44 protein-coding genes, 1 other RNA gene and 1 pseudogene are annotated in these 49423 nt (G+C 52.2%); 19 read left to right on the forward strand and 27 right to left on the reverse strand.

What is annotated here, in order from left to right; translation table 11 throughout:
* Window positions 1-191 precede the first annotated feature (191 nt).
* Entirely contained in the window at window positions 192-1217 is a 1026-nt protein-coding gene (pyrB, locus tag INT19_RS04625) for an aspartate carbamoyltransferase (RefSeq protein WP_083000221.1), read from the forward strand.
* A 15-nt stretch (window positions 1218-1232) separates the two neighbouring features.
* Here the strand turns inward: pyrB and ruvX are convergent, their stop codons facing one another.
* The 7 genes from ruvX to INT19_RS04660 form a co-directional block, all read right to left on the reverse strand.
* A complete protein-coding gene (gene ruvX, locus INT19_RS04630; RefSeq protein WP_038480028.1) occupies window positions 1233-1688 on the reverse strand; it encodes a Holliday junction resolvase RuvX in 456 nt (151 codons plus the stop codon).
* 12 nt (window positions 1689-1700) lie between these two features.
* On the reverse strand, window positions 1701-2258 hold the full coding sequence (locus INT19_RS04635; RefSeq protein ID WP_038480025.1) for a YqgE/AlgH family protein: 558 nt from the start codon (window positions 2256-2258) through the stop codon (window positions 1701-1703).
* 73 nt (window positions 2259-2331) lie between these two features.
* The gene (gshB, locus tag INT19_RS04640) at window positions 2332-3288 is read right to left on the reverse strand and encodes a glutathione synthase (RefSeq protein WP_089040094.1); all 957 of its coding nucleotides are present in this window, start codon (window positions 3286-3288) and stop codon (window positions 2332-2334) included.
* Between the two features lie 76 nt (window positions 3289-3364).
* Window positions 3365-4069: a CvfB family protein gene (locus INT19_RS04645; RefSeq protein ID WP_193059893.1), complete on the reverse strand. Its 705-nt coding sequence runs from the start codon at window positions 4067-4069 to the stop codon at window positions 3365-3367.
* Window positions 4070-4328: 259 nt separating this feature from the next.
* Window positions 4329-5048, reverse strand: a complete 720-nt coding sequence (locus INT19_RS04650) for a 16S rRNA (uracil(1498)-N(3))-methyltransferase (protein WP_193059917.1) — start codon at window positions 5046-5048, stop codon at window positions 4329-4331.
* A 36-nt stretch (window positions 5049-5084) separates the two neighbouring features.
* Window positions 5085-5594 (reverse strand): protein-export chaperone SecB, encoded by a 510-nt coding sequence (gene secB, locus INT19_RS04655; RefSeq protein ID WP_009102012.1) that lies wholly within the window; start codon window positions 5592-5594, stop codon window positions 5085-5087.
* 70 nt (window positions 5595-5664) lie between these two features.
* Window positions 5665-6087, reverse strand: a complete 423-nt coding sequence (locus tag INT19_RS04660) for a rhodanese-like domain-containing protein (protein ID WP_030071716.1) — start codon at window positions 6085-6087, stop codon at window positions 5665-5667.
* 251 nt (window positions 6088-6338) lie between these two features.
* Between INT19_RS04660 and gpmI the strand changes: the two genes are divergently transcribed.
* The 3 genes from gpmI (at window position 6339) to INT19_RS04675 (ending at window position 10432) form a co-directional block, all read left to right on the forward strand.
* A complete protein-coding gene (gene gpmI / locus INT19_RS04665) occupies window positions 6339-7901 on the forward strand; it encodes a 2,3-bisphosphoglycerate-independent phosphoglycerate mutase (protein ID WP_193059894.1) in 1563 nt (520 codons plus the stop codon).
* A 5-nt stretch (window positions 7902-7906) separates the two neighbouring features.
* Complete coding sequence (locus INT19_RS04670; RefSeq protein WP_089040965.1) at window positions 7907-9043, forward strand: murein hydrolase activator EnvC family protein; 1137 nt, start codon at window positions 7907-7909, stop codon at window positions 9041-9043.
* A gap of 87 nt (window positions 9044-9130) precedes the next feature.
* Window positions 9131-10432 carry a S41 family peptidase gene (locus INT19_RS04675; RefSeq protein ID WP_193059895.1) on the forward strand — a complete coding sequence of 434 codons (1302 nt, stop codon included), beginning with the start codon at window positions 9131-9133 and terminating at the stop codon, window positions 10430-10432.
* Here the strand turns inward: INT19_RS04675 and INT19_RS04680 are convergent.
* From INT19_RS04680 to INT19_RS04695, 4 genes are all read right to left on the reverse strand, one after another.
* Window positions 10429-11685, reverse strand: coding sequence for a UbiH/UbiF/VisC/COQ6 family ubiquinone biosynthesis hydroxylase (locus INT19_RS04680; protein ID WP_193059896.1), 1257 nt, complete (start codon window positions 11683-11685; stop codon window positions 10429-10431). The two genes, INT19_RS04675 and INT19_RS04680, sit on opposite strands and share 4 nt — an antisense overlap.
* A gap of 25 nt (window positions 11686-11710) precedes the next feature.
* Window positions 11711-12949 (reverse strand): 2-octaprenyl-6-methoxyphenyl hydroxylase, encoded by a 1239-nt coding sequence (gene ubiH / locus INT19_RS04685; protein WP_193059897.1) that lies wholly within the window; start codon window positions 12947-12949, stop codon window positions 11711-11713.
* Between the two features lie 86 nt (window positions 12950-13035).
* Window positions 13036-14376 carry a Xaa-Pro aminopeptidase gene (pepP, locus tag INT19_RS04690; RefSeq protein ID WP_193059898.1) on the reverse strand — a complete coding sequence of 447 codons (1341 nt, stop codon included), beginning with the start codon at window positions 14374-14376 and terminating at the stop codon, window positions 13036-13038.
* A gap of 14 nt (window positions 14377-14390) precedes the next feature.
* On the reverse strand, window positions 14391-14969 hold the full coding sequence (locus INT19_RS04695) for a UPF0149 family protein (RefSeq protein ID WP_193059899.1): 579 nt from the start codon (window positions 14967-14969) through the stop codon (window positions 14391-14393).
* A gap of 204 nt (window positions 14970-15173) precedes the next feature.
* Between INT19_RS04695 and INT19_RS04700 the strand changes: the two genes are divergently transcribed.
* The 3 genes from INT19_RS04700 (at window position 15174) to INT19_RS04710 (ending at window position 16383) form a co-directional block, all read left to right on the forward strand.
* Window positions 15174-15482 (forward strand): cell division protein ZapA, encoded by a 309-nt coding sequence (locus tag INT19_RS04700; protein ID WP_089040104.1) that lies wholly within the window; start codon window positions 15174-15176, stop codon window positions 15480-15482.
* A 51-nt stretch (window positions 15483-15533) separates the two neighbouring features.
* A non-coding RNA gene (gene ssrS, locus INT19_RS04705) (6S RNA) lies at window positions 15534-15716 on the forward strand.
* A 34-nt stretch (window positions 15717-15750) separates the two neighbouring features.
* Window positions 15751-16383: a 5-formyltetrahydrofolate cyclo-ligase gene (locus INT19_RS04710; RefSeq protein WP_193059900.1), complete on the forward strand. Its 633-nt coding sequence runs from the start codon at window positions 15751-15753 to the stop codon at window positions 16381-16383.
* A gap of 412 nt (window positions 16384-16795) precedes the next feature.
* Here INT19_RS04710 and ilvA read toward each other — a convergent pair whose 3' ends face one another.
* Entirely contained in the window at window positions 16796-18310 is a 1515-nt protein-coding gene (ilvA, locus tag INT19_RS04715; RefSeq protein ID WP_193059901.1) for a threonine ammonia-lyase, biosynthetic, read from the reverse strand.
* A 160-nt stretch (window positions 18311-18470) separates the two neighbouring features.
* Here ilvA and rpiA point away from each other — a divergent pair, with 160 nt between their 5' ends.
* A complete protein-coding gene (rpiA, locus tag INT19_RS04720) occupies window positions 18471-19145 on the forward strand; it encodes a ribose-5-phosphate isomerase RpiA (protein ID WP_193059902.1) in 675 nt (224 codons plus the stop codon).
* Here rpiA and waaA read toward each other — a convergent pair.
* From waaA to INT19_RS04735, 3 genes are read right to left on the reverse strand one after another with little or no spacing between them, the layout of a single operon-like run.
* Window positions 19137-20426, reverse strand: a complete 1290-nt coding sequence (gene waaA / locus INT19_RS04725; RefSeq protein ID WP_193059903.1) for a lipid IV(A) 3-deoxy-D-manno-octulosonic acid transferase — start codon at window positions 20424-20426, stop codon at window positions 19137-19139. The genes rpiA and waaA overlap by 9 nt on opposite strands.
* Window positions 20426-21856 (reverse strand): bifunctional D-glycero-beta-D-manno-heptose-7-phosphate kinase/D-glycero-beta-D-manno-heptose 1-phosphate adenylyltransferase HldE, encoded by a 1431-nt coding sequence (gene hldE, locus INT19_RS04730; RefSeq protein ID WP_193059904.1) that lies wholly within the window; start codon window positions 21854-21856, stop codon window positions 20426-20428. The genes waaA and hldE overlap by 1 nt, the downstream gene beginning before the upstream one ends.
* On the reverse strand, window positions 21846-22943 hold the full coding sequence (locus tag INT19_RS04735; protein WP_089040108.1) for a glycosyltransferase family 9 protein: 1098 nt from the start codon (window positions 22941-22943) through the stop codon (window positions 21846-21848). Before INT19_RS04735 ends, hldE begins: the two co-directional genes overlap by 11 nt.
* Here INT19_RS04735 and INT19_RS04740 point away from each other — a divergent pair.
* The gene (locus INT19_RS04740; RefSeq protein ID WP_193059905.1) at window positions 22942-23709 is read left to right on the forward strand and encodes a 3-deoxy-D-manno-octulosonic acid kinase; all 768 of its coding nucleotides are present in this window, start codon (window positions 22942-22944) and stop codon (window positions 23707-23709) included. The two genes, INT19_RS04735 and INT19_RS04740, sit on opposite strands and share 2 nt — an antisense overlap.
* Window positions 23710-23712: 3 nt before the next feature.
* Here the strand turns inward: INT19_RS04740 and INT19_RS04745 are convergent, their stop codons facing one another.
* Both INT19_RS04745 and INT19_RS04750 read right to left on the reverse strand, forming a co-directional pair.
* Window positions 23713-24627 carry a glycosyltransferase family 9 protein gene (locus INT19_RS04745; RefSeq protein ID WP_193059906.1) on the reverse strand — a complete coding sequence of 305 codons (915 nt, stop codon included), beginning with the start codon at window positions 24625-24627 and terminating at the stop codon, window positions 23713-23715.
* Window positions 24624-25655 (reverse strand): glycosyltransferase family 4 protein, encoded by a 1032-nt coding sequence (locus INT19_RS04750; RefSeq protein ID WP_193059907.1) that lies wholly within the window; start codon window positions 25653-25655, stop codon window positions 24624-24626. Before INT19_RS04750 ends, INT19_RS04745 begins: the two co-directional genes overlap by 4 nt.
* Window positions 25656-25738: 83 nt before the next feature.
* On the opposite strand from INT19_RS04750, the gene INT19_RS04755 reads away from it, so the two are divergent.
* Together INT19_RS04755 and INT19_RS04760 are read left to right on the forward strand one after the other, a co-directional pair.
* Complete coding sequence (locus INT19_RS04755) at window positions 25739-26485, forward strand: glycosyltransferase family 2 protein (RefSeq protein ID WP_226916888.1); 747 nt, start codon at window positions 25739-25741, stop codon at window positions 26483-26485.
* 135 nt (window positions 26486-26620) lie between these two features.
* Entirely contained in the window at window positions 26621-28273 is a 1653-nt protein-coding gene (locus INT19_RS04760) for a sulfatase-like hydrolase/transferase (protein ID WP_193059909.1), read from the forward strand.
* On the opposite strand, the gene waaF is transcribed toward INT19_RS04760, so the two are convergent.
* The gene (waaF, locus tag INT19_RS04765) at window positions 28263-29309 is read right to left on the reverse strand and encodes a lipopolysaccharide heptosyltransferase II (protein ID WP_120385991.1); all 1047 of its coding nucleotides are present in this window, start codon (window positions 29307-29309) and stop codon (window positions 28263-28265) included. The two genes, INT19_RS04760 and waaF, sit on opposite strands and share 11 nt — an antisense overlap.
* Entirely contained in the window at window positions 29302-30258 is a 957-nt protein-coding gene (gene rfaD / locus INT19_RS04770; RefSeq protein ID WP_089040115.1) for an ADP-glyceromanno-heptose 6-epimerase, read from the reverse strand. The genes waaF and rfaD overlap by 8 nt, the downstream gene beginning before the upstream one ends.
* 110 nt (window positions 30259-30368) lie before the next feature.
* On the opposite strand from rfaD, the gene glyQ reads away from it, so the two are divergent.
* The 3 genes from glyQ (at window position 30369) to gmhB (ending at window position 34161) form a co-directional block, all read left to right on the forward strand.
* Window positions 30369-31328 carry a glycine--tRNA ligase subunit alpha gene (glyQ, locus tag INT19_RS04775; RefSeq protein ID WP_120385992.1) on the forward strand — a complete coding sequence of 320 codons (960 nt, stop codon included), beginning with the start codon at window positions 30369-30371 and terminating at the stop codon, window positions 31326-31328.
* Window positions 31328-33394, forward strand: coding sequence for a glycine--tRNA ligase subunit beta (gene glyS, locus INT19_RS04780; RefSeq protein WP_193059910.1), 2067 nt, complete (start codon window positions 31328-31330; stop codon window positions 33392-33394). The genes glyQ and glyS overlap by 1 nt, the downstream gene beginning before the upstream one ends.
* 212 nt (window positions 33395-33606) lie before the next feature.
* Entirely contained in the window at window positions 33607-34161 is a 555-nt protein-coding gene (gene gmhB / locus INT19_RS04785) for a D-glycero-beta-D-manno-heptose 1,7-bisphosphate 7-phosphatase (RefSeq protein WP_089040118.1), read from the forward strand.
* A gap of 157 nt (window positions 34162-34318) precedes the next feature.
* Here gmhB and gyrB read toward each other — a convergent pair whose 3' ends face one another.
* From gyrB to dnaA, 4 genes are all read right to left on the reverse strand, one after another.
* Complete coding sequence (gene gyrB / locus INT19_RS04790; RefSeq protein WP_193059911.1) at window positions 34319-36739, reverse strand: DNA topoisomerase (ATP-hydrolyzing) subunit B; 2421 nt, start codon at window positions 36737-36739, stop codon at window positions 34319-34321.
* A gap of 39 nt (window positions 36740-36778) precedes the next feature.
* Window positions 36779-37882 (reverse strand): DNA replication/repair protein RecF, encoded by a 1104-nt coding sequence (gene recF / locus INT19_RS04795; protein ID WP_193059912.1) that lies wholly within the window; start codon window positions 37880-37882, stop codon window positions 36779-36781.
* A 104-nt stretch (window positions 37883-37986) separates the two neighbouring features.
* Window positions 37987-39090, reverse strand: a complete 1104-nt coding sequence (dnaN, locus tag INT19_RS04800; protein WP_009723350.1) for a DNA polymerase III subunit beta — start codon at window positions 39088-39090, stop codon at window positions 37987-37989.
* Between the two features lie 55 nt (window positions 39091-39145).
* The gene (dnaA, locus tag INT19_RS04805) at window positions 39146-40612 is read right to left on the reverse strand and encodes a chromosomal replication initiator protein DnaA (RefSeq protein ID WP_038479938.1); all 1467 of its coding nucleotides are present in this window, start codon (window positions 40610-40612) and stop codon (window positions 39146-39148) included.
* Between the two features lie 534 nt (window positions 40613-41146).
* On the opposite strand from dnaA, the gene rpmH reads away from it, so the two are divergent.
* From rpmH to mnmE, 4 genes are all read left to right on the forward strand, one after another.
* Window positions 41147-41281, forward strand: a complete 135-nt coding sequence (gene rpmH, locus INT19_RS04810) for a 50S ribosomal protein L34 (RefSeq protein WP_009723348.1) — start codon at window positions 41147-41149, stop codon at window positions 41279-41281.
* Window positions 41282-41294: 13 nt separating this feature from the next.
* On the forward strand, window positions 41295-41696 hold the full coding sequence (gene rnpA / locus INT19_RS04815) for a ribonuclease P protein component (RefSeq protein WP_084183640.1): 402 nt from the start codon (window positions 41295-41297) through the stop codon (window positions 41694-41696).
* Window positions 41697-41811: 115 nt separating this feature from the next.
* Window positions 41812-43497, forward strand: a complete 1686-nt coding sequence (yidC, locus tag INT19_RS04820; RefSeq protein ID WP_193059913.1) for a membrane protein insertase YidC — start codon at window positions 41812-41814, stop codon at window positions 43495-43497.
* A 101-nt stretch (window positions 43498-43598) separates the two neighbouring features.
* Window positions 43599-44969 carry a tRNA uridine-5-carboxymethylaminomethyl(34) synthesis GTPase MnmE gene (gene mnmE / locus INT19_RS04825; protein ID WP_193059914.1) on the forward strand — a complete coding sequence of 457 codons (1371 nt, stop codon included), beginning with the start codon at window positions 43599-43601 and terminating at the stop codon, window positions 44967-44969.
* Window positions 44970-45007: 38 nt separating this feature from the next.
* Here mnmE and INT19_RS04830 read toward each other — a convergent pair whose 3' ends face one another.
* The 4 genes from INT19_RS04830 to rdgB all read right to left on the reverse strand — a co-directional run bounded on the left by INT19_RS04830 (window position 45008) and on the right by rdgB (window position 48441).
* Window positions 45008-45853: a 23S rRNA (adenine(2030)-N(6))-methyltransferase RlmJ gene (locus INT19_RS04830; protein WP_193059915.1), complete on the reverse strand. Its 846-nt coding sequence runs from the start codon at window positions 45851-45853 to the stop codon at window positions 45008-45010.
* Window positions 45854-45947: 94 nt separating this feature from the next.
* The gene (locus INT19_RS04835) at window positions 45948-46622 is read right to left on the reverse strand and encodes an OmpA family protein (protein ID WP_089040124.1); all 675 of its coding nucleotides are present in this window, start codon (window positions 46620-46622) and stop codon (window positions 45948-45950) included.
* 48 nt (window positions 46623-46670) lie between these two features.
* Window positions 46671-47840, reverse strand: coding sequence for a radical SAM family heme chaperone HemW (hemW, locus tag INT19_RS04840; protein ID WP_193059916.1), 1170 nt, complete (start codon window positions 47838-47840; stop codon window positions 46671-46673).
* Window positions 47833-48441: an RdgB/HAM1 family non-canonical purine NTP pyrophosphatase gene (rdgB, locus tag INT19_RS04845; RefSeq protein ID WP_146942207.1), complete on the reverse strand. Its 609-nt coding sequence runs from the start codon at window positions 48439-48441 to the stop codon at window positions 47833-47835. Before rdgB ends, hemW begins: the two co-directional genes overlap by 8 nt.
* 284 nt (window positions 48442-48725) lie before the next feature.
* On the opposite strand from rdgB, the pseudogene INT19_RS04850 reads away from it, so the two are divergent.
* Window positions 48726-49387 (forward strand): annotated as a pseudogene (locus INT19_RS04850) (LuxR C-terminal-related transcriptional regulator).
* The last annotated feature ends 36 nt before the right edge of the window (window positions 49388-49423 follow it).

Genomic DNA, 49423 nt, shown 5'->3' on the forward strand with positions numbered 1-49423 from the left:
TGCGTCCCCGGCAGCGGATGCGTACTTTACGGATTCGCTGCCGTTTTGGCAAGGGCTATTTATAGATAAGTGCGAAAAAGTTTTAAGGCAGGCCGTTTGCTAATTGAAAGCGCTTCGACGGCACTCCATTGGCGGTTACACTTATACCAGCTTTATAGCCCCCAACGCCCACCCCCATTCTGAGGTCCGTGATGAGCCAGCATCTATTAACTGTCGATTCATTACAGCGCGAAAGCGTTGACCACCTGCTACGCGTTGCAGCGCGTATGGAACCTATTGCCAGCCGTCGCCACGTTACTCGGGTGCTGGAAGGTGCTGTGCTTGGTAATTTGTTCTTTGAAGCGAGTACACGCACACGCGTGAGCTTTAATGCTGCGTTTTGCCGTCTGGGGGGAAGTGTGTGTGACACCACCGGTTTTACTTTCTCTTCTATGGCCAAGGGTGAATCGCTTTACGATACTAGCCGAGTGATGAGTGGCTATTGCGATGCGATTGTAATGCGCCATCCTGATCAAGGATCGGTAGCAGAGTTCGCCGCCGCCACCAATGTGCCGGTAATTAACGGAGGGGATGGCCCAGGTGAGCACCCAAGCCAAGCGCTGCTTGATCTTTATACGATTGATAAAGAGTTTCAGCGATTAGGTAAATCACTCAGCGGCGCACATATTCTGCTGACCGGTGATTTGAAATATGGCCGCACCGTGCATTCGCTGATCAAGCTACTGTCTCTCTATGATCCGCTGCGCATTACCCTGGTATCGCCACCGGGCCTGGAAATGCCGACTGCGCTGATTGACCTTGTGACGTCTCGCGGGCACCGCGTCGAACAACGTGACTCACTGGCCAGTGACTTCTCAGATCTGGACGTGGTTTACACCACACGCATCCAGAAAGAGCGTTTTACCGATGAAATGAACGAGAGCTTTCAGGGGCTTTCCGATGACTTTATGGTTAATCGCGACTTTCTGGATCAGCGCTGCAGCCAAAGTACGATTGTCATGCACCCACTACCCCGAGATAGCCGCCCTGGCGCCAATGACCTAAACGTGAATCTTAACGGAGACCCGCGTTTGGCGATTTTCCGCCAAACTGACAACGGGATCCCCATGCGGATGGCCATTTTTGCCACGCTATTAAAGGTAGATGAGCTGATTGAGAAAGACCTGAGACCCGTGCGCTGGTTTGTGCCATCTCAAACCGGCACTCTAGACCGTTAAGTCATTACATCAGGTTTAATGAGCGATCCGCCCACCAGGAAGTCCTTCTTGGTGGGCAAACCAACCTTCTAGAATAAGCACAGCAGCGATGCCATCGACACTTTCTTCTCGATAGTTACCACGATGGCCTGCCGCATGAGCGATCTGCTTCGCTTCGCGAGTAGAGCCACGCTCGTCAACCATTTCACAGGGCTTGCCATAGCGCCCGTGCAGGCGATTACCGAACTTGCGTGACCGCGCGCTCATCGCAGACTCAGTCCCATCCATGTTCAGCGGCAAGCCAACTACAAACAAGTCAGGCTGCCACTCCTCTACTAACCGTGTAACAACATTCCAGTCAGGAATGCCGTCTCGAGCGGTTAGCGGCGTTAGCTCGCGTGCGCTATTAAGCAACTCATTGCCTACCGCGACACCAATACGCCGAGTACCAAAATCAAATGCGAGTATTAGCCGTTGCCCACGATCAGCCATAAAACTCAACCATCATGCATGGCCCGCGTCGCGGGTCATCAGGTTTAGATCAACGCCCAGTATGCCAGCGGCAGCGGTTAGACGCTCAGCGGGAGGGGTGTTAAACAGTACGCTGCCTTGGCCTTCGACCGTCAGCCACGCATTCTCTTTTAGCTCGTCTTCTAATTGCCCAACGTCCCAACCCGCGCAGCCTAGGCACACCAGAAAATCTTCGGGGCCGGTATCGTCGGCAAGCGCCTGAAGAATATCCATCGAGGTGGTCAGCGCAATACCGTCTTCTACCTGGACACTGGAGTCCCACTCCTGGCTATCACCGATATGCAAAATGAAGCCACGATCCTTATGCATAGGGCCGCCATAATAGACCGGTGCATTACGGTGCGGGCTATCATCGCCTCCCAGCGACAGCTGCTCAAAGAGGGCATCGAGGGTAATTTCAAGTGGACGATTGGCGATGACCCCCATGCAACCATTGTGATCATGGTCGCAAAGGTAGATCAGGCTACCGGCAAAATTAGGGTCATCCAAGTGAGGCATAGCCATCAAAAAATGATGCTTAAAGCTTTGCATGCGTCTCCTACGGCTCGCTGAATACTCAGCGAGCCTCGCGTTATTAGGCGAATAGAACGTTCAACGGCATCGGTTAGTTAAGACGACGTTCAATAGCATCCAGCAGCATTCCGGCAATGTCCGTGCCGCGCTGATCATCAATTTCACGTACACAGGTAGGACTGGTGACGTTAATTTCAGTGATGTAATCACCAATCACATCTAAACCAACAAACATCAGCCCTTTTTCACGAATCATGGGCTGCACCTGCTGAATCAACCAGTGGTCACGCTCAGTCAACTCACGGCTGACACCGCGCCCGCCAGCGGCGAGGTTACCCCGAGTTTCACCCGCCGAGGGAATACGCGCCAGCCCATAGGGCACGGGTTCACCGTCAACCAATAAGATGCGCGTGTCGCCATCTTTGATTTCGGCTAGGTAGCGTTGCGCCATAATTTGCCGCTGGCCACGCAGGGTTAATTGCTCAATAACCGCGCCAATGTTGCGGCCATCAGGGCCGATATGAAAAATCCCTGTACCGCCCATGCCATCAAGGGGTTTGAAAATCACATCACCATGCTCCGCGTGGAAAGCACGCAGGACGTCATCACGACTGGCGACAATGGTGGGCGCACAGCACTGGGGAAACTGCTGGGCAAATAATTTTTCATTACACTGCAACAACGCAGCGGTTGGATTAACTACCAGAACGCCTTCCCGCTCGGCAAACCCCAGCAGATGGACCGCATTGATAAAGTCGGCATCGACAGGCGGGTCTTTGCGCATTAGCACAATATCCAACTCCACCAGTGGGCGCTGAGCCGCTTCACCGAGGTCGTACCAATGGTTAGGATCGCGATGCACCGTTAATGGGCGCATACGTGCATAAGCCTGTCCTGCGTTCAAGAAAAGATCTTCTTGCTCCATATAATGCAGTGTGTAGCCGCGCTCTTGCGCCGCCCACAGCATGGCCATGGTGGTATCTTTCTTGTAAGCGATGTCGCTGATGGGATCCATCACCACACCGAGATGCAACGTTGATTGGCTCATCGGGGTAACATCCATACATGAACAAAAGGTAAGCAGTATGCCGCACTGCCTGCACAGCTCCAACCGTCGCTAGAGACTACTCGTCTTGCCCGCCCGTTAACGCCCCCGGTACAAGCCGGATAGCACCAGGCTCTAGGGTAATTAACTGCTGCTTATAAAGTCGCCCAATGGCCTGCTTGTAAGCACTCTTGCTAACACCTAATCGCGTCTTAATATCATGCGCGGAGCTTTTATCACCCAACGCTAGATAACCACCACTTTCACGTAGCGCCTGCAATACTTTATCACCCACTACATCTAAGCGAGCCACACCCGGGGGGAGCAGGCAAATATCGACACGACCATCTTCGCGGCGTTGCTTTACATAGCCTTTCAGCGACTGCCCGCGGCGCAGCGGCTGGGTAATATCATCTTGATAGATTAATCCCCAATAACGGTGGTTAACCACTACCTTCATCCCAAGGTCAGTACGGTCAGCTACCACCACAGCCACTTCATCACCTTTTTCCAGCGCCCAAGCATCGTCTGTCAAAAAACGATCCAGGCGCATGGTAGCCACAGGCCGCCCTTGGTCATCGCTATACAGCATTACCAGTACCCGCTTACCGGGATCGGGGCGAAAGCGCTGCTCGCTATAAGGCAGCAGTACATCTTTGGGCTGTCCCCATTGCAGAAACGCCCCTGTGCTATTGACCGCCGTCACGGTCAAATAGGCTACGTCACCCAGCTGAACAGCGGCGTCGCTTGCGGAACGGGGAGAAGAGTGAGACTCACGGACCATAGGTACCGTCCTTACAGAAAGTAGACCTTCATTATGGTGCCTTGCGCACGCAAGGCAAAGCGCAGCCGGTATTCGACAGCGCATAAATAGCGACCGCCACTACTCAACAGGGCAGCAGCCAGCTAGTAAGCACTCACTTATGCATACCGCTAAAAAATAAGCCCCAAAATATTTCTTAAGAATAGGCTCTTAAGAATAAATATTTAAACATGAGCTCTTACAAGTGAGTACAGAGAAGCGAGTGCTGAAAAGTGAGTACTTACACATCACCGAAGTGGTGCTGTAGCAGCGTTAGCGCAACAACAGGTGCCGTTTCAGTACGCAATACTCTTGGACCGAGCGTCAGCGGTGTAAAGCCACCCACAGTGGCCACATTAATATCCGCATCACTTAAGCCACCCTCTGGGCCGATTAAGAGCGCTACTGCAGCGGGGCATGGCTGTTGCGAAAATACATTGCCTGTCGCTAGGTGAAGCATCAAGCGTAACGGCTCTTGCCGCTCGGCCAGCCAATCATCCAGCGCTTTTGGTGGATAGATGGGGGGGACAACCGCTCGCCCACTCTGTTCACAAGCGCTAGCCGCAACCGCCTGCCAGTGAGCCAGTTTTTTCTCTTCACGGTCACCCTTGAGACGTACATCACCCCGCTCAGTGTAGAGCGGGGTAATCGCTGCAACGCCCAGCTCAACGGCTTTTTGAATGGCATAATCCATCCGGTCGCCTTTCGAGATCGCTTGGCCAAGGTGCACCGCTAACGGCGATTCGCCACTACCCGGCCAGACAGCCTCGATGATCACTGTCGTTTGCTTGCGACCAACATCGGCTAAGCGCACGCCAGCCTCTTGGCCATTGCCATCAAACAGCATCAGCGCTGCACTTTCGCCCAGCCGCAGCACCCGTGTCACATGCCGCGCCGGGCCGTCAGGCAGAGTGATGGTTGTGCCCACTGCAAACTCAGCGGGCACATAAAGGCGAGGCATTTTGCCGTGTAAGGCAACCCAGTCAGCAGCATGCACTTAGTGAGTATTCTCGGCTGCTTGCTGAGCCTGCTGCGCTTCACGCTGTTTGCGCTGAGCGTACATAGCTTCAAAATTCACCGGCGCCAGCATTAGCGGCGGGAAACCACCACGATTGACCAGGTTGTCAACGCATTCACGAGCATAAGGGAACAGCAAGTTGGGGCAGAACGCACCCAGAGTTTGTTCCAGCTGTGCCCCTTCAATTCCAGAAATACGGAACAGGCCAGCTTGCTCTACTTCTGCAAGGAACGACGTAGTGCCGGTTTCGCTATCGTTAACCTGGGCAGTCACCTTTACAACCACTTCGTACTGGTCGTCGGCTATTTTCTGGCTAGTGGTGTTCAGATCCAGATTCACCTTAGGCTTAAATGCCTGCTTGAATACGGAAGGTGAGTTCGGCGCTTCAAAGGAAATATCTTTCACATAGATACGCTGTAAAGAGAACTTCAGCTGAGGCTTTTCGCCTTCTGCGGCGCCTGCCTGCGGGGTGTTGTTATCTTCCGCCATTGGGATACTCCTAATTGTTCATCTGCTAAAAAATTGCGCGACAGCGCACGGTTAAATACTTGCTACTTAATTACTTTTTTACCACCGGAAGACCATCGGCCTGCCACTGCACCATGCCACCTCTTAACTTATTGACACGTTCAAAACCTGCCTTAGCAAGTTTTGCCTGGGCAGCACCAGAGCTTTGGCCATGCTTACATACCACGATGATCGGCTGGCTTTTCACTTTCTCCAGTTCATTCATGCGGCTGTCGAGGCTGCTTTGAGGAATATTGCGTGCACCTGCAATATGTCCTGCTTTAAAGTCTTTGCTTTCACGGATATCCAGCACCACCGCATCTTCACGGTTAATAAGCTGAGTCGCCTGGGTAGAGGTCACAGCATGCGTGGCGGCGCTGCGCGCTTCGTACGCCACCCATGCTATTAATACCAGCAAAAACGCCCCGACAAGTAGGGGGTGGTTCATTACGAATTCGAACAGCTGATCGATCATCGTGAACACAATCTCTTGGTCTATGCAGAAAAAAGCGGCCTAGCCGCCTCCAGAAACGCAACAAGTATACACGTCACACGGCATACCGCGCAGGCCATGACGCCCAACGGCTGCCTGCGTTATGATGCCCCATGCGCGCGCCTGTCGCGACCCTGATTATAAGGTGTTGTCTGAAAACTGTTTGAGCAGCCTTCACCAACGTTTCAAACAGCACCTCATATCGCTTGGCTGACCAACATAAAGAGGTTTTCATGGCTACAACTGCACCGCGCCCCGTGGCGCTAATCATCTTAGATGGCTACGGCCACAATCCCGATAGCGCCCACAACGCAGTGGCCGCAGCTAATACGCCCAACATGGACAAACTGTGGGCCAACCGCCCGCACGCCTATGTGCACACCGATGGTCGCCATGTGGGCCTGCCTGACGGGCAGATGGGCAATTCTGAAGTAGGCCATATGAATATTGGTGCCGGGCGTGTTGTGTACCAGGACTTCACCCGCATTACCAAAGCAATTGAAGACGGCGATCTAGACACCAACGAGGTGCTGACCAAGTCCATCGACGAGGCCGTTGCCAATGGCCGCGCCGTTCACTTACTTGGGCTGCTTTCTCCCGGCGGCGTGCATAGCCACGAAGACCACTTTATTGCCATGGCTGAGCTTGCTGCCCGACGCGGCGCGCAGCGCATTTTTATCCATGCGTTTTTAGACGGACGCGATATGCCGCCGCAAAGTGCGCTCCGCTCGATCGAGCGTGCTAATGCACGTTTGGCAGAGTTAGTAGGTGCCGACAATGGCTTTGTTGCCTCGGTCATTGGCCGCTTTTATGCAATGGACCGTGATAACCGCTGGGAGCGGGTTGAGCAAGCCTACCGCTTGCTGACCGATGGCCACGCTGACTTTATTGCTTCCAGTGCTGAAACCGCCCTGCGCGACGCTTACCAGCGCGGCGAAACCGACGAATTTGTCGCTTCTAGCAGTATCCCGCTGAATGGCACCGCCATTACCCTCCAAGACGGCGATGCAGCTATTTTCCTTAATTTCCGCTCCGACCGCGCCCGCGAATTAACGCGCGCGATCACTGAAGCTGAGTTTAACGGCTTTGAGCGGCGTGTACGTCCTACACTGGCTGGCGACGGTTTAGTCACGATGACCCAGTACGCCGCCAACATTCCAGCACCAGCGGCCTTTCCCCCTTCTGATCTCACCGATACCCTGGGGGAAGTGGTTGCTAAACGCGGCCTAACTCAGCTACGTATTGCAGAAACAGAAAAGTATCCCCACGTCACCTTTTTCTTCTCCGGCGGTAATGAAGCCGAGTACGAAGGCGAAGAGCGCATTTTAGTGCCCTCCCCCCGTGACGTTAAAACCTACGACGAAAAACCCGAGATGAGCGCCTTTGAGATCACCGATAAGCTGGTGGACGCTATCGACAGCGGTCGCTTTGACTTAATAGTGTGCAATTATGCCAATGGCGACATGGTTGGCCATACCGGTGACTTCAACGCCGCGGTAAAAGCGATTGAAACCGTTGATACTTGCGTTGGCCGGGTAGTAGAGGCTATTGGACGTGCCGGTGGTGCTTGCCTGATCACAGCTGACCATGGCAATGCCGAACAGATGGTGCATCCGGAAACAGGCGCGCCGCAAACAGCTCACACCACCTTTACGGTGCCGTTGATTTACGTGGGAGAGCAGAATGGGCGGCTGGAAGATGGACGACTGTGCGATTTAGCGCCGACGTTGTTAACCATGATGAACCAGGCACAGCCCGAAGCAATGACAGGTAACCCACTGATTCATTTTGATTGATGCTGATGCGATGGACGTTAGCAGTCGCGCTCATGCTGGCGTTAGGTTATGCGCCAGCAAGTTTAGCCCAGCCAAATGAAAATGCCGCGCGCCAGCAGTTGGATGCGATTGGCCAGGAGATCGAAGCGGCTGCCCAGCGCCTCAGTGCGACCGGGCAAGCGCGGGATAGCGCCGAGCGTGAGCTGCGCCATGTGGAAACGGAGCTCGCTGAGACTCACCAGCGCCTGGATCAACTTCAGGCTGAGCGCCGTCAACTGGCCGACGAAACGACCCAACTTCGCCAGCACCGAGAGCGCTTGGAAGGTGAGCGTGAAGCGCAATACGCTGCGCTGAGCCAACAGCTGGCAGCCCTTTATCGACTGGGGCCAACACCCCAGTTGAAACTGCTCCTAAATCAAAGCGATCCAGCCGAGCTAGACCGAATGCAGGCGTATCTAAATCGCCTGACTCAGGCGCGTCAGCAACGCCTTACGGATATAAGCCGCCTCGACAACGCACTGGCAGATACCGAGCAAGCGCTCAGCGAGCGTCAAACGCGCCTTGATGCATTAGCCGACGAGCTAGAAGAGCAAAGCGCTATACTCGCTCAGCGAACCGAGGAGCGGCGTGGCGTCGTAGCGACCCTGGATGACCGCTATGGCAGCGAAGAGGATCGCTTAGCCGATCTAAACCAAAGCCGTGAGCAGGCCGAACAGCAGCTAAGGGCGATACAAGCGGAGCTGGCTCGTTTAGCCGAGCCAACACCGACCACACACATCACCCGCACGCGGGGCGATTTACCCTGGCCCGTTCAAGGAGCCATTACGGCAACCTTTCAGCGTAGAGACGGCGTGCACTATAACGGTATCGTGATTCGAGCAGATTCGGGCAGTGCAGTAACAGCCGTTCATACGGGCCGCGTGGTATTCGCCGACTGGATGCGTGGCTTTGGCAACCTGCTGATTATTGATCACGGTGATCAGATCATGACGCTCTATGCTCACTTGCAACAATTTAGTGCACGGCCCGGCCAACAAGTAAGCCGTGGCACTGAAATTGGACGTGTCGGCAACAGCGGCGGGCAGACCAACCCCGCGCTTTACTTCGAAGTGCGGCGTAGCGGTGAACCAATTAATCCACAACGTTGGATTGCACGCCGCTGACGGGATAAGCTGACTCCTATGAATTAACAATCATGTCTCAACTTATGCAGCGCCTTCTGGCGCTGCCTTTCGCCTAGCGGAGTCCGCATGACGCTATCTGTTACCAAGGTATCGGCCCCTGCCAAGCGCTTTTTGGCTACCCTGCTCCCGCTTGTACTGCTGACTGCTCCTTTCCCCTTAATGGCTCAGTCTGCAAATAGCGTTGCTGATGACCTACCGCTTGAAGAGATCCAGACCTTTGCTGAGGTGTTTGAGCGCATTAAACGCGGCTATGTCGAAGAGGTTGACGACCGCACGTTATTGCGTAATGCCATGCGAGGCATGCTCAGCGAGCTAGATCCCCATTCAGCCTATTTAGACGAAGAAGAGTACCGAAGCCTGCGCGAATCCACCCAAGGTGAGTTTGGCGGTATTGGCATTGAAGTAGGCACAGAAAACGGGCAGCTAATAGTTATTACCCCCATCGATGACACACCAGCTTCACGAGCGGGCCTGTTATCCCGCGATGTGATTGTGGCTATCGATGGAACGCCAACCGACAGCTTATCGCTTCAAGAGGCGGTTAACCTGATGCGTGGCGAACCGGGTAGCCAACTGCGTATTTCCGTCTTGCGGGCGGGTGAAGAGTCTCCGCGTGAGTTCACACTAACGCGCGAAGTAATTCGCAATGAAAGCGTTAAGCATGAAGTGCTGGAGCCAGGCTATGGCTACTTGCGAATTAGCCAGTTTCAGTCGCGCACCCCAGAGCAGGCACGTAGGTCGTTAGAGCGCATGGCCCGAGAGCAGCCACTTGAGGGACTCATTCTCGATTTACGCAATAACCCAGGTGGCGTTTTGCAGGCCGCCGTTGGCGTTGCCGACCTGTTCCTGGATGAAGGACTAATTGTGTACACCGAAGGGCGTCTTTCTGACACCGAAATGTCGTTTTCGGCATCGCCAGAGACACCCGCTGGTGATGTGCCGCTCGTTGTACTGATAAACAGTGGTAGCGCCTCGGCTGCTGAAATTGTCGCAGGGGCGCTTCAAGACCAGCGCCGCGGGGTGATAATGGGCACCGAAAGCTTTGGTAAAGGCTCCGTGCAGCAGATCATGCCGCTTGGCAATGGCGAAGGTCTTAAGCTGACAACCGCGCTTTACTACACCCCCAATGGGCGCTCAATCCAAGCACAAGGTATCGAGCCTGACGTGGAAGTGGTACGCGGCCGGCTGGAAGTGGCTGAGGGGCAACGTCAAATCCGCGAAGCTGATCTTGATGGTCATCTAAGCGGCCAAGACGCAATGCCCCGGGAGCGGACTGAAATGTCTCAGCGCCTGCGCGAGGACTATCAGCTCAGTGAAGCGCTGAACTTACTCAAAGCATTGAACGTGGTGGATCGTCGGCGCCGTTAACGACACGATTGCGGCAGGCGTCCTCGCTCTCCGATTGCCTGCCGCATCACCAGTCGTTTTATCGGCACCAACTGATTCATACCACTCATCCCCATATTGCGCGCCAGCGTCAATGCAGGCACTTGGCTACCGAAAAGCACTTTAAACCCTTTCATCAGCCCCAGCATGGCGCTGTTATCGAAGCGCCTACGCCGCTCGTAGCGACTCAGCGTGGTCAACGCCCCCCAGGGGGCTCCTCGCTGCCATGCATTAATCACTTCCTCAGCCAGCACTGCCGCATCCATAAATCCTAGGTTAACGCCCTGCCCCGCTAGCGGGTGAATGCTATGGGCAGCATCGCCCACCAAGGCAAAATTAGGCTGCACGTAGTGAGCGGCGTGGCGCTGAATCAGCGGAAACCGATAGGCCGTATCGACGGCACTCACCTGACCTAAACGGTAGTCAAAGGCTTCACTTAGCGCCTGCCCCAACGCCTCGCTAGAGAGCGATGTAAGTTGATGTGCATGCTCAGGCGTGGTCGACCAGACAATCGAACAGTAGCGGTCATCACCGCCCACCGTTAACGGCAAAAAAGCCAGTGGATGGCCAGCGATAAAAGCCTGACGAGCCGTGTCGCCATGGGACTTTTCACACCTTACGGTGGTAACGACGGCCTCTTGCTGCATAGACTCTTCGGCCACTGATATCCCTGCCAATTCACGCATGGTGGAGCGTGCACCGTCGGCAGCAATTAATAATGGCGTATGCAATTGTCGGCCGTCATCCAGCACTAGCCAGCGCCCGCTATCAGAGGTTTGCAAAGCCTCCACGCCCACTCCAAAGAAAGTGCTAACGGAAGGCAGCGCTAGCACCTGCTCATTTAACGCGGCCAATGTCACATCGTTTTCAACAATATGTCCAAGTACGGGCGCACCTGCTTCATCGGCGGAAAAATGGATGCTACCGCTGCCTTCTGCATCCCACACCTGCATATAACGGTAAGGCGTTACCCTAGTAGCAGCCATCGCGGGCCATGCCTTCAAATGCGAGAGCAGCCGCTGTGAAACCGGCGTCAAAGCACTCACCCTGGGGGCAGGCGGATGGCCACCAAAAGCATCTAAGCGCAGTGGTGCTGCTTTGGTTTCAACCAACGCCACTTGCATCCCAGCGTTAGCCAGCAGCCCTGCTAGTGCCGTGCCGACCATTCCGGCACCTACGATCACCGCGTCAAAACGTTCAACCGGCACATCTATTGCCGCTGTTTGCGTTTTCATAACGTTCCCTTAGCTACTTGTTGCATCAGCGCTCTAGACCCATTGCTCTGCGTGCCAAGCTGCGGCGAAGCGGGCCCACTAAATTGAGCCCCACCAGGCCAGCGGCTCGGGCATGCGGCAGTAGGGGCAGCGAATAGCCAAATAGACGCACTAACCCATCGCTAAACCGAATGACATTGGCTCGGTCTTGCGCACGACGCTGCTCAAAGGCGAGTAACATGTCCATATCACCAAGAGCACGCTGGTTCTGAGCGCCCTGCGCTAGTGCTTCGACCAGATCCATCACTGAGCGCAGTGCCAAGTTAAACCCCTGACCCGCTACCGGGTGAAGCGCATGGGCAGCATTTCCCAACACCGCCAACCCAGGTCGAACGGGCTCTTCCGCGGTAATCAGCGAAAGTGGGTAGCTGAAACGCTGCCCCACCCGAGTAAAACGCCCGACTCGATCACCAAAGGCAGCTTGTAGCTGGCGTAAAAACGCCGAATCGGAGAGCGCTAGTCGCGCCTGCTCTGTGCCGCTGGCATGCGTCCAGACCAGCTCCATCGCTTGGCCAGGCAATGGTAGCAGTGCGATCGGCCCCTCTGCTGTAAAGCGCTCATAGGCAACCCCCTCGTGGGGCTGGCTAATACCGACATGGGCAATGACGGCTGTTTGCTCGTAAGAGCGGTGGCGACTACTGATGCCCAACTGCTCTTTCAGTCCAGATCGCCCGCCATCGGCGAGAATAGTCAGCGCTGCCGTTAGTTCACTGCCATCGGAAAGCACCAGGCGGTGGCCGTTAGCTTGTGGCATTAGTTGCGCCACCGTTGCAGGGCAGTGCCACTCAATCGGCAGTTGCTGAAGATGGTGATGCAGCACACGCCCCATCCAAGCATTAGGAATGACATGCCCCAATGCCGACACTCCCAGCTCCTGAGCGCTAAGCCTAGTGGCACCTAAACGACCGCGCTCGCTGATATGAATGCGCTTGATCGGGGTAGCTTCACTGCGCATCGCCTCCCAAACACCCAGTTGGCGAAAGCGTTGGGCAGAGCCTTCAGCAATAGCACTGGCCCTAGCATCAAAGCTTGGCTGCCACGCTGACTTCTCAGCGTTTTCAGGTAAGGCAGCCGCTTCAACAATTGCCACACGCCAGCCGTAGCGCTCAATCAACGGCGCCAACGCGCAGCCTAAGCTGGCACCGACCAGCCCGCCTCCCACAATAACGATATCGTGGGTGAGCGTAGCTGCTTGCTGCTGTCTTACCTGCTGAGTCCCATGCATTGTCATCTCCTACGGATAAACCAAACCCAGCAAATGTAATTTCGTAATGTAAATTACATAAACAAATATCAATGGAATTTTACTGCTTATTTATTAACCATTAATTGCTCTATATCAGCAATTCGCTTCGGCACGTCTGACGTAAGCACTTCGTGCCCATCACGGGTCACCACGACATCATCTTCAATACGAATGCCAATTCCGCGGTAAGCGGCAGGAATATCATCATCGCTGGGAATGTATAAACCAGGCTCAATCGTGACGACCATGCCTTCGGTTAGCAGGCGCGGCGTCTCTTCATCCAACCGATAAGTTCCTACATCGTGCACGTCTAACCCCAACCAATGGGACGTAGAGTGCAGGTAGAAGCGCCGATAGCTCTCATCGTCAATGCGCTCCTGCACATCGCCCTCTAACAACCCGAGACCGATCAGCCCAGCGGTTAAATCCCTCACGACCCCTTGGTGAATATCCGCCAGCGTGGCTCCCGGCTTGACGGCGTGCACTGCACGCTCTTGCGCATCTAGCACCACTTGATAAAGCGCCCGCTGAGCGTCATTGAACCGACCATTAACCGGGAAAGTACGGGTAATATCCCCAGCGTAGAGGTCGAACTCGGCCCCTGCGTCAATCAGCACAAGTGTATCGGCCTGCAACGTATCGCTGTTCTCAATATAGTGCAGCACGCAAGCGTTAACGCCACCACCAACAATGGTGCTATACGCAGGCCCGCTAGCACCTTGCCAAACGAATTCGTGCTCTAACTCTGCCTGCAACTGATACTCGCTTAACCCTGGACGGCAGACACGCATCGCACGCGTATGCGCCTTTGCTGAAATAGCGGCCGCATGGCGCAGTAGGGTAATTTCAGCAGGGCTTTTAATGAGGCGCATCTCATGAACAAGCGGGCGGCTATCCAACCATCCTTTCAATGCTGGCTTACCTCGGCGTAGGCCAGCTTGAGCGCAGGCCAACGCCTCTTCTGCAATATTCAGCGCCTCGGGATTATCTAACGGCAGGTAGAGCAGTTCGCGGCCTGCCAATAGACCTGGTAACAGCTCTTCCCGCTGAGCATTTTCAAACGCTTGGTCAATGCCATGCTGAGCCTCAACGCCCTGGGCGCCTAGCCGTCTACCTGTCCAGGCTTCCATCGTGGCGTCGCGGTCTTGGCAAAACACCACGCTTTGGCCTGCCTCGCGCCCAGGCAGCACTACAAGCAACGCATCGGGCTCTTGAATGCCGGTTAAGTAGTAAAAATCACTCTGCTGGCGGAACGCGTATTCGCTATCGTGAGAGCGCGTTACCAAGGCAGCGCTTGGCACCACTAGCGCAGCATTGGCAGGCAGTTGGGCGATGAGCGCTTCTCGGCGCTGGCGGTACTCTGCAGGCGCAATAGCGGCGGGCCGAGGCAGTAACTCAGGTAACATAGATAACTCCTGTATTAATGAACGGGGGCGTCGGTCTGCTCAACCTGGGGCATTCCTGGGTGCTGCTCGGTGTAGAGCAACATTGCCGCCATACGCGCGTGTTCCGTCAGCGCAAATAGATCATTTTCGTTTTCAGGACTATCCTCGATATCGGTTTCGATCTGTACGAGTCCTGCGAGATCCTCGATGGCTTCTTGAAGCGTCTTAGACCAGCGCTCGCGTAGCGCTTCATCAGCCACGTCTTCAACGACTTCCATAAAACCCAGCGTCCACTCTTTTAGCCCCTGGGCTTGCTCGGCGAGTGAAAAAAGCTCATCGGGTAGCAGCGGTGTGTAATTCAAATCGCTGGCGCTCAATGCCTCCAGCGTTTGACGCCGCCAACCTAGTAAGCGTTCAGCGCTATCAGGATCTCGCGGCTGCTCGACCCCTAAGCTTAGGCATACCTCTTCTAGCCATGCTTCAGCCGTCACATCACGCAGCGCTAACAGACCACTTAGGCGGCCATCCAAAAACGCGGGCGACTGCATACTTCCATGCAGAAGAAAAACATCCGCGACGTCAGAAAAATCCTGGCGTTCATTGATTAGGGACATGGGCATTGCTCGCTATACAAAATGGGGAATGAAGTCGTCGTAACAACATCGCTAAGGGTGTTAAACCGCAGAAGGAATCTTACGGCGCGCGCGCCTGTGCGTTGACCCCACATAAGCGGCTCTCTTATAGTGAACGCCAACTATCCTTCCTATGCAGCGATGTTAACGCATTGGTCAATAAAATGACCTGTGCCGGAGTTTTTGATGAGTAACGCGAAGCGGCCAACCAAAGAAATCACCCTACTGGGTCGCAGCTACATGATTGCTTGCGACACTGGCGAAGAAGCTAAGCTGGAACGTGCTGCTCGCTATTTAGATCGCGCGATGAATGGCATTCACGCCCAAAGCAATGCCCTTGGCAGCGAGCGGGTTGCAGTGATGGCAGCGCTGAATATCACCCATGAGTTGCTTGAAATTATGGATGAGCACCGCGCGAGCGAAGCAAACCTGAACCGCCTAAACGACCGCCTTGAACGGGCACTAGCGGATACACGCCAGCAAAAAGAACCGTAAGAACCTGCTGTCGGCTCTTTGGCATTACCACTGGCTCTGTTAGGATAGAGATGTTCTCTGGGGTGTACGCCAGTCGTTATAGTCCCTCGAGCCTATGCGAAGTACCCAGGGGGCCAAATGCTAGCCAAACCCGTGTGCATGTCCGTGCGTCGGAAAGCCTGACGGTTTGGCTGCGGCCACCCACCTGAACCAGTAGGTTCAGGGCCAGAACGACAGCGGCATTCTGGGGAACACTTAGTCTTGATTAGCTCATCACGAGTAGCTCGTTATGAACGATACTGCTGCCCGCAGTACATTCGGCGATAAAATTGCGCTTCGTCGTGAGCTTAGACGCAGACGCCGCACCCTTTCCCTAGATCAGCAAAAACAAGCCGCTACCGCCCTTTGCCAGCGCCTTAAAGGGCTGCCTGAAATTTGTCGTGCGAAACGCATTAGCCTTTATTTACCGGTTAACGGCGAGATAGACCCGACACCATTAATACCTTGGCTTCGACAGCGAAAAGTAAGTATTTACTTACCGGTATTGCGCCCATTTTCGACTAATCGCCTTTGGTTTGTTGCCTACCGCGAATCTACCCCCATGGTTAAAAACCGTTTTGGCATCGCAGAGCCCTGTTCACGATTTGCCGCCGATAGGCGCAATCGCCTGCCAGCTTGGGCGCTAGATACGCTTATTGTTCCGCTGGTAGGTTTTGATAAGCAAGCAAATCGCATGGGCATGGGAGGTGGTTTCTATGATCGCAGCCTCGCTTTTATGCGCCGCCAAGGGCCAGCACCGACACTTATAGGCGTTGCTCACGCCTGCCAACAGGTGGATGCGCTACCCATCGAGCCTTGGGATATTCCGTTGGACGTGATAGCAAGTGACACAAGGGTTATTCGACCAACTAAAACGGGCTGATCATTAAGATCAGCCCGTTTTAAATATCAACCTCGACTAGCTTGGCGCAGCGTTTACGCTGAAAGCGCTGTGATCAACTTAGTAAGTTAACTCCCCGATAGCGCTTGCGCGTATCCAGTGGCGAGTACTCCAAGTAAAAACACCACTGTTAGCGCCATCACCATATCAGGCTTTTTACGCCGCATGCCTCATCTCCAACGTCTTTTACGGTTGCCAAATATCCTTAATGCGTCATCTAAACAGTGTTTCTAAAAAGATGACACACCTCATTAATTTCGCCCACGACTATAGGGCTATAGAAGAGGACTGACAACTGCTTTCAGTGCTATTTTTAACGCATCATTAAACGTTTTCAGAAGCTCACTCTTCTTAACAACTCTGCATCCCGGGGTTAGTGAGTACTTACAATTCTTTACGCCATAAAGAGCTTATACGCTGGGTTATCGCTCTCTCGCCAATAACGGTAGCCAATCGCATCTAAGTACTCTGCAACATGGGTTTGATCACTGCTCGGCACTTGCATACCGACCAATACACGACCGTAGGCAGCACCATGATTTCGGTAGTGGAACAGTGAAATATTCCAGTCATGGGGTAGCTGGGTTAAAAAGTTCATTAGCGCACCCGGGCGCTCCGGGAACTCAAAGCGGTAGAGCTCTTCTTCAAAGCGCTCGCTGGGCCGACCACCACTAAGATGGCGGATATGTAGCTTCGCCAGCTCATTGTCGGTCAAATCTTCAACCTGATAGCCAGCTTCACGAAGCTTATCAATCACCGCCTGGCGGTCTTCCCCACCCGGTTTAACTTGAACACCCACAAAGATATGAGCCTCGCTATTATCTGCATAGCGATAGCTGAACTCGGTGACCATGCGCTTGCCCAGCGTGCGGCAAAACTTTTTAAAACTGCCTGGGTTTTCCGCAATGGTCACCGCCAATATCGCTTCACGCTGCTCACCCAGCTCGGTGCGTTCCGCAATATGTTGCAAACGATCAAAATTGGTATTCGCGCCAGAGTTAATACATATCAACGTCTCGCCTTCAGCACCGGTTTGCTGCACATATTTCTTCAAGCCAGCTAGCGAAAGCGCCCCTGACGTTTCTGCGACGGCACGTGTATCTTCAAAGATATCCTTCACCGCTGCACACATCTCATCGGTATTCACCGTGATAACGTCGTCGATTAAGTCACGTACCAGAGAAAAGGGCACTTCACCGATTTGCGCGACGGCGACACCCTCCGCGAACACGCCAACTTGATCCAGCACGACCCGCTCCCCGGCTTCTAGCGCGGCTTTTAAACAGGCACTGTCTTCGGCTTCTACGGCAATGATTTTGATATCTGGGCGCAGATATTTCACATACGCTGCGACGCCTGCAATTAAGCCGCCGCCACCGACAGGAATAAAAATAGCGTCTAGACGGCCACTGTGCTGGCGCAGAATTTCAACACCAATAGTGCCCTGACCTGCAACTACATCGATATCATCAAACGGCGGAATATAGGTATAGCCATGCTCTTTAATCAATTCTTGAGCATGCTCAGCAGCAGCAGCAAATGCATCACCTTTCAAAATAACCTTAGCACCGCGGGCACGTACTGCCTGAACCTTAATATCGGGCGTAATACGCGGCATCACAATAACCGCCTTCACCCCCATCAGCTTGGCTGCCATAGCCAAACCCTGGGCATGATTGCCCGCCGATGCTGCAATCACGCCCTTGGCCTTCTGCTCTTCAGTTAGCTGGGCCATTTTGTTGTAAGCACCACGAATCTTGAAAGAAAACACTGGCTGAAGATCTTCGCGCTTAATCAAAATTTGGTTATTGAAACGACGCGACAAAAAGGGAGCGGGTGAAATAGGGGTCTCACAAGCGGCTTCATAAACGCGGGCTTGGAGGATCTTTTTGACGGTTGCTTCGAGCATGCGGGAATCCCAAAAAAATAACGTGACCCTGACGGGAGAGAGCAAAGCCTTTATTGGTAGCAGATTACGCCTAGCGTCGTCTAGCGGCGTTTCCATCGGCAGTGGACGCTAAGGCCGTTATACTAGGGAACACTGCCTAACCCTGACGCAGGAAAATATGATGACCCAAGATGAATTGAAAGCGGCCGTAGCGGATGCTGCGGTTAAAGAGATTGAGCCTCATCTCGAAAAAGATACCGTGCTAGGTATTGGCACAGGTTCCACAGCGAACCTGTTTATTGATCGTTTAGGCCCGCTAAGAGATCGTTTCAAAGGGGCCGTTGCCAGCTCAGAAGCCAGTGCTAAGCGCCTACAGGCGCTAGGTATTGAGGTATTCGAGCTGAACAATGTTGGCGATGTTCCTTTTTACATCGACGGTGCAGACGAAGTAAACGCTAACTTACAAATGATTAAAGGGGGTGGCGCCGCCCTAACCCGGGAAAAAATCGTCGCCGCCTGCGCCAAGCGATTTATTTGCATTGCCGATGGCTCTAAATACGTGAACCAACTTGGCAACTTCCCGCTACCGGTAGAAGTTATTCCGATGGCACGCTCCTACGTCGCTCGGGAGCTGGTCAAGCTAGGTGCTGACCCCGTCTATCGGCAAGGGGTAGTCACCGATAATGGCAATCAAATTATCGACTGTTTTGACTTTATGATCGACGACCCAGCCTCCATGGAAGCGTGTATTAATGCCATTGTAGGCGTCGTCACGAACGGTTTATTCGCCCAGCGCGGTGCCGATGTACTGCTGTTAGGTAAAACGGACGGCGTAGAACGAACCGCGTTACGTTAACCACGGACTAAGCCCATCGAGCGTGCGCGCCAATGCGCCTCTATGGGCTTCAACTGCCTCTCGCCCAGCCTGCCCAATTTGCAGAGCAAATGATGGCGTTGCCAGCCGCTCGGCCAGCGCGTCGGCTAAGGCATCGGGTGTTTCCACCACGCTTAACGCACCTACCGCTAACAGCGGCTCTGCCACATCGCTAAAGTTGTCAAGCGAAGGGCCGCAGAGCACTGGCTTACCTAACGCCGCAGGCTCCAGTACGTTGTGGCCACCCAACGGTACCAAACTACCGCCAACATAGGCCACATGCCCTGCTGCATACAGCGTTGCCAGCTCACCTAGCGTATCCCCCAGGTAAACCTGCGTTTGTGGCGTCACGGCCTGCTGCTGGCTGCGACGGCTGAGTGCCCAGCCGCCTTGGGAACACAGCCTGGCCACTTCGTCAAAACGCTGCGGGTGTCGCGGCACCAATACCAATAACGCTGTTGGAAAGCGCTGCAATAGCTGACGATGGGCCTCCAAGAGCAGTACTTCTTCCCCGTCGCGGGTGGAACCTGCCACCCACACTGGGCGCGCGCCCCAGACTTGAAGTAAGTACTCACTCTCTTCCAGAGCCTTTTCCTGAGAGGGCACCTCAAATTTTAACGATCCAACGACATGAGTTACTGCTGCGCGGCAACCCAGTGCCTGAAAGCGCTCGGCATCTTGGGCAGATTTAGCAGCCAGCCATGTGACATTAGCTAATGCACTCGCCATTAACGAACGCAAGCGCTGATAGCGTGCAAAGGCTCGTGGCGATAGCCGCCCGTTGACGACCGCGACAGGTACTGCTTGTTGGTGGCAAGCGTGCAGCAGGTTGGGCCACAGTTCGGTTTCAAACAGAATGGCAAGAGTGGGTTGCACGCGGGTAATAAAACGCTTGGCCGCTCCCGGAAAATCCAAAGGGAGGAAGCAGTGAGCAAGCCTTACTTGATCCGGCGCGGTTTGTTCACCGATGAGTGTTTGAACCTGCTGAGCACCCGTCGCGGTCATTGTGGTCAACAACAGGCTGTGCTGAGGGTAACGCGCCAGCAAACCCTCTATTAGGGGACGGGCAGCGCGCACTTCCCCCACCGAGGCACAGTGCAACCAAATTCGCGGTCCAGGGGGAAGCTTACCCAAACGCATACCAAGCCGCTGCAAGCGCGAGTAAGTAAGTACTTGCTCACGCCAGATGCGCCAGCCAATCAGCGGCGACAACATATAAAGCACCGCTGAATAAACAAGCCGAGGCCAAATCGGCGACGCCATTAGCCCTCGCGATCCAGGATGGAGCTAATCATTGCGGTGGTCGATACGCCATCTTCAAAGCCAAGTACTTTTACATCGCCGCCGTTGGCGATAACGGCCTCCCCTCCTGCAATATCTTCAGGGCGGTAATCGCCACCTTTCACCAAAATATCCGGTAAAACGGCTTCAATTAGCGCTTGGGGAGTATCATCATTAAATGGCACGACCCAATCGACAGCGCCTAATCCAGCCAGGACTTGCATGCGGCGGTTAAGCGGGTTGATTGGCCGTTTAGGGCCTTTCAAACGGCCAATAGAGGCATCATCATTCACCGCAACGATGAGGCGATCCCCCAGGCGTTTGGCTTGTTCCAGGTAGGCCACGTGTCCTGCATGAAGAATATCAAAGCAGCCATTGGTCATCACCACGCGCTCGCCACGCAGCTGGGCAGCCCGCACGGCGTCGACCAGCGGGACTTGGTCAATCACCCCAAATTCAGCCAGCTTGTCGCCGTGTAGCGCGGTGTAGAGCTCGGCTATCGAGAGCGTCGCCGTTCCCGGTTTGGCCACCACCAAGCCCGCCCCTAAGTTGGCCAGCATCATTGCTTCTGGCAATGCATGGCCTGATGCCAGCGCGAGCCCCATCAGGCCAATCACGGTATCGCCTGCACCAGTTACGTCGAACACTTCCTGGGCGCGGGTGGGTAAATGGAGCGGTGCGAGGCCTTCACGAATAAGCGTCATACCTTTTTCGCTGCGAGTGATCAGCAGCGCTTCTAACTCAAGCTCGGCGCGCAACGCTTCTCCGCGCTGGGCAAGAACATCGTCGTTGGCACAGTGACCAACCACCGCTTCAAACTCGGTTAAGTTAGGCGTAATTAAACTCGCCCCACGATACTTACTAAAATCTTGGCCTTTCGGATCGACCAGCACTCGCTTGCCGAAAGCACGCGCCATCTGAATCAGCGACTCGACCTGGTTAAGCGTTCCTTTACCGTAGTCAGAAAGAATCATCACATCGCAATCAGGCAGCGCTTTTTCGACCTGCTCCAGCAGAGCAGTGGTATCGACACCATCAAGGCGCTGCTCAAAATCCAGCCGCAGTAGCTGTTGATTACGACTCATCACACGCAGCTTGGTAATCGTTGGTATCTCTGGGCTTCGCTGAAAGTAAGTACTCACATTCGACGATGCCAAACGCGACGTCAACAACTCGGCGTTCTCATCCTCTCCCACCACACCTGCCAGGGCGACGTGGCCGCCTAGAGAGGCCACATTGAGTGCCACGTTCGCTGCGCCCCCGGGACGATCATCAGCATCTTCGACACGCACCACCGGCACCGGCGCTTCGGGTGAAATACGCGACGTGCCACCATGCCAGTAGCGGTCGAGCATCACATCCCCCACCACCAATACGCGGGCATGTTCCAGGGCGGTTAAATCAACTCTCATCCAAAGGTCCTGTTGTTGGCGGCACTGCGGTATACGCCAGCAGCGCGTCTAGCTTAGCAATCACGTCGTCGGCTTTGATCAAATCCATGGCATCCGCATGGCGTACTCGCTGTCCCCAGCTAACCTCATCGACGGATTTATTCAGATACGTGCGAACCGCTTCGGGATAAGCATTGACTGCAAAATCCCGCCAACAATAAGGCGCGGCACGCTGAGGATTGGTGGTCGCATAGAGACCAAGTGTGGGCGTACCCATGGCATTCCCCATATGCGCCGGCCCCGTGTCGGGGGCAATGACGGCACGGGCATTGTCAATCAACGCCAGTACGCCTTTGAGCGATGTACCACCGATAGCATTAATAACGCTATCCGGTTGGCATAGCGCCTCAATTTGATCGCCGATTTCTCGCTCTAATGAACTCCCCCCACCGGTCAACACGCTCTTCAGACCATGGTGTACCCAAGCATGTTCAATTACGCTGGCATAGCCTTCCACTGACCAATTGCGGAAATTGCGCAGCCGTGCGTTGCTGCAAGGATTAATGACCAGATATGGCGTATCGCCACTGACCCCTCGGGCTTCTTCATAGGCCAGCGGTGGTACGGCCAGATTCCACTCCAATCGATCATCTTCTACGCCGAGCAAGCGAGCGAAGTCCATAAACGACTCCAACACATGGGCGTTAGAATGTGGCGCAAGCTGATGCTGTGTAAACCAATGCTGAGCGTCTTTGGCGCGCGACTTATCATAGCCCACGCGTACATTGGCCTTGAGGCCAAGCGAAAGCACGCTGGCGCGTATCGCTTGCTGCATGTGCAGCAGTACATCAAAGCGAGTATCGGAAAGCTCTTTCCACAGGGCACGCATGCCCGCAAGACCGGTGGACTTGTCATAGACAACAAACTCGACCCCAGAAAGCCCCGCCAGTAAACTGTGCTCCCCCTTGCCGATTATCCAGGTAATGCGAGCGTGCGGCCATTGGCGCTGCAACGCACGCACCGTGGGCACAAGATTGCACACATCTCCCAACGCGGAGAGGCGCAAAATGGCAATATGGTTAGGTTGAGCAGGCAGAGAGGGCTTCATGCGCTTAGCGGCACTCCGGCAAAGAAATTGGCTGATTTTACATGATGTAGACAGTTTAAGTGACGCTGCCACGTCACACCAACTGTCGCAACATGGATCTCAACAACGATCGCAACAACGGTCTCAAGGGCAGTCACACCCACTTCATCCTGATCTATTCCATCAGGCCTATTGGCGTGAGCGTAATTTAATCGTCGGGGAAGCACCAGGAAGGGGTAGCAGTTTCTTCTTAAAGGCCAGTGATTCAGAGCAGTGGGTATTGCGTCCTTATCGCCGCGGTGGATTGATCGCCAAGCTAAGCGAGAAACGCTACTTGTGGCTGGGTGAAGAGCGCACCCGTGCGTTTCACGAGCTGCGCTTAAACGCTGCGCTGTATGACCAGGGACTGCCAGTGCCACGCCCCGTTGCCTGCTGTGTTATGCGTTACGGCCCTACGTATGAAGCGGCGCTCATCACCGTTAGGATTCCAGGCGCTCAGGCGCTGGCTAGCTTATTGGCGGCAGGGGAAGCAGATGAGGCGTTACTTCAGCGCGTTGGCGCAATGATAAAGCGCTTCCATCAAGCAGGCCTTGATCATGTTGATCTAAATGCGCGCAATATCTTGATCGACCCCCATGGCGAACCCTGGCTGATTGATCTGGACCGCTGCCGCCAACGGCCACCAGGTAAGTGGCAGGAACACAATATAAACCGCCTAGCAAGGTCACTAAAAAAATTCCATTGCCATAGTGTGCTGCCTAGCATATTAAAAGGTTATAACCGTTAACCTTTATTTTTCAGCGCCAACATCACACGCGAGGATTTTCGATACGCAGTTTATTAGCTCATCAGGAGTAATTGATGAAAGGTCTGCTTGTGATGAAACATAACCACTGTTATCTCTTTCAAGAAACCATTCAGGCAAATATTCTTTAAAAACAACAACTTGATTTGCTCCCATTATATGGGCGACATGCGAGGGGCCACAATCGTTACTGACAAATAGCTTGCAACCATTTACCAATCTAAAAAGAGTAGTTACATCAGGACTATGAATAACAGAAAACCCTTCTTGCTCAAGGATGTTCTTTTCCTCTTCTTCTTTAGGTCCTGTGAGAAAAGCAATCTTCTCTGATCTTAACTCAGAAATCTTTCTTGCTAGCTGAATATAATTAGCAAGCGACCATTTTTTTTCTTCGCCCCCAGCACCAGGAGCAAGTACAATTTTATTGTTTAATACTTCATCAGGCTCAATCTGTTTTTTCAAACAGGGAGTAATATCTAATGTTGATGATATCCCTAGAAGGGACAAGAAAAGGTCTGCCCTGTAGGTAGTTACATCAAGAGGTACCGAGTGCGTATAAAACGCTCCAAATTTTTTAAATCCTATTCTATAAGGAATTCGTAGCTTTAACATTTGCAGAGAAGTTCCAACACTAGAAGGACGCAAGTTAAAACCAATATCGAAATTATATTTCCTACTTAAGCTGGTGGTGCTAAAGCCGTCAATCACTTCAAGCTCGTTTAAAAAACCTGCTTCAACTAGGAAGTCTGCCCCTGAACTTTTAGAGATACCCACCAATGTAGCATTTGGATACCTTTCCTTAACAGCGACTAAAAAAGGAATATGAACTACATATGCACCAAAAAAAGGCCTATTATGTAAAAATATAGCGATGCATTTAACTTTTAAAAAGTCGTTCATTTAAAAACAATTCCCTTATAGACATCGAGATAACTTTCAGCCATTTTTTCTTTACTATAAAGCTCTAAAAGAAGACGTGCATTCTCAACAGAAGACTCTCTCATCTGTTTATTTTTTGCTAGCTTTATTATCCAACTCTCGACTTCTTCACTACTTTCTGGTGTTACTAGAAAACCTGTTTCACCATGCTTAATTAAATCAGGAATGCCGCCAACATTACTAGCAACAATAGGCACGTTTGCATCCATAACATCTAAAAGAACTGAGCCTAGACCTTCGTTGCGAGACGGAAATACAAACAGATCCAGCGCTGGAATAAAATCACCAATATTAGGCTTAAAGCCAGCCCATACAACATTTTTTAAGTGACTGCTTTCCAAGCGAAGCTCTTCCTCGTCTTCACCTCGGCCAAAAAAAACGCACAGCACTTCGGGATAGCTATGCTGTAATCGTTCTGCAGCTTCAAGTAGTACCCGCTGACCTTTGTGACGATCAACTAATGCACCTATATGGCCGACAATAAAGCGGCCTGGATAGCTGGCACGAAAGCGAGCAGCAACTTGGGCATCCGCGGTAAATCCCGTCATCGCACTCGGAATCGTCAATACTTCATTCTTATTCCAGTGTGATAGCTGTTGCCGAATAATCGATGAAATAGCGACACAACGATCTGCATTACGATAGAACAGTCGATTCACCCATTTATCTTTAATGGGTGTATCCACTCGGCGAGTCACCACATAGGGTGTACCGTATATACGCTTATGCAACCACGCCCAGTGTACCGCTTTAGCTTCATGAGCATGCACCACCGATGCGCGGCCGGCTTGCCTATGCCCAGCCATCTGCTGGTTAGCATCCACGAATCTTAAGTTCTCAATGCATTGAAGTTCATTACGCAATGGAGAATCTTTCCTGCATACCAGCGTTTGCTGATCTACATGCCGTTGCAAGGCTTGAATTAGCAGCGCTGTCTGGCGTTCTCCACCGCGAAAACCTTTGGCAAGGTTAACGTGAATAATATGCAAATTGCCCTCATACAAATCGTTGCCATCACCCTGGTATAGTACTGTATCTACCAACCACCAGAGCAGGGTGTGAATAAATGTCTATGGATGTGAGCGTCGTTATCATTACTCGCAATGCGGCCGCGACACTTAGCCGAACACTAGACGCCTTGACGTGCTATGACGATGTCGTGGTATATGACAACGGCTCCACAGACGACACATGTAGCATTGTACAAGCCTACTCCAATACAACATTACACCATGGTGAATTTTTAGGCTTTGGCCCTACCAAGCGTGCTGCCGTATCGTTAGCAAAATATGACTGGATCTTCTCAATAGATGCTGACGAAGCGCCAACAAAAGAGCTTAACGCTGCGATTAATGACTGGGTCGCCACTGCAACACCTCAGCAGGCTGGCAAAATATTGCGCGAAAACTGGATGCTGGGTAAACCCGTTCACCACTCTGGCTGGGGAAATGACTGGTTAATTCGGCTGTTTAACCGTAACACGTGTAACTTTAATGATGCCGCTGTTCATGAGTCAGTAAGCTTAGCAAAAAATACAGAAGTTTCTCAGCTTAATGGAAAAATTGAACATCTTGCCGTTAACGACCTCGCTCAGTTTCTTGATAAGATAAATCGCTATTCAGACCTTCGCGCATCATCAAAAAAACTCAAGCATTATCCTTTTGCGCTGATATTTCTCAAGGCACTTTACGCATTTATACGCACTTATTTTTTCCGCCTCGGCATACTGGATGGCTGGCGTGGGCTGACTATATCTGTGGCTAATGCAAATGGCGTTTTTTGGAAATATGCCAAAAATAATGTTAATAACCGCCTATAATACGCTGTAAATTTTCTATTACGACGTGTTGATATCACTAAAGATATCTCTACTACCGGGCAGTCTCTCACCTGATCTTGTGATCAATATGCGTCCGTATTTCTTTACTCTATCAACACTCGTTTCGGGAGACGCATGCCAGCACTAAGGTCACTCAAACTTACTCCATGGTTGCCACTACTCGTAATCGGCATCTGTCTTGGCTATGCCCTCACCGTGCTTACTCGGCTACCTTGGTGGACACTATTTTTCACAGCCGCTGTATGGCTAGGTTGTGGCATCAAGTTGCGCTGGGGAGCACCGCAAAACGCCCGCTACCGCACGATGTGGCCTTGGTCGCTGGCACCGCTCAGCTTACTAGGCATTTATGTCTACTTAGCTGATAGCTTTGGCAATGTTGATTTAGGTGCGGTGTTTTTCCACCTTCAGGCGGGCATGGCCGAACATGGCGGTGCTGAAAAAATGATCACTGCCGTTATTTACACAGTGAGCGTCATCGCAGTGCTGGCATCCGTTACCTGGATCACGCGGCATGATCAGCGATGGCGGCTCACTGAACGCTTCGTTGCCCTCCTCTTATTAGCCGCAAATCCAATGCTTTACGGTTTAGGGCAACGCAGCGCGGCCATTGTAACGGACGATGGTGCCTGGCTAGACCGCCGTTACGTGCCGCCGCCCACGGACGATCAAGCTAATACGCCTAACCTGCTGGTCATGTACCTGGAAAGCATTGAGCGTACGTATCGCAATGAGCTATTTGGTGATGCTTATGCTGACTTAACCGCGTTAGGCGAACGCGGGCTGGTCTTTGAAGGTATCCAGCAAATGGAAAATACCGGCTGGACCATGGCAGGCATGATTGCTAGCCAGTGTGGTGTGCCGCTGATGCCTGCGGGACTTTTGCACGACAGCCAGTTCGAGCCGCTTTCCAAAGTAGTTCCCGGCGTCGATTGCCTGGGTGATGTGCTAGCGGCTCAAGGCTATCGACTTAGCTATTTGGGTGGAGCGAGTGCTCAGTTTGCTGGTAAAGGGCTTTTCTATCGCGGCCATCAGTTTGATACGGTAAAAGGCAAGGAAGAGCTGTCAGCGGAACTCAAGGACCCAGAGTACCTAAATAGCTGGGGTCTATACGATGATACGCTTTACGATTTTACGGTGGATGAGATTCGTCGTTTAAGTGAACAAGATGACGGCCCATGGGCAGTGGTGAATCTCAGCATTGCTGGTCACGCCCCTAATGGCTTTCCCTCCCAGACATGCATAGACCGTCAGGGCGAATTCGATGGTCAAGATATCTTATATTCGGTGAAATGTTCAGCGAGCCAGGCACGTGACCTTATTGAGCGTCTTGAACAAGAAGGCCTGCTCGAAAATACATTGGTTGTCGTGCTCAGCGACCACCTTACGATGCGAGTGTCGGTTTGGGATCAACTGACAACACTAGACCGAGACAATACGCTGATCATGCTGGGCGAAGGTACCTCACCGCTGACAGTGCATCGGGGGGCGACAATGTTAGACGTATTCCCGACTATTTTGGACGCTATGGGCCTATCGCTTAACGATAACCGTGCAGGGCTTGGGGCATCTCTACTTAGCAGTCAACCAACGCTGGTTGAAACGCATGGGCTTGAGGTGCTTAACGAGCGGCTCCGGGAAGAGACCGCCTTACAGCACCGTCTTTGGGAAGGACTGACCCCTCAACGGCGCGAACCCCAAGCAAGCGCCGACCAACAAGTCATAGAAACGCCTGCTGATCAGGCTGATGAAGTCGAGATTATGCGCTAACGTTAGCGCCGTTAGCACGCTGACTATCGACACTCATCGCTCGGTACACTTGCTCCACGCCTAAATCATTCAGACAGTTGGTATGCCCCAGTGGGCAGGTACGCTTAAAGCAAGGTGAGCAGGAAAGCGCCAGATAGTGAATGACAGCATTATCGGTTAGGGGTGGTGTGTAAGCAGGAGATGAAGAGCCGTACAGAGCGTGAATGCGCACGCCTACCGCGGCGGCAACGTGCATTAAGCCTGAATCGTTGGTGACCACCTGACGGCAGTCTGCCAATAGATCTACCGCATCCGCCAATTGGGTTTTGCCGCATAAGTTATGCGCATGGGGCAACCCTTTGACAATGCTATCTCCGGCGGCATGATCTTTCGGCCCGCCAAACACACGCACCTCAAATCCATCCTTAACCAGCCGCACCGCTAACGCATGGAAATAGCCTAGCGGCCACTGCTTAGCGGGCCCGTACTCCGCTCCGGGCATCATACCGATGGCTGGACGCGACGATAGCGCATGAGTAAGACGTAAATTGACCAAGTTATTTCGATCAATCGTTAAACGCGGTGTCGGAATCTCAAATTCGCCTTGTATGGCTTCTTCCAGCGGCAGGCCCAGAGAAACAAACCGCTTAACCGTTTGATCCAACACCTGCTTATCCAGTTTGCGGCGCTCTTTCAATAAGCCGTAACGGTGTTCACCCAAAAAGCCGATACGCTCGGGAATACGCGCCATAAAGGGCACCAGTGCCGCTTTCCAAGAGCGCGGCAGAACAATGGCACGATCAAAGCGTCCTCGTAGACGGGCAGCCAGCTCACGGCGGCTGGCAAGGCCAAATTCACCATGCCCAACTGCCAATGGAAGCACCTCGTCTACCTCAGGCATACGCTCCAAAATAGGCTGTGACCATGCCGGAGCGACCACTCCAAGGGTTGCCCCTGGGTTACGGTCTTTCAAGGTCATAAACAGGCTTTGCGCCATCACCATATCGCCGACCCACGAAGGGCCGACCACCAATATGCGCTTGGCAGAATTAGCCATTTAGCCACTCCAAGTAGGCTTTCACACCCTGGGCAACGGTTTTGAACTCAACATCGCAACCAGAGGCACGCAGATTGCTGATATCTGCACGCGTGTAACTTTGATAGCGGCCTTTTAGTTCTTCAGGGAAAGGTATGTAGTCAATTTCACCCTGACCATAAAAATCGATTACAGCCTCGCCAATAGCTTTGAAAGGCTCGGCTCGCCCAGTGCCCAAATTAAAAATACCGGACGCATGAGGGTTATCTAAAAACCACAGGTTGACAGCGACCACATCGCCAACGAAAACAAAGTCGCGACTCTGCATTCCCGCCTCATAACCGCCGTAAGCCCCAAACAGCTTTAACGTTTCCCCATTCCGAATTTGTAAATGGTTATGGTAGGCGACACTCGCCATCTTGCCCTTATGCTGTTCACGGGGGCCATAAACATTGAAATAGCGAAAGCCAACCACTTGTGTCGTCAACTCATCCCAGCGAGAGCGCACGTGCTGATCAAACAACAGCTTAGAGTAGCCATAGACGTTGAGCGGTTTTTCGTGCTCAGGCGCCTCTTTAAACACCTCACTACCGCCATAAGTAGCCGCCGATGAAGCGTATAGAAATGGAATGCCTAGCGCTTCACAGTAGTTAAGCAGCACTTTTGAGTACTCAAAGTTATTCTCCATCATGTAGTGCCCATCCCACTCCGTCGTATCGGAGCACGCACCCTCATGGAAAATAGCATCAATGGTCGGCAAATCGACTGACTCACCTCGCAATGCCGCCTTAATCCGCGCTAGAAAATCATCTTTATCCAGATAATCGGCCAACGTGCAGTCAGCTAAATTGACGAACTTAGTGCCGTCACGCAGGTCATCAACCACCATCACATCATCGCGGCCACGAGCGTTCAGCGCTTTGACAATATTGGCACCGATAAAACCAGCCCCGCCTGTTACAACGATCATCTCGTTCTCCTCACCAAAAACAGCTCTGTTGGCTAACGTGCCTATAACCCATCTCTCTGTGATTGTATACTTGACGGCCTATGAATTCATGGCCAACGGTGCTTTCCGCGATGAGTGTCTCGACAAACCAATCGACACCCGATGTGTCGACCTTTCAAGGCTTGATCCTTGCTCTGCAACAATACTGGGCAGAACAGGGCTGTGTCATTCTCCAACCTCTCGATATGGAAGTCGGCGCGGGCACCTTCCACCCTGCCACCTTCCTACGGGCAATTGGTCCAGAAACCTGGAACGCGGCCTATGTGCAGCCTTCCCGCCGTCCAACAGACGGCCGCTACGGTGAAAACCCCAACCGCCTACAACACTATTATCAGTTTCAGGTGGTAATGAAGCCATCGCCCAGCAATCTGCAGGATCTCTATTTAGGCTCATTAAAGCGCCTGGGGCTCGATCCTCTCGTCCATGACGTGCGCTTCGTGGAAGATAACTGGGAATCCCCTACCCTAGGTGCCTGGGGCCTAGGTTGGGAAGTGTGGCTCAACGGCATGGAAGTCACTCAGTTTACTTATTTCCAGCAGGCAGGCGGCATTGAATGCTACCCCGTTACTGGTGAGCTCACCTACGGGCTTGAGCGTATCGCCATGTACCTGCAAAACGTCGATAGCGTATATGACCTGGTATGGGCCATCGCCCCCGACGGCAGCAAAGTCAGCTACGGAGATGTTTATCTTCAGAATGAACGTGAGCAGTCGGCGTATAATTTTGAGCATGCTGACGTTGATCAGCTATTTGCCGCCTTTGACCACCAGGAAAAAGAGTGCAGTAAGCTCCTGGTAGCCAACCTGCCGCTGCCTGCCTATGAGCAGGTTCTGAAAGCGTCCCATACGTTTAACCTGTTAGATGCTCGTCATGCGATTTCCGTAACCGAACGCCAGCGCTTTATTCTGCGCGTTCGCACCATGGCGCGGGATGTCGCCACTGCCTATTTTGAGTCTCGTAAAGCAGAAGGATTCCCGATGGCGCCCGAAGCCCTACGCCGCGAACTACTAGCCGACCAGGGAGACGCATAATGGCTGTTGATACGCTTCTATTAGAACTAGGTGCCGAAGAGCTTCCCCCCGCTGTGCTAGATACACTTTCCGATGCATTTGCTGCTGGCATCGAAAAAGGCCTGCAAGAAGCCGAGATTTCCTTCCAAAGCATCGCTGCTTACGCAACCCCGCGCCGTTTAGCAGTACAGGTTACCGGGCTTGCAGACAAACAGCCTGACCGTGAGGTTGAGCGTCGTGGCCCTGCCCTAGCCGCTGCATTCAAGGACGGCGTGCCCACCAAAGCAGCCGAAGGTTTCGCGCGTTCTTGCGGCGTCAGCGTTGATGAGCTGATTCACTTAGAAACCGATAAAGGTACTTGGCTTGGTTTCCGCGAACAGCAGCAAGGCGAGACGGTACAGGCGCTGCTGCCAGAGATGGTTCGCAAAACGCTACAATCGCTACCGGTACCTAAGAATATGCGCTGGGGTTCGTCACGCGTTGAGTTCTCCCGCCCAGTTCACTGGCTAGTTGCCCTGTATGGCAGCGACGTCATTGCCGCAGAAGCGCTTGGCCTTCAGGCCAGCCGTACCACCTTTGGCCACCGCTTCCATGCGCCAGATGCCATACAGCTTGAACATGCCGATGACTACCTAGCCGCACTGGAAAATGCCTACGTCCTAGCCGATCGCCAGCGGCGCCGCGAACGCATCCGTGAGCAGGTATTAGCTGAAGCAGAGGTTCAAGAAGCCAATGCCGTTATCGACGAAGAGTTGTTGGTAGAAGTCAGCGGCCTGGTCGAATGGCCAGTCGCATTAACCGGCAGCTTCGATGAACGCTTTCTGGAAGTGCCCGCCGAGTGCTTAATCTCGTCCATGAAGGCTAACCAAAAGTACTTCCACCTGCTGGATGACCAAGGCAAGCTGAAACCGCTGTTCATTACTATTTCGAACATCGACAGCGCTGATCCGCAACAGGTGATTTCCGGCAATGAAAAGGTCATTCGCCCACGCCTGGCCGATGCGGCCTTCTTCTACGAAACTGACCGGAAGCGTACTCTCGCCTCACGTATTCCTCAGTTGGAAAGCGTGGTATTCCAACAACAGTTAGGCACCTTGGCTGACAAAGCACGCCGCAGCACAGCGATAGCAACGTATATTGCCGAGCACATTAATGCAGATGTGAGCCACGCCCAGCGCGCAGTGGCACTGGCCAAGTGCGATTTGGTCACCGAGATGGTGCTCGAGTTCCCAGAACTTCAGGGCATTATGGGCCGCTATTATGCCGAACAGGATGGTGAGCCAGCTGAGGTTGCTCAGGCATTAGAAGAGCAGTATCTGCCCCGCTTTGCCAGTGACGACATTCCACAAAGCCTTGCAGGCCAAGCGCTAGCATTGGCTGACCGGCTAGATACCCTGGTTGGCATCTTTGGTATTGGCCAGCGCCCAACCGGCGCAAAGGATCCGTTTGCCCTACGCCGTGCCTCTATAGGTGTGCTTAACATCCTGGTCAAAGGTCAGCTTAATTTAGATCTTCGCGAGCTACTCAGCGTAGCCGCAGAACAGCACCAAGGCCTGCCTAAGGCGGAAGGCTTGGTGGAAGACGTATTGACCTACATGCTGGACCGCTTCCGCGCCTGGGGCCAAGAAGAAGGTATTAGTGCTGAAATGTACTTGGCGGTACGCGCTCGCCCAGTAACTAAACCGCTGGATTTTGCTCGCCGCTTGCGTGCCGTTAAGGCCTTTGCACAGCGGGAAGAAGCCGCTGCTTTGGCTGCCGCGAACAAGCGGGTTTCTAATATCCTTAGCAAGCAGGAACACAACGGTAGTACCCAGGTTGATCAGAGCCTACTTCAGGAAGAGGCTGAGAAGACGCTGTTCAATGCAGTAACAGCCAGTCAGCAGCAAGTAGCCCCGTTATTTTCAGCCGGCGACTACCAGCAGGCACTAGATACGCTGGCAACACTACGTGAACCTGTCGATGCTTTCTTCGATCAGGTAATGGTCATGGCCGATGACGACGCTGTCCGCCATAACCGCTTGGCACTGCTTGCCAGTCTGCAAGCACTGTTCCTTGAAGTGGCAGATATTTCCCAGCTACCACAATAAGTCTCGGTGCCGATATCGGTTCACCCAGATAACAACAGCAAGCCCGGCTTCTATTAAGCCGGGCTTTTTTCGCTCATCACATTTGTCTCGCCTCTTCCCCTCAGACTAAACTCAGGGTTACGGCCGACTAAGTGTTTCACGTGAAACACTCGCCCAATGACTATGTGTCCATTACTCTAGTAGAAAACAGTAATGTGTGAATAAGGAACTCTATGATCTCGGCTAACCAACTGGTGATACTTGATCGTGATGGCGTCATTAATCACGACTCTGATGCTTATATTAAGTCACTTGACGAATGGGTGCCCTACCCTTCAGCGATCGATGCGATTGCCCAGCTAACTCAGGCAGGATATACCGTGGCAATAGCGACCAATCAGTCGGGTATTGCACGGGGCTATTATGATGAGGCAACGCTCCATTCAATGCATGAGCGCTTAACGGCGCTGGTTGAAGCGAAAGGTGGACGTATTGCCCATATTGCTTACTGCCCTCACGGCCCCGATGATCAATGCGCTTGTCGAAAACCCTTGCCAGGATTGCTTTTGCAAATTCAGCAGCAATTAGCAATGAAGAGCCTCACCGGTAGTTGGATGGTCGGCGATAGCCTACGAGATCTCAAAGCGGGTGAAGCAGTGGGATGTCGTTCAGTGCTGGTCAGAACAGGTAAAGGGGAGAAAACGCTAGCCAGTCATACTAATCTTGAAAATACGCTTGTTTATCCAGATCTAGCTGCCTTTGCAGATTGGCTATGCCAACAGCAGTAATGGGGCTTCTTCCTTCCGCCCCCTCCCTCTCTCTACTCTAGTCACGCAAAAAAAACGCCGCTCCCATTTAATTAGGCGCGGCGTTTTAGTTTTCATCTGACTGCGTTTATTAGTGCCTATCGCACTGTTTCACGTGAAACACACGCTGGTAAACACATCAGACATCGAGATTAGCAACTAGCGCATTCGTCTCGATAAAATCACGACGAGGTTCAACTTCATCCCCCATTAAGGTGTTGAACATCATATCGGCAGCAACCGCATCTTCAATGGTTACTCGCAGCATACGACGGCTGTCGGGATCCATGGTGGTTTCCCACAGCTGATCGGGGTTCATTTCCCCCAGACCTTTATAGCGTTGGAAAGAGAGCCCACGCTGCCCCTCTTGCATCAACCAAGCCAGCACTTCGGAGAAGTGCGTAACAGGCTTCTGACGCTCGCCACGGGTAATGTAAGCTCCTTCTTCAAGCAACCCATTTAACGTCTCACCAAGGCCCGTAATGGCCCGATAATCAGTGCTCTCAAAGAAGTCCAGCCCCCACACATACTCAGTCGTAACGCCGTGGGCAATCAAAGACACCGCTGGCAAGTGCAAACCGCGCTCGCTATCTTCCTGCAGATAGAACTGGTAACGCGGTCCGCCTTCATAGGCCACCATGTCATCCATTGCTTTCTGTAGCTCAGCAATCCAATTTTCCATGGTGACACGGTCTTTAAGACTGACTTCACCTTGAAGCGCCGTGGCATGCACAGCCTGCTTGAGCACTGCGATAGGATATACCCGCGCAAGGCGGTCAATCCGCTTCATCACATTTCGGTACTGAGTAACCAGTGCTTCTAGTTGCGAACCAGCAATGCCAGGCGCATCAGCATTGACATATAACCCAGCCCCATCCAATGCAGTGGTGGTCAGGTAGTCGGTCATTGCTTGCTCATCTTTCAGGTAGAGCTCTTGCTTACCCCGCTTAATTTTATAAAGAGGAGGCTGAGCAATAAAGATGTGACCACGCTCAATCAATTCAGGCATCTGACGGAAAAAGAACGTTAGTAGCAACGTGCGAATGTGCGAACCGTCAACGTCGGCATCCGTCATGATAATGACCGAATGGTAACGTAGCTTATCGGGATTAAATTCTTCGCGACCAATACCACAGCCTAACGCTGTAATCAGCGTGCCGACTTCTGCTGAAGACAGCATCTTATCGAAGCGCGCTTTCTCAACGTTTAGTATCTTACCTTTCAGCGGCAAAATTGCCTGAGTACGGCGGTCACGCCCCTGCTTAGCGCTGCCACCAGCCGAGTCGCCCTCCACCAGATAAAGTTCTGATTGGCTTGGGTCTTTCTCTTGGCAGTCTGCAAGCTTTCCAGGTAGCCCAGCAATATCGAGCGCACCCTTACGGCGAGTCATATCCCGTGCTTTACGAGCGGCTTCCCGCGCCCGTGCAGCGTCTAGCATCTTATTAACAATCGATTTAGCTTCGTTAGGCTTTTCGATCAGATAGTCAGCAAATAGCCGCCCCATTTCTTGCTCAACCGCCGTTTTAACTTCGCTGGAAACCAGCTTGTCTTTGGTTTGAGACGAGAATTTAGGGTCGGGAACTTTAACAGAGATAATAGCGGTCAAGCCTTCACGAGCATCGTCGCCCGACGTATTGACCTTAGATTTTTTCAGTAGCCCCTGAGCTTCGATATAGTGGTTAAGCGTTCGCGTAAGCGCGGCACGAAAACCCGCTAAGTGGGTTCCACCATCTCGCTGAGGAATATTATTGGTGTAGCAAAAAATGTTTTCAGTGAAGGCCTCGCTCCACTGCATCGCCACTTCTACTTCAACGCCATCTTCTCGCACTGCATTGAAATGAAAGACAGGGTTCAGAACTGTTTTATTTTTATTCAGGTGGTCAACAAATGCTTTCAAGCCACCTTCATAATGAAACAGCTCCTCTTTGCCGCTACGCTCATCCATTAAACGAATAGCAACGCCTGAGTTCAAGAATGAAAGTTCACGTAGGCGCTTGGCGAGTATATCGTAGTGAAACTCGATATTCGCAAAGGTGTTTGGTGACGGACGAAAATGTACACGAGTGCCACTTTTTTCCGTTTTACCGACAACACCTAGAGGCGCTTGAGGTACACCATGGTGATAGACCTGCTCAAACACTTCCCCTTGACGCCAGATGGTTAGCCGCAATTCTTCCGAAAGCGCGTTAACAACCGACACCCCTACACCGTGTAGACCGCCTGATACTTTATATGAATTATCATCGAACTTACCGCCAGCGTGCAGCACTGTCATGATAACTTCTGCGGCTGAGACGCCTTCGCCTTCATGTATCTCGGTGGGAACACCACGGCCATTATCACTCACCGTTATTGATTCATCCGGGTGGATAACCACACGAATTTCACTACAGTGACCTGCCAGAGCTTCATCGATGGAGTTATCCACCAGCTCGAAAACCATGTGGTGCAACCCGGTGCCGTCGTCGGTATCGCCGATATACATGCCTGGGCGCTTGCGTACTGCGTCTAGCCCTTTGAGCACCTTAATGCTTGATGAATCGTAAGCCTGCTCGCTCATTGACCACTCCGTCGTGAAGTCTGTCTCGTTCCGTGTCGCCTACCCGTCCGGCAGTAATTGGCTTAACCCTTGACTGGAGTGTTTCACGTGAAACATCCCGACATCTGTTGAGGGCTCCCATATACCACGAAGCGCGGAGGGTTCGACGCTTGTAATAAATGCCTGACACTGCATCTTTTCAAGCAAATTGCAAAACCGATCTCGGTGCGTGCTATCTAGCTCCGCTGGTAAATCGTCGATTAAGTAGATGCAGTGTCGTTGTGTGGTACTTTCCAGAAGCCGCCCCTGGGCAAGCTTTAATGCACTAACCACCAGCTTTTGCTGGCCTCTGGAAAGGACTTCGACAGCAGGCTGCTTGTTTAATCTGATTCGCAAGTCTGCTCGCTGCGGCCCCTGCTGGGTAAAGCCCATTTGCTGATCCGCGTGACGACTATCCTGCAAAACGTCCGCAAGGGCGCGCTGCTTATCCCAGCCTCTTACATAACGCAGCGTTAAATCGGGTAGAGAAATCAGCTCCTTTAAGGTTTCATCGAATACCGGCAAGAACTCGTTGAACCATGCTTGCCTGAGTGCATCCATCTGCTCCCCCCAGGTAGCTAACTCATACTCCCATACCGCTATTTCGCTTGGGACTATTCTACCACGCCTAAGGAGCGCATTCCGATGTTTCACCGCGCGGCGCGTTCGCTTCCATGCGTCGAGAAAAGAGTGTTTCACGTGAAACACTCCCCAATCCAAAAACTCTCTGCGACCTGCGGGCGATCCTTCGAGAAGGCGAAAGGCATCTGGATTTATTAGCTGCAACGGCATAGCTTCAACCAATTCGGCCAAGCGGACGCCTTTCTCTCCACGCAAACGCAGCTCTAGCTCGCGCTGTGCGCGCATTCTCCTCACACCAAGCGTAACCTCAGGATCCCCCGCCAAACGGCCGTAGAGCGTCATATAGGGCGCCTCAGACTGTATAGCATGTTTAAGCTGGCGAGTCCGGAAAGAGCGCCCCATTCCTAAGATATGAATACCTTCCAGCAGGCTAGTTTTACCACTGCCGTTAACGCCGTATATCACATTAATACGGGATGCCGGGCACATCTCAACTGGCGCTAAATTACGCAGCCCCTGAAGATTTAACCGAGACACACTCATTAACGACTGCCAGTAAATAAGACCATAAAACCTGCCATCCTTTAAAACGCGAAAACGGCGCTTCTGCCATCAGAAGCGCCGCCCTCTTTAGCCAGCTATTGCGGCTATAGCCGCATCGGCATAACAACATAAAGCGCATCACCGCCGCCAGGTTCTTCTAACAGCGCACTGCTGTTAGGGTCTGCCAGCGTCATCTGCACTCGATCTTCGTCCAGAACCGATAGCACGTCGACTAAGTAACCTACGTTAAAGCCAACTTCCATGGCTCCGCCATTATACTCAACGGCCACATTCTCTTCGGCTTCTTCCTGTTCAGGGTTATTGGCCATTACTTTAAGATTGTTTTCCTCAAGGTACAGCCGCACACCACGATATTTCTCATTCGAGAGAATAGCAGTACGTGAAAGCACCTGACGCAATTCAGCACGCTCAGCGATTAGTACTTTATCGCCATTGCGCGGCACTACACGCTCGTAGTCAGGGAATTTGCCGTCAATCAGCTTAGAGGTAAACGTAAAGTCGCCTGTATGAGCGCGAACATGGGTTGAACCCAGGGTAAGGCTTACCGGTTCATCACTATCGTCCAATAAGCGAGAAAGCTCTAAGATACCTTTCCGCGGTACGATTAGCTTTTGCGCTTGGTCAACCACAATATCGATAGGCCGTGAGCACATAGCTAAGCGGTGCCCATCAGTGGCAACGGTGCGCAACAAATTACTTTGAATTTCGAGCAGCATGCCGTTCAGATAATAGCGAACATCCTGCTGGGCCATTGCAAAAGACGTTGACTCAATCAGGTGCTTCAATGTCCCCCTGGGCACACTAAGCTCTTGACTACCATCAGCATCTTCAATATTTGGAAACTCTGCAACGGGCAGCGTCGATAGCGTAAAGCGCGAACGACCACTGCGCAGTACAGCACGCCCCTCTTCTACCGCCAGCTGAATCTCAGATTGATCAGGCAACGATTTACAGATATCCATAAGCTTACGAGCAGGAACCGTGGCAGCACCCTCTTGATCAACTTGGCTCGCCACGGTACGGCCTACTAGCTCTACTTCTAGGTCGGTACCGGTTAATGCTACCTGATCCCCTTCTACTTGGATCAGTACATTAGAAAGTACTGGTAGCGTTTGGCGCCGTTCGACTACGCCCGCCACCAGAGTCAGCGGGCGAAGCAGCGCCTCTCGGGAAATAGTAAATTTCATCGGTACTCCGGTTTCTATCCTGAAAGGCCCGCAGTGCAGGCCCAAACGATAACGGTTAACTAGTTAGCAGGCGAAGAAGATTCTTGTAATCTTCACGAATATCCGCATTTTCCTCTTGCAGCGCTTTTACCTTACGGCAAGCGTGCAACACGGTCGTGTGATCACGGCCACCAAAGGCATCGCCTATTTCCGGCAAGCTGTGATTTGTCAGCTCTTTAGCTAGCGCCATAGCAACTTGCCTCGGCCGCGCGACGGAACGAGAGCGGCGTTTAGAAAGCAGATCGGCAACTTTAATTTTGTAATATTCAGCAACCGTTCGCTGAATATTATCAACGCCTACCTGCTTATCTTGAAGCGCTAACAGGTCTTTAAGCGATTCGCGAATAAAGTCCTGGGTAATGGTTTTCCCCATGAAATGCGAATCTGCAATCACCTTTTTCAGCGCACCTTCAAGCTCACGGACGTTTGAGCGAATCTTCTGAGCAATAAAGAAGGCAGCATCGTGTGGAAGATCAACTTTCGCCTGATCTGCTTTTTTCATTAATATTGCTACGCGGGTTTCAAGCTCTGGCGGCTCAATAGCCACTGTCAGACCCCAGCCAAAGCGCGATTTCAGACGCTCCTCCACACCACTAATCTCTTTTGGATAGCGGTCAGAGGTAAGTATCATTTGCTGCCCTCCCTCTAATAATGCATTAAAGGTATGGAAGAACTCTTCCTGGGAACGCTCTTTTCCAGCAAAAAACTGAATATCATCAATAAGTAGCGCATCAACGCTGCGATAAAAGCGCTTGAAGTCATTAATCGCATTTAACTGCAGTGCTTTCACCATATCCGCGACAAAGCGTTCAGAGTGCAGATACACCACACGGGCATTTTCACGGCGGCCAGCCAGGGCGTTACCAACAGCGTGCATCAAGTGTGTTTTACCTAAACCAACGCCACCGTATAAAAACAGCGGGTTATAGGCGCCGCCAGGATTTTCAGATACCTGACGAGATGCCGCACGAGCGAGCTGGTTCGATTTACCTTCAACAAAGGTATCGAAGGTAAAATTAGGATTAAGACCACTACCATGTTTTAGGCTGCCTTCAACCTGTACCTGGCGCTCATTTCCTCGCCGATTCGGTGACTCTTCCCGCAGTTGATCAATTTCTCGCTCATCAGCAAGGTCTCCCCTTGGCGGCGTGTGAACCGCAGGCGATGCTTGCCTTGAGGGAGATGCTGAGACCGGATTACCCAAATCTCTTGGCTGCGGGGCAGGTGCAGCCACACGGCGGCTACCTACCGTCAAACTGACTTTGGGAGGCTTGGATGGCGCAAGTTCTCGCATCAGCTCGCTGATACGCTTTGAATACTTATCACTCACCCAGTCGCGCACAAAGCGATTCGGCGCCAACAAGCGCAGCTCATTGGTCTCTCCTTCTTCTGCCTGCAGCGGACGTATCCAGGTATTGAACTGCTGTGAATTCAGTTCGTCCTGCAGGTAGTCCAGGCACTGTTGCCAAAGCGCGAGTGACACTCATCTCACCATCGGTTGAAAACGGCCGACCATTGTAGCGCCCAACGAGACGGTTATCCACACGCACTAACGCCTCTTTTTGCCCTGTGGACAACTATTCATGAGGCATAGGGAAAAGCTGGTAATTGATCAAGGAAAAAGCTGTTTTTATGGCTTCTATAACCTGTTGAACACACCTAATTAACAGTTTATTTAAGGCTTATCCGAAGGTTATGCACAGATTTTTTATGTTTTTAAGCTGTTGATAAAAATGAGCTAAAATAGCTTATCCACAATTAGTATCCCCACTATTAATAACAATTGGTTTTAAATAACTTCATTAGTAATAGTAGTGTCATAGCAAGAAGCCACGATGGCGATGTACGAAAAGCCTCCATTGCCTTTTTAACGCTTTTTATGCAAGGAAAAATTGCACCTGACGCGGGAAGTCTCTACAATTTCCGGTCTTGAATTGAAACTCCCCGGCTAGTTCCTCACTGGACCGGGTCTTTTGGAATTCACTTTCCGTCCTAAACCACGTGGGAATAACGAGTTATGAAACGCACTTTTCAACCCAGCGTTCTCAAGCGCAAGCGCGCGCATGGCTTCCGTGCTCGTATGGCAACCAAAAACGGCCGTGCCGTTATCGCACGCCGCCGCGCCAAAGGCCGCAAGCGTCTGAGCGCCTGATCTCGGATTGCGTGTGCCGCATCAAGGCTTTCCCCGGTGCTTACGTTTGCTAAACGCCGGGGATTTTAGTCACGTGTTTGAACAGGCAGACCTGAAGGTTCATGGCAAAGGTATGATGGCGCTAGCGCGTTTGAGTACCCGGGGACATCCCCGCATTGGACTGGTGGTCAGCAAAAAGAATGTGAAGCTCGCTGTTGATCGCAACCGCTTTAAGCGACTCGTGAGAGAATCTGTTCGCCTCCGCCAAGATCACTTACCCTCTGTGGATATCGTGATACTGGCAAAGCGTGGTGTTCAAGATATTGATAACGAGACGCTGAATCGCCAGCTAAATGGCATGTGGAAACGACTTCAGCGTGACGCACAGGCGGTGTCTGTACCACTCCCGCCTAATGGCGTAACACGTGACGCTTGACGACACACCTCGCCGCTCGACCTCGGCCTGCCGCCTGGCAGGCTTTCGTGTGTCATGGGTCGAGTAAATGACACTGCGCCATTAGCATGTTCACCACCCATCGGGCAGAACCCTCATGGACGTAAAACGACTTTTATTACTGATTCCACTGGCAGTACTTGCCTACCTATTGGTTGTACAGTGGAATCAGGATTATGGGCAAATAAGCGTCGATTCGACGCCTGAAATTACCCAAAACAGCAACGGCTCATCCGTCAATAATGTTGGCAGTGATGATTTATCGGTTCCTAGTTCATCGGCTCCCCAAAATGCCATTAGTGAAGGCATGCCTGGAGAAGCAGAAAGTAACTCGTCTAGCCGAGACTTTATTGCTGTCACAACCGACGTTCTCGACGTACGTATTGACCCACATGGTGGCGATATCGTGTACGCCGCTCTACCGCAGCATAAGCTAACGCAGGATTCAGATCGTAACTACGTGTTGCTTTCTGATAACTCAACGCGTAGCTACGTCGCCCGTTCGGGTCTTCAACTGGACGGCCAGGCTAGCCGCATTGCCTTCACGCCCGAGCGTACCGAGTACCGCTTAGGGAACGATGAAGAGCAGCTAAGTGTTGATTTAACAGCGGAAGTTAACGGCGTTGAGGTTATTAAGCGATTGACGTTTAAGCGCGGCGACTACGCTGTCAACGTTAGTTACTATTTAGCCAACAACACCGAGTCACCGATTAGCGCACGCTTTATCGGTCAACTGGCGCGCGATAATAGCCCTGACCCCTCAAGTGGCGTCTCTATGGGTATGAAATCGTATCTTGGTGCAGCCTACTCTACCCCTGACGCGCGCTACGAAAAAATCGACTTCGACGATATTCAAAGCCATAACTTTGAAAATCGTGAGGCGCAAGGTGGCTGGATTGCGATGATCCAACACTACTTCGTATCTGCCTGGGCACCGGCGCAAAATCAGCAAAACCTCTACTATGTCACTACCGATTCACGGGATCGTAATGTCGTAGCGTTTGCTGGCCCCACGAGCAGTGTGGCCGCTGACGGCGAGGCAACACTAAGCGCAACGCTGTACATGGGTCCCAAGGTTCAAGATTACCTTGAGCAAGTAGCGCCAAACCTACGCTTGACCGTAGATTACGGTTGGCTGTGGTTTATCGCTAACCCGCTGTTCTGGTTACTGGATAAGATCCACGACATCGTTGGCAACTGGGGCTGGTCAATTGTACTGCTGACCGTACTCGTGAAACTGGTGCTGTTCCCGCTATCCGCCAAAGCCTACAAGTCAATGGCGCGTATGCGTAAGCTTGGCCCGGAAATGCAGCGTCTCAAAGAGATGTATGGCGATGATCGCCAGAAAATGTCTCAAGAGATGATGAAGTTCTACCAGAAGGAAAAGATCAATCCTCTGGGCGGCTGCTTACCAATTCTGGTGCAAATGCCGGTCTTTATCGCGCTGTATTGGATGCTGCTTGAGTCTGTTGAGCTGCGCCATGCGCCGTTCATGTTCTGGATTCAAGATCTGTCGGTGAAAGATCCTTACTTTATCTTGCCGATTTTGATGGGGATCTCGATGTTCGTTCAGCAAATGCTGAACCCGACACCGCCCGATCCCATGCAGGCGAAGATTATGAAGATGCTGCCGATTATCTTCACCTTCTTCTTCCTGTGGTTCCCAGCAGGTCTGGTTATCTACTGGGTCGTCAACAACATCATCTCGGTGGCGCAGCAGTATCTCATTACGCGTAATATTGAGAATGATCCAAACGTCGGCAAAGGGTTGCGAACCAAGTAGCACGCTCCCTTCTCCTACCACCAGACCCCCGCCCTAGCGGGGGTCTGGCGTTTTAGGATGAACAACGCGACAATCTTCGCCATACACCAACGAGAAGCGCCATGGCCGATCGACTTTACACCCAAGACACCATTACCGCTCTGGCAACTCCTCCTGGCCGCGGCGGTGTTGGCATTATTCGCGTCTCAGGCCCTGCCTGCCGCGATATCGCTGCCGCTGTACTTGGCCACTGCCCTTCCCCTCGTTACGCTCACTACGGCCCGTTTTATGCCGCTGAAAGCGTTATTGATGAAGGCATTGCCCTGCTGTTCAACGGGCCCCACTCATTTACGGGTGAGGACGTGCTTGAACTGCAAGGACATGGCGGGCCAATCATTATGGATATGCTGCTTGAACGCTGCCTACAGCTTGGCGCACGCCTAGCACGCCCGGGTGAGTTTTCAGAGCGTGCCTTTCTAAACGACAAGTTGGATTTAGCCCAAGCCGAAGCCATTGCCGACCTGATAGACGCCACTTCCCGTTCCGCTGCCGAAAATGCCGTACGTTCGCTACAGGGCGAGTTTTCTCAGCGTATATCGGCGTTAGTGGAGCGCCTCATTGAGTTACGGGTATACGTCGAAGCGGCGATTGATTTCCCTGAGGAGGAAATCGACTTTTTAGCCGATGGCCACGTCGCCAACCGTTTAGACAGCGTTCAGCAAGCGCTGACGGCGGTTCGCAAAGCCGCAGGCCAAGGGGCACTGTTACGCGAAGGAATGAGCGTGGTGATTGCTGGACGACCTAATGCCGGTAAGTCTAGCTTGCTCAACGCACTGACCGAACAAGATACCGCCATTGTCACGGATATTGCCGGCACCACCCGTGACGTGCTGAGGGAATATATTCACATTGATGGCATGCCACTGCATATTATCGACACCGCAGGGCTGCGCGACACCCCCGATGCCGTAGAGAAAATCGGCGTTGCCCGTGCTTGGGAAGAGATCGAAAAAGCCGACCGCGTGCTGCTATTGGTAGATGCCTCCACGACTGATGCGACCGATCCTATGACTATTTGGCCGGAATTTGTCGCCAGGCTCCCCGATCAAACACGCCTGACACTGGTGCGAAATAAAATCGATACCAGCGCCGAACAAGCCGGCATTGATTTATCCACAACCCCACCAACGATCAGACTATCCGCGAAAACTGGCATGGGTGTGGATAACTTAAAAACCCATCTAAAGGACATCATGGGGTTTTCTGCGACGACCGAAGGGCGATTCTCAGCCCGCCGTCGCCATTTAGACGCCCTAGATCGCGCCATGGTTGCGCTGGAAACTGGACGCGCCCAACTAGATGGCTACGGTGCTGGGGAATTGCTGGCCGAAGACTTGCGCGATGCTCAGCAGGCATTAGGCGAAATTACCGGTGAATTCAGCGCTGACGACCTGCTCGGCGAAATCTTTGGCAGTTTTTGTATCGGGAAATAATCACCTGCTTTGGTCACTAACAGACAGTGGCTAACAAGCTATTCACCTACCAGCCACTCTGACCGATAGTCACTTTCCGAGCCTAGCAGCGGCGTAATGTGTGCCATCGCCGCCGCTAGACGCTCATCTAATCCCCAGGGCGGGTTAATCACTAGCATTCCACTACCGTACATGCCATGGCTTTGCTCGTTTGGCGTATGCCGTTGAAGTTCGCTGCGCCAAATTTTACGGATACCGCTCTCCTTCAAGCCGTCTAGCAGCGAGTGATGGTGGCCTGCTGGTAACAGTGGATACCACACCAGGAGCACCGCATGCCGCGCTTTGGCCAGGCTATAGGTCACCGCATCAACTACCTCCAAATATTCCGCTTTACGTTCGTAGCTAGGGTCAATCAGTACGCATAAACGAGGGGTTGCAACCGGTATCAGCGTACTCAAGCCTGCCAGGCCATCCCCATAAATTCGCTGCGCCTGGGGGGAAAGCAATTGGCTGCTTAAGTGCTCATGCTCACCAGGGTGAAGCTCAAATAACGTCAGGCGATCCTGCTCACGAAGCGGCTGAGAAAGCCACCAAGGTGAGCCTGGGTAATGGGTAAGCTCAGATGCATGAGGCTGGGCAGTTCGCAACGTGGTTAGCCAACTTCTCAATAAAGGGTCAGTTAGCTGTTCACTCGCTTTCCACAGCGGCCAAATGCCCTCACGGTATTCTTGAAGCCGCTGAGTCTCTTTGGTGTTAAGTGGATAGAGGCCTCGTCCCGCATGAGTGTCTATATATGTAATGGCTGTTTTTTTACGTAATAAATAATCAACCACCGCGTAAAGCGTTAAATGCTTCTGCACATCGGCAAAGTTACCGGCATGGTAAGCGTGTTGGTAAGACAGCATAGTCGCTCGCTAACAGAGAATCGAAAAAAGCCCGCTATGTGAGCATAGCGGGCGTTTATCGGCAATGCCGAGGTTAGCTTATCAATCGTTAGCGTTAACCCTGGCCATTCCCGGTGGGAGTCAAGGTGATTTCAACACGGCGGTTTTGCGCACGGCCTTGTTCAGAATTATTGCTAGCAACCGGCTGGTTGGCCCCGTATCCCATGGTGTTTAATCGAGCCGAGGATACGCCATTTTGGCTAAGGTAATTACCCACAGACTGGGCACGGCGCTCAGACAGACGCTGGTTATAGTTTGCATCTCCAGTGCTATCAGTGTGGCCAGCAATGTTGACGCGGGTATCCTGGTACTGGGTCAGTACATTCGCTACTTGGTTAAGAGAGTTACGCGCCTCGCTGGTAAGCTCAGCAGAGTCGAAACCAAACGTAACGCCGCTAGGCATATTAAGCACAATATCGTCACCGCGACGATCAATCTCAATACGCGAGCCCTGGAGATTTTGGCGCAGCTGTTGCTCCTGACGATCCATGTAAACGCCTATACCGGCACCCGCTGCAGCCCCTACCGCCGCACCAATCAATGCACGATCACGACGGCTAGTGCTGCCATCGCCAGACAGCGCACCGGCGGCAGCGCCAATGGCCGCGCCAATGCCAGATCCCATCGCAGTGCTAGAGCGCTGCGTCTGACCGCCATAAGGGTCCGAGGTAGCACAACCAGCTAACAAAATGGCTGCTGCCAGCGGGGTCAGTAGTCGAGAAATACGCATCACTCACTCCTTGATAATCTTCAGGGTAATAGCTTTATATATCGCTGATCACTCATCGCTTATTAATGTCAGCAATTCGTTCAAGAATAATAGACCTTGAGGCGATGCACGCAGCTTTTCGGGCATTTCCATTAAAAGTCCTTTTTCATACGCACTTTGTAACCGTGAAAGTAACACGTCTTGTGGCTGTCCTGTGTAAGCCGTCCAGACATCCATTGTGACGCCATCGGTTAAACGTAACGCATTCATCGCAAACTCAAGGGGTAGCTCCTGCGTTGCTATCGGTTGCTTGCCAGCCACAAAGCCACGCGGATCATTTGCGCGGCGTAAATACGCCTCTGGTTGACGTGTTTTCCAGCGCCTTTCGATATGCCGCTGCCCCTGACTATCAACCGTCGTCAGTTTTCCATGCGCTCCCGCCCCAATTCCCAAATAATCGCCAAACTGCCAATAATTGATATTGTGGCGGCTTTGTTGTCCCGCTCGCGCGTAGGCGGAAATTTCATAGCGCCGCAAACCATCTTGCTCAAGGCGTTGGTGGCCAGCTTCTTGAATGTCCCAGAGAGCCTCTTCTTCTGGTAACACAGGCGGATGAGAGAAGAACGCCGTATTCGGTTCAAGCGTTAACTGATACCAAGAGAGATGCTCAGGCTCTAGAGCCAAGGCCTGTTCAATATCCTCCATCGCTTGAGTCGGGGTTTGTTTAGGTAACCCATGCATTAAATCAATATTGAGATTATCAAACCCAGCTTCACGCGCCTGACGAACAGCATTGACCGCTTCTTGGCCGCTATGAATACGCCCCAACGCGCTAAGCTGCTCAGGGCGAAAGCTCTGAACTCCTAAAGACAAGCGATTGATCCCGGCTTCTCGATAACCAATAAACCGCTGCTGCTCGGTCGTGCCAGGATTCGCTTCAAGGGTAATTTCGATAGTAGAGGAGAACGGTAACCGAAGGCGTATCTCTTTGAACAATTGATCGTAAAAAGCAGGTGATAACAAGCTTGGCGTGCCACCACCAATAAAGATAGTTTGAATTTCTCTTTCACTTGCTAACGATAAATCACCCGCCAAATCATTGAGCAGGGCATTTAAATAAGCCGCTTCGGGCAACTCGTCATTACTGGGCTCATGGGAATTAAAGTCACAGTACGGGCACTTACGTACGCACCATGGCGTATGAATATATAGCGATAAGGGAGGCAGTAATTCAGCCATGCGCCACCTTCAACAGCTCAACCAAGCCCTGTAATGCTCGCCCACGATGACTAAGTCGGTTCTTGGTTTCACTGGATAGCTCGGCAACACTCATTCCTTGATCCGGTAGCCAGAAAAGAGGGTCATAGCCAAAACCGCCATTACCTCGCGGATGCGCCAGAATTTCCCCTTCCCAACTGCGTTGCACGATAACAGGTACGGGATCTTCTGCATGACGCAAGTAGACCAATACGCACCAATAACGCCCACTACGTTGACCCTCAGCATAGCTGCTGAGCGACGTTAATAATTTCTCATTATTGCGCTCGTCACTTTTAGGCTCACCAGCATAACGCGCTGAATAGATACCTGGCGCACCATGAAGTGCATCCACCTCAAGGCCTGAGTCGTCTGCCAATGCAGGCAACCCACTGATTCTACTTGCCTCACGAGCTTTCAGAAGTGCGTTTTCAACAAAAGTAAGCCCTGTTTCCTCCACATCGCCTACTCCAAATTCGGATTGCGCACGAACATCTAACCCAAGGGGTGCTAATAATTGATTGAATTCTTTTAATTTTCCTACATTTCCGCTGGCTAAAACTAAGGTATTTGACGATGCCATAACGATATCTCCGAAAAGGAAGGTAATGAGTTTACTTGCCTCAAATTTCTTCTAAAGCAAGCCATTTGTTACTCAATGTAAACATGCAGATCTAATTTAAATATTCCTTATGTTAAAAAATAAATAAATTTAAATCATATAGTTAACATTTATATTTCCAAAAAGCATATATATGTTCAAATTATTTTTACCAAACAAATAATAACAAAACTTTACGAAATGTATCTTATAGGCAACACTTCTGAGAGCACCTGCTCACTCTTTCTTTCCACGAGGGCTTCCCAATGTCACAGGAAAAGACCATAGGTTTGGTGTATCTCATTACCGAAAAAAGTCCGCAATCACAGCTATTTGCAGACTATTTACATGATCACACCAATTGCTCAATTAGCATTTACTCGCCTGATGTCACCATACCCTCTTCACCTGTCGAAAAGCTGCTCATCCTAATTGATAGTGACCATATCAGTGTAGAGGCATTGCCAGAGTGGCAAGAGAAACTGCCAGAAGCGCTTACAAAAGTCCCCCTAGCCGCTTTCAATATCCGCGATATGGACTATGCGCTAGAAGCGCTCTCGTGCGCTCAATTGAAAGGGGTATTTTATCGCAATGAGAGCTTAGAGGTATTTTGCAAAGGTATCCACGCGTTACTTGATGATGAGCTATGGATGTCTCGAGATTTAATGGCGCGCCTGATTCTTTTTTATCGCAAGTATCAAAGCAACGCGTTTCGTCCTGCCTGTGGATTAACCAATCGAGAAATGGAAATTATCTCTTTATTAAGCGCGGGTTCCTCTAACCAGCAGATGCCGACAAGTTGTTTGTAAGTGAACACACTGTTAAGTCTCACCTTTATAATATTTTCCGAAAAATAAACGTTCACAATCGTATTCAAGCGCTTAACTGGATCCATCAGAACCTTGGACCAATTCTTCCTAATACCTGAATCCGTGAAGCTGGCGCCGATACTTTCCCTATCAAC

Origin of the sequence: Halomonas sp. 3A7M, from assembly GCF_014897875.1 — a bacterium.
Classification (GTDB): Bacteria; Pseudomonadota; Gammaproteobacteria; order Pseudomonadales; family Halomonadaceae; genus Vreelandella.

Coding starts and splice junctions, on each gene's coding strand:
- pyrB (WP_083000221.1), top strand. CDS start 192: ATGAGCCAGCATCTATTAACTGTCGATTCATTACAGCGCGAAAGCGTT.
- ruvX (WP_038480028.1), bottom strand. CDS start 1,688: ATGGCTGATCGTGGGCAACGGCTAATACTCGCATTTGATTTTGGTACT.
- INT19_RS04635 (WP_038480025.1), bottom strand. CDS start 2,258: ATGCAAAGCTTTAAGCATCATTTTTTGATGGCTATGCCTCACTTGGAT.
- gshB (WP_089040094.1), bottom strand. CDS start 3,288: ATGAGCCAATCAACGTTGCATCTCGGTGTGGTGATGGATCCCATCAGC.
- INT19_RS04645 (WP_193059893.1), bottom strand. CDS start 4,069: ATGGTCCGTGAGTCTCACTCTTCTCCCCGTTCCGCAAGCGACGCCGCT.
- INT19_RS04650 (WP_193059917.1), bottom strand. CDS start 5,048: ATGCCTCGCCTTTATGTGCCCGCTGAGTTTGCAGTGGGCACAACCATC.
- secB (WP_009102012.1), bottom strand. CDS start 5,594: ATGGCGGAAGATAACAACACCCCGCAGGCAGGCGCCGCAGAAGGCGAA.
- INT19_RS04660 (WP_030071716.1), bottom strand. CDS start 6,087: ATGATCGATCAGCTGTTCGAATTCGTAATGAACCACCCCCTACTTGTC.
- gpmI (WP_193059894.1), top strand. CDS start 6,339: ATGGCTACAACTGCACCGCGCCCCGTGGCGCTAATCATCTTAGATGGC.
- INT19_RS04670 (WP_089040965.1), top strand. CDS start 7,907: ATGCGATGGACGTTAGCAGTCGCGCTCATGCTGGCGTTAGGTTATGCG.
- INT19_RS04675 (WP_193059895.1), top strand. CDS start 9,131: ATGACGCTATCTGTTACCAAGGTATCGGCCCCTGCCAAGCGCTTTTTG.
- INT19_RS04680 (WP_193059896.1), bottom strand. CDS start 11,685: ATGAAAACGCAAACAGCGGCAATAGATGTGCCGGTTGAACGTTTTGAC.
- ubiH (WP_193059897.1), bottom strand. CDS start 12,949: ATGCATGGGACTCAGCAGGTAAGACAGCAGCAAGCAGCTACGCTCACC.
- pepP (WP_193059898.1), bottom strand. CDS start 14,376: ATGTTACCTGAGTTACTGCCTCGGCCCGCCGCTATTGCGCCTGCAGAG.
- INT19_RS04695 (WP_193059899.1), bottom strand. CDS start 14,969: ATGTCCCTAATCAATGAACGCCAGGATTTTTCTGACGTCGCGGATGTT.
- INT19_RS04700 (WP_089040104.1), top strand. CDS start 15,174: ATGAGTAACGCGAAGCGGCCAACCAAAGAAATCACCCTACTGGGTCGC.
- INT19_RS04710 (WP_193059900.1), top strand. CDS start 15,751: ATGAACGATACTGCTGCCCGCAGTACATTCGGCGATAAAATTGCGCTT.
- ilvA (WP_193059901.1), bottom strand. CDS start 18,310: ATGCTCGAAGCAACCGTCAAAAAGATCCTCCAAGCCCGCGTTTATGAA.
- rpiA (WP_193059902.1), top strand. CDS start 18,471: ATGACCCAAGATGAATTGAAAGCGGCCGTAGCGGATGCTGCGGTTAAA.
- waaA (WP_193059903.1), bottom strand. CDS start 20,426: ATGGCGTCGCCGATTTGGCCTCGGCTTGTTTATTCAGCGGTGCTTTAT.
- hldE (WP_193059904.1), bottom strand. CDS start 21,856: ATGAGAGTTGATTTAACCGCCCTGGAACATGCCCGCGTATTGGTGGTG.
- INT19_RS04740 (WP_193059905.1), top strand. CDS start 22,942: ATGCGCTTAGCGGCACTCCGGCAAAGAAATTGGCTGATTTTACATGAT.
- INT19_RS04735 (WP_089040108.1), bottom strand. CDS start 22,943: ATGAAGCCCTCTCTGCCTGCTCAACCTAACCATATTGCCATTTTGCGC.
- INT19_RS04745 (WP_193059906.1), bottom strand. CDS start 24,627: ATGAACGACTTTTTAAAAGTTAAATGCATCGCTATATTTTTACATAAT.
- INT19_RS04755 (WP_226916888.1), top strand. CDS start 25,739: ATGGATGTGAGCGTCGTTATCATTACTCGCAATGCGGCCGCGACACTT.
- INT19_RS04760 (WP_193059909.1), top strand. CDS start 26,621: ATGCCAGCACTAAGGTCACTCAAACTTACTCCATGGTTGCCACTACTC.
- waaF (WP_120385991.1), bottom strand. CDS start 29,309: ATGGCTAATTCTGCCAAGCGCATATTGGTGGTCGGCCCTTCGTGGGTC.
- rfaD (WP_089040115.1), bottom strand. CDS start 30,258: ATGATCGTTGTAACAGGCGGGGCTGGTTTTATCGGTGCCAATATTGTC.
- glyQ (WP_120385992.1), top strand. CDS start 30,369: ATGAGTGTCTCGACAAACCAATCGACACCCGATGTGTCGACCTTTCAA.
- glyS (WP_193059910.1), top strand. CDS start 31,328: ATGGCTGTTGATACGCTTCTATTAGAACTAGGTGCCGAAGAGCTTCCC.
- gmhB (WP_089040118.1), top strand. CDS start 33,607: ATGATCTCGGCTAACCAACTGGTGATACTTGATCGTGATGGCGTCATT.
- gyrB (WP_193059911.1), bottom strand. CDS start 36,739: ATGAGCGAGCAGGCTTACGATTCATCAAGCATTAAGGTGCTCAAAGGG.
- recF (WP_193059912.1), bottom strand. CDS start 37,882: ATGAGTGTGTCTCGGTTAAATCTTCAGGGGCTGCGTAATTTAGCGCCA.
- dnaN (WP_009723350.1), bottom strand. CDS start 39,090: ATGAAATTTACTATTTCCCGAGAGGCGCTGCTTCGCCCGCTGACTCTG.
- rpmH (WP_009723348.1), top strand. CDS start 41,147: ATGAAACGCACTTTTCAACCCAGCGTTCTCAAGCGCAAGCGCGCGCAT.
- yidC (WP_193059913.1), top strand. CDS start 41,812: ATGGACGTAAAACGACTTTTATTACTGATTCCACTGGCAGTACTTGCC.
- mnmE (WP_193059914.1), top strand. CDS start 43,599: ATGGCCGATCGACTTTACACCCAAGACACCATTACCGCTCTGGCAACT.
- INT19_RS04830 (WP_193059915.1), bottom strand. CDS start 45,853: ATGCTGTCTTACCAACACGCTTACCATGCCGGTAACTTTGCCGATGTG.
- INT19_RS04835 (WP_089040124.1), bottom strand. CDS start 46,622: ATGCGTATTTCTCGACTACTGACCCCGCTGGCAGCAGCCATTTTGTTA.
- hemW (WP_193059916.1), bottom strand. CDS start 47,840: ATGGCTGAATTACTGCCTCCCTTATCGCTATATATTCATACGCCATGG.
- rdgB (WP_146942207.1), bottom strand. CDS start 48,441: ATGGCATCGTCAAATACCTTAGTTTTAGCCAGCGGAAATGTAGGAAAA.